Here is a 56618-nt window from a genome sequence, read left to right on the forward strand (position 1 = left end):
CTCGGCGGCGCCGGCCCGATCCAGGCGGGCACGACCCAGGTGCTCGTCCTGATCGGGCTGCTCGCCGCCGAAGCCGTCTCGATCCTGGTGACCGTTCAGTTCGTCGCGGCCGGGAAGCTCAGCCGAGCGGCGTAGCCAGGTGCGCCGTGTCGTTGAAGCGCCGCACGATCCAGCGGTCGCCCTGCAGCACCAGGTGCGAGATCGAGCCGTTGTCCGCGCCGAGGAACGCGAACCGCTCGACCGACCGGCTGGCCTGGGCGAACACCTCGCCGATCACGCCGCCGTGGGTGAAGACGGCGACGCGCTGGTCGGGGTGGGCGGCGGCGATGCGGGTGAGCGCGTCGCGCAGCCGGGCGCCGAACGCCTCGTCGGACTCCGCGCCCGGGATGACGTCCCAGCGCTGCTCGGCCCACAGCCGGTCGACGATCGGGTGGCCGTCGGTCGTGTACTTGCGGAACAGGCCGTTTTCCCAGTCGCCCAGGTGGATCTCACGCAGGTCGCGCTCGACGACGGGGGTGATCCCGAGCTTCTCGGCCAGCGGCGCCGCGGTCTGCACCGTGCGGCGCAGCGTCGTCACGTAGATCGCGTCGATGCGCTCGCCGGCCAGCCGGGCGCCGATGCGCTGGGCGTGGTCGCGGCCCTCCGGCGCGAGGTCCGGGTCGGCCTGGCCGTCGACCAGGTCGAACGGGTTGCTGGCCCGGGCCGGCGCGGATTCGCCGTGCCGGACCAGGAAGATCTCGGTCGCGCCCGGGGGCGGGCTGAACCGGTGCTGCCGGTATTCGATCTCCTGCTCGGGCGTGCTCGTCATGGCCCCGACACTAGCCGAGCTGTTTGTCCACGAAGCACCATCGCCAGGTCTCGCCGGGCTCGAAGCTGCGCATCACCGGGTGCCGGCTCTCGTGGAAGTGCCGGGTGGCGTGCCGGCGCGGCGAGGAGTCGCAGCACGCGACGTTGCCGCACTTGAGGCACATCCGCAGGTGCACCCAGGTCGTCCCCTCCTCGATGCAGGCCGCGCAGGAGTCCGGCGAGCTGGGTTCCTTTTCGACCCACTCGTGGGCCAGGTGCTTGCACGAACCCGCGGTCGCGGCCGGGGTGCGCAGCTCGCGGCCTTCGACGTCCGGTTCCTCCTCGGCGCGGTCGAGCATGGACTCCTCGATGTCGAGGCGCTCCAGGACCTTCCGCAGGACGTCGTCGTCGGCGCTGCCGGCGGCACGGGCCTTCAGGAACTGGTCGCGTTCCACCTCGAGGAGCTGGACCCGCAGCCGGCGGTAGGCGTCGCTGGGCGTCTCGGCCAGCACGCTCTGGCGGCCGAGCTGCTCCCACGCCGAGTCGGACCGGTTCTGCAGCCGGTCGCGGATGCGCTGGATGATCTCGGGCGGGTCGTCGGGCTGCCGGATCTCCTCGAGCTTCTGCAGCGCCGCGGTGGTCATGTCGTGCAGCACGGACGCCTCCTGCAGCGCGTCCTCCGCCGGGTCCGGCCGGGGCAGGCGGAGCCGCCGGATCAGCGGTGGCAGCGTCATGCCCTGCACGGCGAGCGTGCCGGCCACGACGACGAACGCGGCGAGCACCAGCACGGGCCGCTGCGGGGTGTCGGCCGGCAACACGAACGCCGCGGCGAGCGTCACGACCCCGCGCATCCCCGCCCAGGAAATCACCGCCGAGTAGCGCCACGGCCAGATCTTCGCCTTCACCCGCTTCGGCATGAAGCGCTGTTCCAGCCGCTTCACGGTGCCGATGCCGAGCATCCACAGCATCCGCGTGAGGATCGTCGCGGCGAGCACCGCCGCGCAGATCCAGGTCAGCAGCCCCAGCGACAGCCCGGTCTCGCTGACTTCGCTGAGGATCCGCCGCAGCTGCAGGCCGATCAGCAGGAAGACCATGTTCTCCAGCAGGAACGCGATGGTCTGCCAGTTCAGCCTGCTGGCCAGGCGCGCCGAGCCGGAGAGGATCTTCGGGGCCTTGTGCCCCAGGATCAGCCCGGCGACGACCACCGCCAGCACCCCGGACCCGTGGATCGCCTCGGCCGGGATGTAGGCGATGAACGGCACCGCGAACGACAGCGCGGTGTCCAGCACCGGCTCGTTCATCCGCGCGCGGATGAACGCGGCCACGAACCCGACGACCAGCCCGACCACGATCCCGCCGATGGCCGCGCGGAAGAAGTCGGCGCCGACCTGCCAGAGGCTGACGGAGCCGGCCAGCGCGGCGATGGCCGTGCGGAGGGCGACGAGCGCGGCCGCGTCGTTGAACAGGCTCTCGCCCTCCAGCAGGCGGATCAGCTTGCGGGGCATGCCGACGCGCCGCGCGACGACGCTGGCGGCGACCGCGTCCGGCGGGGCGACGATCGCGCCGAGCGCGATCCCGCCGGCCAGCGGCAGGCCGGGGATCACCGCCCAGGCGACCAGCCCGACGCCGAAGGCGGTGAACACGACCAGCCCGACCGACATCAGCCCGATCGCGCCGCGGTTTTTCCGGAAGTCGACCAGGGACGTCTGGATGGCCGCCGAGTACAGCAGCGGCGGGAGCAGGCCGAGCAGCACGACCTCGGGGTCCAGGTGGTACTCGGGGACACCCGGCACGTAGGACGCGCCGACGCCGACGACGATCAGGCACAGGGGCGCCGACCAGTCCAGCCGCCGCGCGAGCGCGCTGACAAAAAGGACGGTCACGACCAGGGCCACTATCTCTGCCGCGATGTGCACGGGGTAATCATCACCCGAACCGCCGTGGCGGTGTGCCGCGCGGGTCGGTTCTGGTTGAATCGTCCCGGCTCGAGGAGCGGACGCCGCCATCTCCTGTGGGCCCTGCCTGATCCGTTTCGTCCGATCATGGAGGGTTTGATGGCGGTCTCACGGACAAGACGTGTGCTGCGGCTCGGCCTGGTGGCCGCGCTGACGGCTTCGGCGCTGGCGGGCGGCGTGTCGACGGCCTCGGCCGCGCCCGTCCCGTTCGGCAGTGTCGTCCCGGCTCCGGCGAGCGCGGTCCCGGCGAGCGGGGTGACGTTCACCCTCGGCTCCGGCGTCGCGATCTCCGCCGACGTCGCCGCGATCGGCGACCGGCTCGCGACGACCCTGCGCCGGTCCACCGGCTACGCGATCCCGGTGCACACCCCGCCCTCGGGCACCGACGGCGTCCGGCTGCTGCTCACGGGCGCGCCGGATTCGGTGGGTGACCAGGGCTACCAGCTCGACGTCACGGCGTCCGGCGTGGTCGTGCGGGCCCGGCAGGCCGCGGGCCTGTTCGCCGGCGTCCAGACGCTGCTGCAGCTGCTGCCGCCGGCCGCGCAGGGCACCACCACGGCGGCGGGGCCGTGGGTGCTGGCCGGCGGCCGGATCACCGACCAGCCGCGGTTCGGCTACCGCGGCGCGATGCTCGACGTCGCCCGGCACTTCTTCACCGTCGCCCAGGTGGAGCGGTACGTCGACCAGCTCGCCCGGTACAAGGTCAACACGCTGCACCTGCACCTGGCCGACGACCAGGGCTGGCGGATCGTGATCAACGGCTGGGAGCGCCTCGCCACCTACGGCGGCAGCACCCAGGTCGGCGGCGGCCCGGGTGGTTACTACACGCAGGCCGACTACGCGGCGATCGTCGCGTACGCCCAGGCGCGGTACATCACGGTCGTGCCGGAGATCGACCTGCCGGGCCACACGAACGCCGCGCTGGCCTCCTACGCCGAGCTGAACTGCGACGGCAAGGCGCGCCCGCGCTACACCGGCACCGACGTCGGGTTCAGCTCGCTGTGCACGTCGAAGGAGATCACCTACACGTTCCTCGACGCCGTCCTCGGCCAGCTGGCCGCGCTGACGCCGGGCAAGTACCTGCACATCGGCGGCGATGAGGCGCAGTCGACGAAACCGGCCGACTACAAGGCGTTCATGAACCGCGTCCAGCAGATCGCCGCCGCGCACGGGAAGAGCGCGCTGGCCTGGCACGAGATCGTCGACGCGACCCCGGCGCCCGGCACCGTCGCCCAGTTCTGGGACACCACGACGAGCAACAGCGCGGTCGCGACGGCGGCCAAGAACGGGACGAAGCTCGTGCTGTCGCCGGCCAACCACGCCTACCTCGACATGAAGTACACGTCGAGCTCGCCGATCGGGCAGGAGTGGGCCGGGCTCGTCGAGGTCAAGAAGGCCTACGACTGGAACCCGGGCGCCTACCTGTCCGGCGTCGCCGAGTCCGCCGTCTCCGGCGTCGAAGCTCCACTGTGGACGGAAACGGTGACGACCAGCGCGGACATCGAGTACCTGGCGTTCCCGCGGCTGACGGCGATCGCCGAGCTCGGCTGGTCACCGCAGAGCACCCACGACTGGACGGCCTTCTCGAAGCGGCTCGCCACCCAGGGACCGCTCTGGAAGCTGCTGGGGATCAAGTACTACAAGTCGCCGCAGGTGACGTGGCCGGCAGGCGCCTAGGCTGGACCCGTGACGACGGTGGAGATCACGGGTGGCGCGGTGCGCGGATCCGCGAAGGACGGGGTCAGGACGTTCCTCGGGGTGCCGTACGCCGCGCCTCCGGTGGAGGAGCTGCGGTTCCGCGCGCCGCGGCCGGTGCAGCCCTGGCCGGGTGTGCGGGACGCGACGAAGTGGGCGCCGCGCGCGCCGCAGCCCGAGCTGACCGGCCGCGGCTTCACCGGTGACGAGGACTGCCTCTACGTCAACGTCTACGCGCCGGCTGAGCCCGGTCCGCACCCGGTGCTGGTGTGGATCCACGGCGGCGGTGGCGTGATGGGCGCGCCGCACCAGTTCGACGGGTCGGCGTACGCCCGGCGCGGGGTGGTCGTCGTGACCGTCGCGTATCGCCTGGGCGTGCTCGGCCTGCTGCGCCTGCCCGGTGTCGCCGACTCGAACCTCTCGCTGCGCGACCAGGTCGCCGCGCTGGAATGGGTGCGCGACAACGTTTCGGCGTTCGGCGGTGATCCGTCGCAGGTGACGCTGGCCGGGCAGTCCAACGGCGGCCGCACGGTCGGGACGCTGCTGGCCGTGCCCGCCACGGACGGCCTGGTCCGGCGGGCGATCGTGCAGAGTGGCACCGGCGTCGGCTCGGTGGTGCACACACCGGATGAGGGCGCGGAGGTCGCGTCGGCGGTCCTCAAGGAACTGGACGCCTCGCCCGCGGACCTGGCGACGTTGCCGGTGAAGCGGATTCTGGAGGCGCAGCAACGGGTTTCGGCCGTCTCCGGGACCAAGGTGACCTACCGCGTGATCGTCGGCGACGAGCTGCTGCCCGAACGCCCGCTCGACGGCGTCCGCGAAGCCCCGCTGCTCATCGGGACGACGGCCGACGAGGAGGACCTGTTCAGCTGGCTGCAGTCGGGCGGCGCGAAGCTGCTCGGCGTCGGCTCGACGATGCTGGAGCCCGCCGAGGTCGAAAAGGCCGTCGCGGCGTACACCGAGCTGCTCGGCTGGCCCGAGGACCAGGTCCGCAACCGCGCGCTGACGGCGGGGGACTGGTGGATCCCGGCGATCCGGTTCGCCGAGAAGCAGCCGGACGCCTGGATGTACCGCCTCGACTGGCGGATCGCGCCCCGGGGCAAGGGTCTCGGCGCGCCGCACGGACTCGACCTGCCGCTGATGTTCGACGACGTCGACAACAAGAACTGGCGGTTCCTCTTCGCCGGCCGCAACCGCCCGACCGAGCGTTTCCAAGCTCTGGCGACGGAGATGTCCGGCGCCTGGATCCGGTTTATCACCACAGGCGACCCGGGCTGGCCGCGCTACACACCGGAGGACCGCGTCACCCGCCTCTTCGACGACATCTCCACCACAGTCACCGACCCGGACCGCGACCAGCGCCTGCTCTGGGACACCTTTTAAAGCCGTGAATGTCGCATTGAGGGACTTCAAGTCCCTCAATGCGACATTCACGGACTTGCGCTAGACGGTGATCTTGTCGACGTTCGGGCCGCCGTTGGCGGTCGTCGCGGTCGTCTTGATCTTGTTCACCCCGGCGGTCAGGGTCACGTGGACCGTGACCGTCTGCCAGGTGTCCCAGTTCCCGGTGCTGCCGAAGGCGAGCGCGGACGCACCAACGCGGCCGTTCACCGAGACGTCCATCGGGCGGTTCACCGTGGTGCCGTTGGCGTACCGCAGGACGACGTCGGCGGGGCCGGCGGCGGCCGCGTCGACGGAGAACTCCACCGCGCTGCCGGTCGCGTTGTCGTAGTTGACGAACCCGCTGCCGGTGAAGCCGGCGTGGTTCGACTCCGCGACACCGCTGGTGATCGTGGCGTCCTCGGCCTGGTAGTCCACCGGGGTACCAGGACCGGCCGTGCCGTCCGCCGGCACCGTCTTCGTGCCGGTGTTCCAGCCCGCGACCCGCACGGACGGCTTGGCGCCCTTGAGGTCCGCGGTCCGGTACGTCGCGGTCAGCGTCGTCGACTCGCCGGGCCAGAGGGTGACCTGGTTGTCGGTCCACGTCACCGGCAGCACCGGCGCGCCCGCCGCACCGAGGACGTGCGCGTCGACGAAGAACGCCGGCACCTTGCCGCCTGCGCTGTTCTTCAGCGTCACCTTGGTGGTCGTGGTGCCGTCGGAGTTCGCCGTCGAGTTCGCCGTGGCGTCGACCGCCACCTGGCCCAGGCCGGTCAGCCCGGACAGGTCCGCGTACGACGTCGTCGGCGTGTAGTACCAGTCGCTGTTGCCCCAGTCGAGCGTGTCGGCCTTGGTGGACAGCCAGTAGACGTTGCGGCTGACCTCCTTGCCCGAGGCGTCGGTGAGGACCAGCTTCGCCAGGTACGTCGTCGACAGGCCGCTCACCGTGCCGATGGTCAGCGCGGTGCTCTTCGCGCCGTCACCGCCCACCGAGAGCGTCTTCGACTGGGTGAACTTCTCCGTCCCGTCGAGGTTGTAGAGCTTGACCGACGCGGTCAGGTTCGACGCCGCGTCGTGGTTGTGGTTGACCACCACGACGGACTTGGTGTCGTACGAGTACTGGATGTGCAGCGGCTCGTTCGCCTTCTTGGCCCCGAAGTAGGAGCCGTTCTGGTCGAGGTAGGCGTCGAACAGCTGCCAGTGCAGCGACGTCCAGCCGCTGTTGAGCATCCAGTAGATGATCCCGGTCGACGGGTTCGAGCTGTCGCTGAAGTTGCGCGAGTGCGACTCGAACTCGGCGCGGACGTTCTCGTACTGCGCCAGCTGCGCCTTCCGGACGAAGTCGTCGAGGCTCGCCGGCTTGCCGTAGCGGCCGGCGAGCGCGTCGCCGAAGAGCTTCAGGTTGGCGAACGTCGAGGACGACGACCGGTGGTACTGCGCGGTCGACGGGCTCTTCCACAACGTGTCCAGCTCGCTCGGCGACATCATCCGCTTGAGCGTGTCCATCGTCGGGATGTCCGGCCCGGCACTGGTTTCCGAGTTGAAGCCCCACGCGCCGCCCAGATCGGAGTGCGCCTTGTCGTACCAGTAGTTCGGCGGGACGTAGTCGTACGGCCCGTTCATCTTCATGCCGGACGAGCCGAGCTGCGGTGACGACTTCGCCGACGCGGCCGGGACCACCGGGGTGGGCCAGTCCGCGGCGGCCAGCGCGTCGAGGTAGTTCTTCTCGATCGTCGCGTCGGGCGCGAAGTCGCTGCCGATCAGGAACGAGATGACGCTCGGGTGATCGCGCAGCCGCTCGGCCTCCGCGGTCATCGACGCCTTCGCGACCGGGTAGTCCGCGGCGGTCCAGGGGTCGCCCTTCTCGTCGCCGTTGACCTGGCCCTCCCACTTGTCGCAGCACTCCCAGCCGGGCAGCGTGAGCACGCCCATCCGGTCGGCGAGGTCGAAGAACTCGTCGGGCTCGATGTGCCCCTCCAGGCGCACGGTGTTGAGCCCGAGGTTCTTGACGTAGGCGAGCTTGTCCGCCGCGTACTGCTGGTTCCAGCGCAGGAACAGGTCCGGCGAGTAACCGCCACCCTTGATCAGCAGCGGACGCCCGTTGATCGTGTACGACCGGCCGCCGCTGGCGTTCTTGGGCGCCTTGACCTCGCGCACCCCGAAGCTTTCGTGGGAGGAGTCCGACGCCGTGCCGCCGACGCTCGCGGTGAGGTCGAGGTCGTAGAGCGGCTGCCCGCCCATCCCGGCCGGCCACCAGACCTGCGGGTTGTCGATCCCGACCACCGGGAACGTGACGGTCTTCTTCTCCTTGGCCGCCAGGGAAACCGGCTGGCTGATCGCGCGCCCGGCGACCGTGCCGGACACCGTCGCCGAGACCGCGGCCGCCGAGTCGTTGCGGACGTCGGCCTTCACGGTCAGGTCGGCGTGCGCCGTCCCGGTGAGCTTCGTGACGACGTGGCCGCCGCGCAGCGCGACCGGCCCGCTGCGGCGCACGAGGACGTCCCGCACGATGCCCATGTTCTGGTCCGGCGGGGTCTGCGCCCAGTCGATCCAGCCCATCGACAGGTCCTTCTCGGGGTCGTTCGGGTAGACCTTGAACGCGACGCTGTTCGTGCCCGCCTCGACCTGCGCGGTGATGTCCAGGTCCTGGCGGGTGTAGGCGCCGGTGACCTGCGCCTTGTCCGCGACTTTCGTCCCGTTGACCCAGACGTCGGCCTTGGACAGCACGCCGCTGAAGTCGAGGTAGGTGCGCTGGGTGGTGTCGGTGACGGTGAGGTCGGTGCGGTACCACCACGGGACCTTGAAGTCCGCGGTCGGCACGTTCTTCATGTTCGTCGAGTAGAAGGGGTCGGCGTACTTGCCGTTGGCCAGCAGGCCGGCGTAGACGGTCGAGCGCGGGCCGACCGGGTACCAGCCGGCGGTGTCGAAGCCCGGCTTCGAGACCGCCGGGTCGTCGCCGACCCGGGCCGAGGTCTGGATCAGGAATCCGGGGACCGCGGTGGCCGGCCCGGCCGCGGCGACGGAGGCCCTGGCGGGCACCTGTCCGCCGGCCGCCGGGACGGCCGCCCCGCCCAGCGCGACGGCGAGCGTGACCGCCGCCAACAGCGTCGTCATGGTTCTTCTTTGCCGATGACTCACTAGCGCGCCTCCTAGGCACCACGGCGGCGAGGGACGGTGACCATCGTTAGGTAACTTTCCTAACAATTGCGGACGATAGTAGCGGTCCGATCACTCCGGGAACAGGGGCGTTTGCCCGGTTGGTCACCCCTGCTCGGCGTGCCAGGCGGCCGCCGCGCGCAGGGCCAGCAGGAGTGGCAACGAGCCGTCTTCCCAGATTCGCCGTGGGAGTGTCTCGTTCAGCGGAACACCGGCGGCCAGTGCGACGCCGACCGCCGCGAGGTCGACGTCGAAGAGCGTCAGCCCGGCGCTGTAGAGCCGTTCGCCGCTGACCGGCCGGCGGCCGGCGACGTCGCCGCTGTCGACGGCCAGTTCGGTCAGCCCGAAGAACTCCGGCTTCGCGCCGCGTTCCATCCAGCGCGCGAAGCCGACCAACCGCGTCGAGCGGACGTCTCCGGGCGCGAGCCCGCTCTCTTCGCACAGTTCGCGTTCCATGCCCGCGCGGACGGCGTCGTGCAGCAACTGCCGGGGTTCGCCGTCCGGTGTCCGCAGGTCTCGGGGTTCGAGCGAGCCGCTGCCCGACGGCGCCAGCAGCAGCCCGCTCGCCGCGTTGAGCGACGACTGCCGGACGGTGACGAGCCGGCCGTCGGTGGTGAAGGCGACCGTGGACACGCCGACCAGGTCGGTCAGGGCGCTGCTGCTCAACGTCCGCAGGGCGCCGGCCGAGTCGGTGAGCTCGGCCTTGCGCAGGTCGTACTCTTCGCCGGTCTCGCTGCGGGTGATGCGCAGCGTGCCGAGCTCGTTCGAGCAGACGGCGTCGAAGAACCGCGCGCGGTGCAGCCGGATGGGCGCGGGCCGGGCACCGGCGGCGGGCAGCGGATCGCCGTGCATGCCGACGACGGGGCCGTTGAAGAGCAGCCGCCCGCGGGCGCGCAGCGGAAGCACGTGCGGCGCGGTCGCCTTGAGGGACGGCGGCAGCCGGTAGGGCTCCTCGGCGACGGTGATCGTGTGCTGCCCGCTCCACAGGTCCCGGTCGATCGCGTCGCTGACCAGCACGGTTCCCCGGGCGGGCACGGCGAGGTACTCGGACGGCGGGTAAGCGGCGGGCGGCGGCAGGTCGTCGGCGGGGAAGGGCGCGGCGATCGCGGTGAACGCGAACCCGGCCCACCGGCGGCGCAGCAGCCGGACGTCCCGGGTGAAGGTGGTGATGCCGAGCGCCAGCGCGACGACCGACAGCACGATGCCGACGGCGCTGGGCAGGATGGTGACCGCGCCGAGCAGCACGCCGAGGCCCGACGCGGCGAGCGGCCACTCCCGGGCGCCGATGAAGCCGAAGTAGTCCGCCTTCGCCCGGGCGCGGCGCGTCAGTTTTCCCATCGCCGCCCTGTTTAGCACGGCGGTGGCGGTGTGCGGGACGGGTTTCAGGCTTTCGCGTCGAGGTAGACCCACTGGCCGGCTTCGCGGCGGAAGCGGCTGTTCTCCTCCATGAAGGCGTCGCGACCCCGGTGACGGTAGTGCGCGCGGAACTCGACCGTGCCTTCGTTGTGCAGCAGGCCGCCGCCGGTGCGGGCGAGGATCTCCAGCCGCGTCCACTCCTGGCCGGGATCGAGCGCCAGCTTCCGCGGCCGGGTGTCCGGGTGCCAGGTGCGCAGCAGGTAGTCCGTGTCGCCGACGGCGAAGGCGCTGAACCGGGACCGCATCAGCAGTTCGGCGGTCGGCGCCGCCAGGCCGCCGTCGTGGAACCGGCCGCAGCAGGCGGCGTAGGACTCGGCGAGGCCGCACGGGCACGGAGCGGGAGGCATCGGCAAAGTGTGCCACGGCCGGGCCGGCCGGCGTCAGCCGTCCTTTGTGGACTAGCCGCCGTTGACCGGCTTGCCGCTCTCGCGGGCTTCCTGCGCGCCGCGCACCGCGAGGCGGTCCGCGCGCTCGTTGCCCGGCAGGCCCGCGTGGCCCTTCACCCAGAGCCACTCGACCTCGTGCTCGCGGACGGCCTCGTCGAGGCGCTGCCACAGGTCCGCGTTCTTGACCGGCTCGCGCGCCGCGGTCTTCCAGCCGTTGCTCTTCCAGCGGGGCAGCCACTGCGTGATGCCGTTGCGCACGTACGTGCTGTCGGTGAACACGCGGACCTGGGACGGGCGCTTGAGGCTCTCCAGCGCCCGGATCGGCGCGGTCAGCTCCATCCGGTTGTTCGTCGTCGGCGTGGCCTCGCCGCCGTACAGCTCGCGCTCGTGCTTGCCGTAGGTCAGCACCGCGCCCCAGCCCCCGGGGCCGGGGTTCCCGCTGCACGCGCCGTCGGTGTAGATCTCCACGGCCGGTCCGTCCTCGCTCGCCACGGCGGCGACCCTACCGGTCGTCTTACCCTCGCTTCCGGCCACCACGCCGGGTTACGGTGGAAATCCGGAGGGGAACCATGACGGGGCACGACGACCAGGCCGAGGGGGCGCTCCTGGCGCACCTCGCCGACGCCGATCGCGAGTACCTGCTCGCCCAGGGCGTCCGGCGCCGCTTCCGCGCCGACGACTACGTGCTCATGGAAGGCGACCCGTCCGACCACGTGCACGTCCTGGTCTCGGGCTGGGTGCGGATCTCGAAGATCGTCGAGGACGGCCGCGAGGTGCTCTTCGGCCTGCGCGGCCCCGGCGAGGTGCTGGGCGAACTGGCGGCGATCAACGGCTGGGCGCGCACGGTGTCGTGCCGCGCCATGGAACCGTGCCAGGTCGTCCAGCTGACCGGCGTCCAGTTCCTCGCCGTGCTGCGGGCCCGGCCCGAGATCGCCATCGCGACGATCAAGACCGTCGCCGTCCGGCTGCGCGCCGCCGAGAACGCGCGCGTCGCCTCGGCGGCCTACGACGTGAGCCACCGGGTCGCGGTCCACCTGGTGCGGCTGGCCGAAGAGCACGGCCGTACGGTGCCGGAGGGCATCGTGATCGAGGCGGGGTTTTCGCAGGAGGACATGGCGGGGCAGGTCGGCGCGGCGCGCCGGACCGTCGCGCGGGCGCTGGCCGTCCTGCGGGAGCGGGGCGTCGTCGAGACCGGCCGGAAACGCGTCCTCATCCGCCGGATGCACGTCCTGCGCGCCCTGGCCCGTTCTGAGCCAAACGGCACACAACGCCCGTGACAACGGGCATCTGAAGCTCGTCCCCCGCGCGCCATTCTGGGATCGGCCGGAAAAGAAACGAGATGCCACCGGCCGGATTCCGTTTTTGAGCGAGGCTCGGGGGAGTGCTTGTCGTGAACGTCTACTGCAAAATCCGGACCCTGGTGAAATCCGTTTCCGCCGCGTTCGCCGCCGGCGTCGTCGCGGGATTGCTGGTGGCCTCCGGGAACGCGGTGACACCGGCGGCACCGGCCCCCGCCTCGTCCTGGGTGCAGCGATGAGGAGGTGTGTGATGGAGAGCCACTCGATCTGGGCGCTGATCTTCGGCGCGAACTGACGCACCCGCGGTGCGGCCCGGCCGGCCGGCTCGTGGGGGGTCGACCGGCCGGGCTATTCACGCTGAAAGAATGTCCCCCATCTGTCATTCCGCAACGGAACCGGCACTGGTAACGTGATGGGCCGTTCTGCGACTCTCTTTCTGCCGCAGCAAAGGAGGAGGGCCGGGTGACGGCGGAGAACTCCTTCCCGTTCGTGCGCGAGCTGAACGAGCTGCGCCGCGGCCGCGGCCTGGACGCCACCGATCTGCACCAGCGGATCGGGCCGTGCCTGCGGGCGGCGTGCGAGATCGCCGAGACCGACCAGCCCGCCGCCGCGCGGCACAAGCTCGTCCTGCGGCTCACCGAGCTGTGCGGGCGGCTGCCCGCGGACCTGCGGCTGGCCGCGCTGGCGGCGCTCGGCCTGCACGAAGAGGCGGCCGGGGAGTTCCTGGACCGGCGGATCTTCTGGCTGGCCAGCGTGCTGGACCGGGACCCGCGCACCGCGCGGCGCCGTATCGACCTCGCGTTCCGCCGGCTCGACGAGCTGCTCGGCGCGCCCGTCCGGAACCGGGACCTGCACCCGCTCGCCGGCTGGTACGTCGAGTCGATGAAGGCGATGGTCCGGCTCGACCGCGACCCGCCCGACCTGCAGGAGGAGCGCCGGATCGTCGCGGAGGTCGACGAGCTCGACGAGCTGGTCCTGTCCTTCAGCGTGCCGGCCGTGCCCGGCAGCGACCCGGTGCCCGACATCAGCGCCGACGTGCTCTTCGGCGGTGAAGTCGTCGAGGCGAAGCAGGTTTCGGCGAGCCACGCGCAGTTCGTCATGCGGCTGCCCAGCCCGTTGCGGCTGGGCCAGCGCCACGAGTACGGCATCCGGTTCGCGCCGCAGCGGACCTCGTTGCGGCCGTACTACGTCCTCACGCCGTTGCGCCGCTGCGAGAAGTTCTCGGTCCGCGTCCGCTTCGACCGCGCCGACCCGCCGTCTCGGGTGTGGCGGCTCAACGGCGTGCCGGGCCGGGTGATCGACGACGGCGTCGACTCGGGCGACGCGCTGACGATCAACCGGGTCGGCGAGGTGGGCCTCGAGTTCCACGGGCTGCACCAGGGCCTGAGCTACGGCCTGCAGTGGTCTTTCGATCGGTCCTTCGATCCTCGGGAGGACTGAGGAGCCCATGCGCACCGTCCCGGTGTCCGCGACCGTCGTCCGGATCGGGATCGTCGCGCCGAGCCGCGGGCGGACCGCCCGCTCGGTGCACCTCGGCGTCACCCTCGACGCGGTGCTGGACGACGTGTTCGACGGCGTGCCGGTGCCCTACCGGACCCCGACCTGGTTCCGGCGGCCGGAGGGGGACAACACCACGCTGGTCATCCCGCCGACGGTGCCGTCGCGGTGGGTCGCGACCGGGCTGGTCGCCCTGGTGGACGAGGCGCTGGGGAACCGCAACCGCCACCTCGCGCAGTTCGGCAGGCTGCGCCTGCGGCTGGCGATCGACCACGGCGACGTCGTGCTGCGCCCGCCGCACTTCGGCGGCGCCGCGATCGCGCTGTCGTCCTGGCTGTGCGATTCGGCCGAGCTGAAGGCGGCTTCCGCGGCGGCGCCGGAGGAGGACCAGGTGCTGATCGTGTCCGACCGCTTCTACACGGCCGTCGCCGGCGAAGGCGAGCACGACCTGGACCCGGCGGTGTTCCGGCAGGTCTTCGTCGCGGCCGGCGGCGGCCTCGAGATCGGCTGGCTGCGGATCCGTCCGGATGCTGAGACGTGGAATAGCTCGGAAGACGACGGGTTGGCACCTTCGTAACCCGTTGGGAAGGGGCCCGCGATGAGCACGTTCACGAGCGAGTGGCAGGACTGGAAGACCCGGCGCGAGTCGGACCTCGCCGAGCCGCACGGCTGGCTGGCGCTGGTGTCGCTGGACTGGCTGACCGACACCCCGCGCGAGTACCCCGGCATCCCCGGCCGCTGGTGGCAGGACGTCGACGCCGCGTACGTCGACCCGGCCGGCGCCGCGCTGACCCACGAGGGCGAGCCGATCACGGACGTCCGCCGGTTCGAGCTGGTCAACAGCGGCGCGGGCACCCGGGTGCTGTCCGGTGACGTCGAGATCGAGGTGGCCCGCCGCTCGGGGTACCTGATCCGGGTGCACGACCCGAAGGCCGAGGTGCTGCGCGCCTTCCACGGCGTCCCGGCCTACGAACCGTCGCCGTCGTGGGTGCTCACCGGCCGGTTCGAGCCGTTCGACGAGCCGCGGCCCACCACGGTCGGCGCCGTGGTCGAGGGCCTGAGCCACGTCTACACGGCGCCGGGCCTGGTCCACTTCGAGCACGACGGCGCGTCGCACACGCTGACCGCGTTCAACGGCAAGGAAGGCGGCTTCAGCATTCTGTTCACCGACGGGACGAGCGGCCTCACGACGTACGCCGCCAACCGCTCGCTGCCGGTGGGCGCGCCGGCCGCGGACGGCACGGTGACGCTGGACTTCAACCGCGCGGTGAACCTGCCGTGCGCGTTCACCGACTTCGCGACGTGCCCGCTGCCCCCGGCGGGCAACCACCTGAACTTCGCGGTGGAGGCGGGGGAGAAGACCCCGTACGAGCGCTGACGGGGTCTTCCCGGTTTCAGCTGGCGACGTCGATCACGACGCGGTTGGGCGCGGTGAGCGTGAAGACGTTCACCGTCGTCCGCGACCGCACGCCGAGCCCGACGGTCAGGTGCCCCTCGAAGTCCCCGGTGACCGCGACGGCCATGACGTTGCGCAGGTTCCGCGTCCGGAACTTCTGCGGCCCGGGATAGGTGGGCGCGCCGGAGTCGTCGTGCGCGGCGGCGGGCGTCGCGGAGACGTTGATGAAGTACTGCCCGGTGAGCCACACGATGTCCCCGGTCGGGTCGGCGGTGAGCTCGTCGACGAGCTGGTAGCTGACCCCGGGCGCGGTCCCGGCGGTGAGGTCGAGGACCACGCGGTCGAAGCCGGGGTTGGCGCCGGTGCGGATGGCGGTCAGGGCGGGAATGGTGGTCGTGGCGCCGGCGGGTGCGGCCGCGGCGGCCGCCGTCGCGGTACCGGCGAGCAGCAGGACGACGGCGGCGAGGGCGCGCCGGACGGGTCTGGACATGAAGGGCCTCCTGGCGGGTGTGAACCGGTGGAAGTCCCAGCGCTGGGTATGCGAGAGACGTCCGGTTCGTCCGGGGAGTTGCCCGGCGTCCGGAACCGTTACCCGGCTGCTCCGAACGTGTCGTGAGTGAGAAACGGTGTGCTGACCCGGTTTCTCACTCACGACCGCGATCCGGACGTCACCAGCCGCGTTCGCGCCATTCGGCCAGCTTCGGGCGCTCCGCGCCCAGCGTCGAGTCGTCGCCGTGGCCCGGGTAGAACCACGTCTCGTCCGGCAGCTCGTCGAAGATCCGGGACGACACGTCGTCCACCAAGGACGTGAAGTCCTCAGGAGACGTGGTCCGCCCCACCCCGCCGGGGAACAGCGAGTCCCCGGTGAACAGGTGCGGGTGGCCCGACGGGTCCCGGTACAGCAGGGCGATCGACCCCGGCGTGTGACCTCGCAGGTGGATCACCGAAAGGGTGACTTGGCCCACCGAAAGGGTGTCGCCGTGCTCCACCAGGAAGTCCGGCGGTACCGGCAGCGGCGAGGCGTCCAGCGGATGGGCCGCCGTGTTCGAGCCGTTCGCGCCCGCCACCGCGCCCAGGGCCTGCCAGTGGTCCTGGTGCTGGTGGGTCGTGACGACCGTGCGCAGGGCCGGCCGGTCGGGGCCGTGGCCGATCAGGTCCGAGATGCGCTCGGGGTCGTTCGCCGCGTCGATGAGGAGGGCTTCGTTCTCCTGGCGGCACACCAGCAGGTACGTGTTGTTGTCCATCGGGCCGACGGACAGCTTGGTGATGGTCAGCGCGTCCAGGGTCCGCCGGGTGGCGTCGCCGCCCGGGTCGACGTGCCCGGTGTAGGTCTCCACGATGTTCACCGTGCACACGGTAGTCGGGGCCCTGCAAGCGGTTCCACCCGCACAAGTGCTCGCGCACCCCGCCACGTAGGCTCACCGGAGCCCCGCAAGCCGACCCCGGGAAGACCGTGCCGACGACTCCGACGCCGACCCCGGAACGAGCCGTACGCCGGATCAGCTGGGACCTCCTGCGCGTCGTCGCGGTCCTCGCCGTCATCCTCGGGCACGTCACCCACCAGGGTGCACTTCTGCACCCGGAACTCACGGGGTACCCCTTCCGGGTGACCGCGCAGTTCGGGGCGGCGATCCTCCTGGTGATCTCCGCGTTCTTCGTTTGCGCGAGCCTCCGCAAGGGCAATCCGCGCCGGTGGCTGTGGAACCGGATCGCGCGCCTCGTGCCCGCCTACCTGGTCGCGGTGCTCGTCACCTACCTGGTGACGCGGTACGCGGCCATCCGCTTCAGCGGGCTGCCGTTCCCACCGGGCCTGACCGGCTTCCTCTTCGGCGTGCCGCAGGGCCTGCCGACGGACCCCTCGCCCTGGTACATCCCCACCTGGGCCGATCTGCTCGCCAACCTGGGCATGGTCCCCGAATGGGGTTACCGCTTCGAGTGGTTCTACTACCTCGACGGCTCCTACTGGACGCTCCCCGTGCAGCTCGCGGCCTTCGCCTGCGCGGCGCTGCTGTGGCCGCGGGCCTGGCGGACGCACCGGGTGACCGTCGCCCTGCTGTGGGCGCTGATCCTGGTGCCGCTGGTCATCCGGTTCGCGATCGTGCCGCCGTCGCTGGAGCCGGGCACGCACCAGAAGGTCGTCGACTCCGTCTTCTACGGCCTGGGCCTGCACCGCGCGCACGTCTTCGCCATCGGCGCGGCCCTCTGGCTGTGGTCGAAGAAGCGGCTCGCGCACGGGCACGTCGCGCTGTTCGTGCTCGCCGCGTGCGTGGCGCAGGACCTGCAGGTCTTCCCGTTCCACCGGGCCCTGCCGCAGGACGCCCAGCGCTGGCCGTCCACGATCGGGTTCGCGGTGCTGCTCCTGCTGGTGTGCCTCGCCGCCCGGGGCCCCGACTGGCGCTTCCCCGGCCTGCGCCGGATCGCCCCGGCCGTCACCTGGCTCGCGGGCATCTCGTATGGTCTTTATCTGGTGCACCAGGAACTGGGTTACATCCTGGCGCGCGCCCTGATCAACGTCGGCGTCCCCGGCTGGCTGCGGCTCCCCGTGGTCGTGGCCGCCGCCGTGCTGGCGGGCTGGGCGGTCACCGCGGGCGTCGAACGGCCGGTCCACCGGTGGCTCACCGCTCGCCGGGATCGCGACCAGAAGCCGGAAGAACCGCAGGTCAAGGACTCGGAACCAGTTTCTGTCGGTGGTGGCTCGTAGCATGGAAGCGGCCGCCCGTGCAGCTCTGACCGGGCCGGCAACCGCAGCTGGAGAATGACACTGAAGGGACCCTGGCGTGGCTGATCGCCTCGTTGTTCGCGGCGCCCGCGAGCACAACCTCCGCGGCGTGGATCTCGACCTGCCCCGCGACAGCCTGATCGTGTTCACGGGTCTGTCCGGGTCCGGCAAGTCGAGCCTCGCCTTCGACACCATCTTCGCCGAAGGGCAGCGCCGGTACGTCGAGTCGCTGTCCGCGTACGCCCGCCAGTTCCTCGGGCAGATGGACAAGCCGGACGTCGACTTCATCGAGGGCCTTTCGCCCGCGGTGTCGATCGACCAGAAGTCCACCTCGCGCAACCCGCGCTCGACCGTGGGCACGATCACCGAGGTCTACGACTACCTCCGGCTGCTCTACGCCCGGGCCGGCAAGGCGCACTGCCCCAAGTGCGGCGAGCTCATCAGCAAGCAGACCCCGCAGCAGATCGTCGACCAGGTGCTCGAGATGGACGAGGGCATCCGCTTCCAGGTGCTCGCGCCGGTCGTGCGCGGGCGCAAGGGCGAGTACGTCGACCTGTTCGAGAACCTGCAGCAGCAGGGTTACGCGCGTGTGGTCGTCGACGGCACGGTGCACGCGCTCACCGACCCGCCGAAGCTGAAGAAGCAGGAAAAGCACCAGATCGGCGTGGTCGTCGACCGGCTGAGCGTGAAGTCGGCCTCGCGGCAGCGGCTCACCGACTCGGTCGAGACGGCGCTGCGGCTGGCCGACGGCCTGGTCGAGCTGGAGTTCGTCGACCTGCCGGAGAACGACCCGAACCGGGTCCGCGGCTTCTCCGAGAACCTGGCCTGCCCCAACGGCCACCCGCTGGCCATCGAGGACCTCGAGCCCCGCTCGTTCTCCTTCAACTCGCCCTACGGCGCGTGCCCCGTGTGCACCGGCATCGGCGTCCGCAAGGAGGTCGACCCGGAGCTGGTGGTCCCGGACGACGAGCTGACGCTGGCCGAGGGCGCGATCGCGCCGTGGGCCGGCGGGCAGAGCGCCGACTACTTCGTCCGGCTGCTCGAGTCGCTGTCGGAGACGATCGGCTTCCGGATGGACACGCCGTGGCGCAAGCTGCCCGCGCGCGCCCAGAAGGCGGTGCTGCACGGCGTCGACGAGCAGGTGCACGTCCGCTACAAGAACCGCTACGGCCGCCAGCGCTCGTACTACGCGAACTTCGAGGGCGTCATCCCGTTCCTCGAGCGGCGCCAGGAGCAGACCGAGTCCGAGTACATGCGCGAGCGGTACGAGGGCTACATGCGCGAGGTGCCGTGCCCGACCTGCCAGGGCACCCGGCTCAAGCCGGAGATCCTCGCCGTCACGCTGCAGCACAAGACCCGCGGTGACATGTCGATCGCCGAGGTCTGCGCGCTGTCCATCGCGGAGGCGTCGCAGTTCCTCGACGAGCTGGAGCTCGGGCAGCGCGAGTCGATGATCGCCGGCGCGGTGCTCAAGGAGATCCAGGCCCGCCTGCGCTTCCTGCTGGACGTCGGCCTGACCTACCTTTCGCTCGACCGCGCGTCGGGGACCCTCTCGGGCGGCGAGGCGCAGCGCATCCGGCTGGCCACCCAGATCGGCTCCGGCCTGGTCGGCGTGCTGTACGTGCTGGACGAGCCGTCGATCGGCCTGCACCAGCGCGACAACCACCGGCTGATCGAGACGCTGACCCGGCTGCGCAACCTGGGCAACACGCTGATCGTCGTGGAGCACGACGAGGACACCATCCGCTCCAGCGACTGGGTGGTCGACATCGGCCCGGGCGCCGGCGAGCACGGCGGCCACATCGTCCACAGTGGACCGTACAAGAAGATCCTGAAGAACAAGGACTCGATCACCGGGGCGTACCTGTCCGGGCGCCGCAAGATCGACGTGCCGGCGATCCGGCGGCCGATCGACAAGAAGCGGCAGCTGACCGTCGTCGGCGCGCGCGAGCACAACCTGCGCGCGCTGGACGTCTCGTTCCCGCTGGGCTGCCTCGTCTCGGTCACCGGCGTCTCCGGCTCGGGCAAGTCGACGCTGGTCAACGACATCCTCGCGACGGTGCTGGCGAACAAGCTCAACGGCGCCCGCCAGGTGCCGGGCCGGCACACCCGGGTCAACGGCCTGGCCCAGGTCGACAAGCTGGTGCGGGTCGACCAGTCGCCGATCGGGCGGACCCCGCGGTCCAACCCGGCCACCTACACCGGTGTCTGGGACCACGTCCGCAAGCTGTTCGCGGCGACCACCGAGGCGAAGGTCCGCGGGTACCAGCAGGGCCGGTTCTCGTTCAACGTCAAGGGCGGCCGCTGCGAGGCGTGCGCCGGCGACGGCACGATCAAGATCGAGATGAACTTCCTGCCGGACGTCTACGTCCCGTGCGAGGTCTGCAAGGGCGCGCGGTACAACCGCGAGACCCTCGAGGTGCACTACAAGGGCAAGACCGTCTCGGACGTGCTGGACATGCCGATCGAGGAGGCGGCCGAGTTCTTCGAGCCGATCAAGGCGATCCACCGGCACCTCGCCACGCTCGTCGACGTCGGCCTCGGTTACGTCCGGCTCGGGCAGCCGGCGCCGACGCTGTCGGGCGGTGAGGCGCAGCGCGTGAAGCTCGCCAGCGAGCTGCAGAAGCGCTCCACCGGCAAGACGGTCTACATCCTCGACGAGCCGACCACCGGCCTGCACTTCGAGGACATCAGCAAGCTGATCGGCGTGATCAACGGGCTGGTGGACAAGGGCAACACGGTGATCGTGATCGAGCACAACCTCGACGTGATCAAGACGTCCGACTGGATCATCGACATGGGCCCGGAGGGCGGCAGCGGCGGTGGCACGGTGATCGCCGAGGGCACGCCCGAGCACGTGGCCGGGGTCGAGACGAGCTACACGGGCGAGTTCCTGCGCCACGTCCTCGCGGCCGAGTGAGGGCTCACCGCTCCTGGCCCGTGGTCTCGTGGACCACGGGCGAGAGCGGCCCGTAGGAGAGCACCCGGAGGCGGTAGGCCGAGCCCTGTTCACCCGGGAGGGTGGACAGGGCGCACGTCGTCGTGTCCGGGTCCGTCACCTCGACCGGGTCGAAGTCCGGCGCGCCGGGGCGGCGGATCTCCAGCAGGAACCCGGCTTCACCGGCCGAGTGGTCGGTCCAGGTGAACGTCACCGTGTCGCCGTCGGCCACCGCGTGCAGCGCCGTCGCGTCTTGGGCCGCCGGCGCGCCCGCGGTCGTCGGCGCCGACACCGGGCCGGTGAACGGCTGCTCCCGGTAGTAGAACGGCGTCGCCGGGATCAGGTCCGGGTGGTGGTAGCTCGTCGTGTGCGGCGGCAGGAACCGCAACGTCGTCCACGGCCCGGCGGGGTCGTTCGCGTACTCGACCCGATGGCCCGCGTCGTCGTCCGGCCAGTGGAGCACCACGTCGGTGGGAGACGTCAGGGACGCCGTGAAGGCGGGCGCCGGTGCCGCGGCACAGCCCGCGGCCAGGAGCGCCACGCAGAGAAGCGATTTCACGGACATGGCGGCCTCCCGTGGACATCCGGGCGGCGGCGGGACGGTGATCAGCCTAGGAACCCGCCCGCACGGCGACAAGACCGTGCCGATCACCGGGACACACCAATCCGCCCGCGCACCGGCACCGAACCGCGCGAACCCCGCTGAACCGTTTCGGCCGGGCGTCCGTGTCTGGGATGTCGAGGTCCGCTGGACGGCGGTGCCGCCCTCACCGAGGAGAAGAACGTGATGAACCGTATCCGGACGGCCGTCGTCTGCGCTGCCGCATTCGCTGTCGTGGCCCCGCTGTCGGCCTGCGGAGACATGGCATCGGGAGCCGTGGGGCCGGAACACGGCCAGCCCGGGCACGTGATGCTGGCCGCCGCCACGGTGGCGGGAGTCGGCGCGGTCGTCACGGACGCCTCCGACAAGACGCTGTACCGGTTCGACAAGGACATCTCACAGCCGCCGACGTCCAACTGCGACGGTGAGTGCGCGACGTCCTGGCCCCCGGTGCTCGCCGGCGAGGCCCCGCCGATGCTCAAGGGCATCCAGGACACCCAGGTCGGCACGCTGACCCGCAAGGACGGCAGCAAGCAGCTCACACTGAACGGCTGGCCGCTGTACGAGTTCTCGGGCGACAAGGCACCGGGGCAGGCGAACGGCCAGGGCGTCAACGGCACCTGGTTCGCCGTCGCGCCGGACGGCAGCAAGATCACCGCGCCGGCCGCCGCCGGCTCCTGAACCTGACGGTTTCCGGGCAAACGAGGAAGGACGGGCAGCCGATGAACACCATGGTCGCGCTGCGCTCGACCCACGCACCGCCGGTGGCGCTGCGGGTTGCAGTACTGTCCTCGCCGACTCAGAACACCGTCGGGAGGACGAGGGTGGCGATCGGAGGCAGGCGGCCTAAGAAGGCCAAAGGCGAGGACCTGATTCGGCAGCTTTACGCCGAACACGGCCGGAGCCTGCTGGCCTACGCGACGAGGCTGACCGGTGATCGGGCGGCAGCCGAGGACGTGGTCCAGGAGACGCTGGTACGAGCGTGGAAACACGCGGACGACCTGCAGAACGACGGGAAGGGCTCGGTGCGCGGCTGGTTGCTGACCGTCGCGCGCAACCTGGTCACCGACCGGGCACGAGCCCGGGCGGCACGGCCACAGGAAGTGGCCGAACCGGCCGAAGGCGTGCCGACGCCGGCCGTCGAGCGCGACCACGCCCAGGGCGTGGTCGACTCGATGACGGTGCTCGGCGCGATGGACGGTCTGTCCAACGAACATCGAGAGGTCCTGGTGGAGATCTACTACCGGGGACGGACGGTGGCCGAAGCGGCGAGAACACTGGGCGTCGCACCGGGTACCGTGAAATCAAGGTCGTACTACGCACTCAGGGCTCTCAGAGCCTCGATGATCTCGGGAAGCGGAACGGAGGTGGCGCGGTGAACGCCGTGGACGAATCACACACACAGCTCGGCGCGTACGCCCTCGGGGCGCTCGACCCGGCGGAGGCGGCCGACTTCGAACGAAGGCACCTGCAGACCTGCGCCCAGTGCCGGTTCGACCTGAACGAGCTGGTGGCTCTGCGCGAGTCGCTCGACGAGGTACCGCCCGAGGCGTTCCTCGACGGGCCTCCGGAAGGCGGGGACCTGCTGCTGCAGAAGACCCTCCGCCGGATGCGGGAAGAAGAGACGGCGGCGCCGGCGCGGACCGCGTCCCGGCCGGCGTCACGCCGGGGCCTGGCCCTGGTCGCGGCGGCGGTGCTGGTGGTGGCCGCGCTCGGCGGCGGGGTGCTCGTGGGACGTCAGACGTCGTCCAGCGGGACGCTCGCGATACCGACACAGCCGAACGACGTGCCCGGCACGAAGAACGCCGAAGGGCGGGATCCGACGACCGGCGTGCAGCTGGCCGCGTCGGTGGCGCCCTTCGCGGGCTGGGTCAAGGTCAACGTCGCGGTCAAGGGCGTCAAGGCCGGGGAACAGTGCCTGCTGCAGGTCGTGACCAAGGAAGGCCAGGCGGTCACGGCGGGCAGCTGGAAGGTGTCCGAGAAGTGGGAGAGCCAGGGTTTCTCGCTCGACGGGTCCGCGCTGGTCGCGCCCGACGACGTGAAGTCGGTCGACATCGTCACGGTGGACGGCCGGAAGCTGGTCTCGGCCCCGGTGTGAGGCCGTGACGGGCGCGCGCTACCGGTTCCGCAGCTCCTGGCTGCTGCCCGGTACCGCGCCCGAGCGGGTGTTCGGCGCGGTCACCGACCTCGCCGGCTACCCGCGGTGGTGGTCGGACGTCCGCACGGTGCGCCGGGTGGACGACGACACCGCCGAACTGGTCTGCCGCTCGCGGCTCCCGTTCCGGCTGGTCGTCCGGATGCACCGCGACCACCAGGACGAGCGGGCGGGCCTGATGCGGGTCAGGCTCAGCGGAGACCTCGAAGGGGTGCTGGCGGGCACCGTCCGCGCGACGGACGCGGGGACGCTGCTGGAGATCACCCAGGACGTCCACGCCCGCAAGGCGTTGCTACGGCGGCTGGACACGGTGGCCCGGCCACTCTTCCGCGTGAACCACGCGCTGATGATGCGCCGGGGCCACCGGGGTTTGAGCACCTACCTCGCGTGACCGGGACGGCGGCACGGCCGGGAGAACCCGTGTCGTCGCCCCGAGCACGCGTGTCGGCTCCCTGATCACGCGGAACCGGCGACGCAGACCTCCGGCTCGGTGGCGTTCCGGCGGGGACGCCGGGCCAGCACCGCCGCGCCGAGCGCGATCGCCGCGATCAGGAACCCCGCGCTCGTCCCGTAGGCCAGCCGGAAACCGGACGCCAGCGCCTCGCGGTGGTCCACGGAACCCAGGCTCGCCGTGCGGGACGCGGCCACCGTCGCCAGCACCGCCGTCCCGATCGCCGCCCCCACCTGCTGCGTGGTGTTGATCAGGCCGGACGCGACCCCGGAGTCCTCCGGCGCGACGGCGGTCATGGCCAGGCCCATCAGCGCGGGGATCGCGACGCCGGCGCCGAGGCCCATCACCAGCAACGGCGGCAGGACGCCGGTGAAGTAGCTGCCGTGCACCGAAACCCGGGTGAGCAGCAGCAGGCCGGCGATCACCAGGCCGAGGCCGGACAGCAGGACCGCCCGCGGCCCGAACCGCTCGGCGAGCTTGCCCGCGAAGCCGAGTGAGGCCACCGCGATCACCACCGGCACCGGCAGGAACGCGACGCCGGTGCGCAGCGCGTCGAGGCCCAGCACCTGCTGCAGGTACAACGCGGTGACGAACTGGAAGCCGAGCATCCCGGCGACCATCAGGACCATCACCAGGTTGGCGCCGGTGACCGCGCGGATCCGGAACAGCCGCAACGGCAGCAGGGGCGTGCGCGTCTTCGCCTGCCGCACCACGAACATGGCCAGCAGGACGGCGGCCGCGGCCAGCGCACCCCAGACGGCGGACGTGATCCCGTAGACGCCCAGCATCACGGCGGCGGTCACCAGCACCGCGCCGAGCGCGTCCAAGCCCGTCCGCAGCCCGGTGCCGCGGTCGGCTTCGACCACCCGGACGGCCAGCGCCAGCGCGACCACCCCGATCGGCAGGTTGACGTAGAACGTCCAGTGCCAGCTCAGCGCCTGGGTCAGGGCACCGCCCGCGATGAGCCCGATGGACGCGCCCGCGGCCTGCGTGAAGCTGTACACGCCGATCGCCTTCGCCCGGGCCCGCGGTTCCGGGTACATCGTGACGATCATCCCGAGCACCACGGCCGACGCCAGCGCGCCGCCGACGCCCTGCACGAACCGTGAGACGACCAGGACGGCCGCGTTGCCGGCCAGCCCGGCGGCCAGCGACGCCGCCGTGAACAGGCCCAGGCCGCCGAGGAACACCCGGCGGCGGCCGAGCAGGTCGCCGAGCCGGCCCGACAGCAGGAGCAGGCCGCCGAAGGCGACCAGGTAGGCGGTGACGACCCAGGCGAGCCCGGCGGGTGTGAAGCCGAGGTCGGCCTGGATCGCGGGCAGCGCGACCGCGACGATGCTGCTGTCGAGCACGACCATCAGCGACGCGGCGCACAGCACCGCCAAGGCGAGGCCGCGGGATCGGGTCGGGTGGTTCTCGGCCATGTGAGGCCCTCCAGTTTAGCGTTCCCCCTGGTCGTTGCCAGGGCACTTCTTGTAACAGTGCCCATCATGTGTGACCATGGGTGCGCGCGTAAGGAGGCACTTCCATGTCCCAGGGGAACATCGGTGTACCTGTCCAGGTCACGGAGATCGACCCGGAAAAACTCGACGTCTGCACGGTGCTCGAGGTCATCAACCGGATCAGCGGCAAGTGGGCGATCGGCATCCTGCTGGAGGCCATCCGGGGCCCGGTGCGGTTCACCGAGCTGGAACGCGCGGTCAACGGGATCAGCCGCCGGATGCTGACCCTGACGCTGCGCAACCTCGAGCGGGACGGCTTGCTCGAGCGCACGATCTACCCCACGGTCCCGCCGCGGGTGGAGTACGAGGCGACGGCGATGGCCAAGGAGCTGTACCAGTCGCTGAACGGCCTGCTCGGCTGGGCGGAGCGGCACCGCGAGGACATCGCCGCGGCGCGCGTCGCCTACGACGCCGCCTGAAGACGTGGAACGGGCCGCGGTGCGAAGTCGGGGAACTCGCACCGCGGCCCGCGTGGCTCGTGCTCAGCGGGGGCATGAGCACGAACGTCTGAGGGGGTTACTTCGCGGGTTCGGGACCGTCCATGTCGTCGGTGCCGGCCGCGTGGCTGTGCTCGTCGAGCATGGTCGCCTCGTCGAAGGGTTCCTGCCCGGCGAAGACGCGCTCGGCCTTCTCCCGGTCGAACTCCTTCGTCCAGTTTCCGATGAGGACGGTCGCGACGGCGTTGCCGGCGAAGTTCGTCAGCGCGCGGGCCTCCGACATGAACCGGTCGATGCCGAGGATGAAGCCGACGCCGTTGACCAGCTCCGGCCGGTGCGACTGCAGACCGGAAGCCAGGGTCGCGATGCCCGAGCCGCTGACGCCCGCCGCGCCCTTCGACGCGATGATCATGAAGGCCAGCAGGCCGATCTGCTCACCGATCGACAGCGGTTCGTCCTGCGCCGCGGCGATGAACAGCGTCGCCATGGTCAGGTAGATCGCCGTGCCGTCCAGGTTGAACGAGTAGCCGGTCGGCACCGTGATGCCGACGACCGACTTGCTCACGCCGACGTGCTCCATCTTCGCGATCAGCCGCGGCAGCGCCGACTCCGACGACGACGTCGACAGGATCAGCAGGAACTCGCGGCCGAGGTAGCGCAGCAGGTTCCAGATGAAGACACGGGCGCCCAGCCACAGCACGATCCCGAGGATCACGAACACGAAGATCAGGCAGGTGGCGTAGAACCCGATCATGATCACCGCGAGGCTCTTCAACGCGGCCCAGCCGGTCGCGCCGACCACCGCGGCGATGGCGCCGAACGCGCCGATCGGGGCGGCCCACATGATCATGGACAGGACGCGGAAGACCAGGCGCTGGATGTGCTCGATGCCGCGCAGGATCGGGGTGCCCTTCGGGCCCAGCTTCTGCAGCGCGAACCCGACGAGCAGCGCGACCAGCAGGGCCTGCAGGACCTCGCCGTCGGTGAAGGCGGAGACGAAGGTCTTCGGGATGATGCCGAGCAGGAAGTCGACCGGGCCTTCGGCGCCGGTGGCGGACTTCTGGACGCTCTTCACGTCGGCCGGGTTGAGGTGCAGGCCGGTGCCCGGGTGCAGGATGTTGCCGACGACCAGGCCGATCGCCAGGGCGAAGGTCGACATGATGATGAAGTAGAACAAGGCCATCAGGCCGACCTTGCCGACCTTGGCCGCCTTCGCGACCGAGCCGACGCCGATCACGATGGTGCAGAAGATGATCGGCGTGATCATCATCTTGATCAGGTTGACGAAGCCGTCACCGAGGGGCTTGAGGCCCTTGGCGAAGCCGGGGAAGAGGAAGCCCACCAGGATCCCGAGCGCCACCGCGACGATCACGGCCAGGTAAAGGTAGTGGGTCTTGTCCCGCTTGCGCGGGGTCTCCTCGGTTGTCGGTGGGGTCGGCACCGTTGCCTCCAGCTCAGGGGTGTTCCAGGTTGCGGCACACTGTAGGCCTGGTTCCGTGACCCGGCTCACTTGTGTTCATTGAGTTCGCGCGATGATGTCACCGTCCCCTTCGGACACCAGGGCGCAGGTGTGCTGGTATGAGGAGGTGTCCCCGACGTCGTCCCGCTGGAGCCTGGCCCGCCAGCTGCTCGTGCTGCAGCTGGTGGTGCTCTGTGTGCTCGCCGGCGCCGGGATCACGTTCGCCTACCTGGACGCGTCGCACGCCACTGACCAGAACGCCAAGGACCAGGTCCACGCGGTGGCCTCGACCGTGGCGGACGCGCCGTCCGTCCTCGCCGCCGTGGACACGCCGAACCCGAGCGTCACGCTGCAGCCGTTCGCACTGGAGGTGCAGACCGACACCGGCGTCGACTTCATCACGATCATGAGCCCGGCCGGGATCCGCTACACCCACCCGAACCCGGCCCTGATCGGCCAGCACTACATCGGGACCATCGCGCAGGCCCAGCACGGGCAGGAGTACACGGAGACCTACACCGGCTCGCTCGGCCCGTCGATCCGGACGGTCGTGCCGGTGTTCGGGGCGGGGCACCGGGTGGTCGCGCTGGTCGCCGTCGGGATCACGGTCGCGGCGATCTCGGCGGAACTGCGCGAACGGCTGTGGCCGCTGTTCGGCGTCGCCGGGGCCGTGCTGCTCGTCGGCGCGCTCGGCGGCTGGCTGATCAGCGCCCGGCTGCGCCGCCAGACGCGCGGGATCGCGCCCGGCGAGCTGAGCAACCTGTTCGAATACCACGAAGCCGTGCTGCATTCGGTCCGCGAAGGCGTGCTGCTCGTCGGCCGCGACGGCCGGATCGGGCTCTGCAACGACGGCGCGCGCGCCCTGCTCGGCCTCGAAGCCGACCCGGTCGGCCGGGAGCTGACCGCGCTGGGCCTGCCGGCCGAGCTCGTGACGGCGTTCGGGTCGGCCGAGAACCGCGCCGAGGAACTGCACCTGACGGACGCGCGGGTGCTGCTCGTCAGCACGACCGCCGTCCGCGCGGGCGGCCGGGCGCAGGGCACCGTCGTCGTCCTGCGCGACCACACCGAACTGCAGACGCTGACCGGCGAACTGACCACCGCCCGCGGCCTCGCGGAGGCGCTGCGGTCGCAGGCGCACGAGGCCGCGAACCGGCTGCACACCGTCGTTTCCCTGGTGGAGATCGGAAAACCCGAGCAGGCCGTCGAGTTCGCGACCGCTGAGCTCGCCCTCGCCCAGGAACTGACCGACCGCGTCGTCGGCGCCGTCGCCGAACCGGTGCTCGCCGCGTTGCTGCTGGGCAAGGCCGCCGAGGCGAGCGAACGCGGGGTGGAGCTGACCATCACGCCGGACACGATGATCGACGACGCGACCCACGGCGTCGCCGCCCGCGACCTCGTCACCATCCTCGGCAACCTGATCGACAACGGCATCGACGCGGCGGTGCACGGCGGCGGCCACCCGGCCGTCGTCGTCACCGCCCGGTCCGACGTGGACGAACTGCTGCTGCGCGTCGCCGACACCGGCCCCGGCGTCCCCGAGGGCGCCGACGTCTTCCGCCGCGGCTGGTCGACGAAGGCGGGGGACGGCCACGGGCTCGGGCTCGCTCTCGTCGGCCAGGCGGTGCGCCGCTACGGCGGTACGGTCGGCATCGGGCGGGACGGGGGCGCGGTGTTCACCGTGCGACTGCCGCGGCGGGAGGCGGACCGGTGATCCGGGTGCTGGTGGTGGAGGACGAACCGGTGGCCGCCGAGGCGCACCGCGTCTACGTGGAACGGCTCGCCGGGTTTTCGGTGGCGGGCGTGGTCCACTCCGGCGGCGACGCGCTGCGGTTCTGCGAACGCGAACCCGTCGACCTGGTGCTGCTGGACTTCTACCTGCCGGACACGCACGGCCTGGCCGTCTGCCGGTCCCTGCGCGCGGCCGGCCTGCCGATCGACGTCATCGCCGTGACCTCGGCGCGCGACCTCGGCCTGGTTAAGGCCGCGGTCTCGGTCGGCGTCGTGCAGTACCTGCTGAAGCCGTTCACCTTCGCCACCCTGCGCGAAAAACTGGAGCGCTACGCCGAGTTCCGCGACGCGTCCGGCGAGGTCTCCGGCCAGGCCGAGATCGACCGCGCCCTGGGGACGCTGCGCACGACGGAGCAGCCACCGCTGCCGAAGGGCATGAGCGTCCAGACGCTGGAAGCGATCACCGACGCACTGGGCGGCGCGGTGGAAGGCCTGTCCGCGGGCGCGGCGGCCGCGGCGATCGGCGCGTCCCGCGTCACCGCGCGCCGCTATCTGGAGTACCTGGCCGACAACGGAATGGCCCACCGGGAACCGCACTACGGCCAGGTCGGGCGGCCCGAGGTCTGGTACCGGCCGACCCGCGTATAACGACTTACAGCCGGTCGGCCAGCAGCTGCGCGAGACGCGGGTAGACCTCGCTGCGGAACGGCCGCAGGTCCAGCTCCGCCAGCCGGGTCTGGCCGTGGGACCTCTTCGCGACCAGCAGCATGACGTCACCCGGGTTCGCGCCTTTCGCCAGCTCGCACGTCCGCGTGGTGCCGTTCACCCCGGGGATCGGCACCGCGGGCGCCGCGCAGGCCTGGGTCCACTCCGTGACCAGTGACGTGAACCGCCCGGTGCCCGGGAGGACGTCGACGAACAGGTCGTGCACCAGCCGGCCGCCGGTCCGGCTGGCGTAGGTGCACCGGTAGGTCGTGACGCCCTGCCGCGGGTCCGGCGGCTGTTCGACGGCGTAGGTGTCCAAGGTGGCGCCCAGCACCGTGCTCATCTCGGTCACCCCGAGGAACGGGCACGCCGAGGTGACCTTCGCCGGTGACTGCGGCGGAGGCGGCTGGGGCGTCGTCGGCGGCTGCGACCCGGGCCCCGGGCCCAGCGGTGGTGCGTCCGACGACGGCCGGGAAACCGCGGTCGTCGGAGCCGCCGAAGTGGTCTTTGCCACCGGCGCCGGCGGCGGTGCCGGTGCCGGTGCCGAACAAGCCGTCAGCAGCGCCAGCGCACCGGCCGCCACCAGAAATCCCCCTCGAATCCCCATTTCGGCAGGATAGCCCGACTTCCGGCGGTTCCGGCGGCGAAAGCACTGCGCTAGACCGGGACCATGTCGAAATGGGCCGGGTTCGCCGCAGCGCTGCTGATCGCCGCCGGGATCGCCACACCCGCGTACGCCGACGAGCCCGCGACGGCCGTCACCGACGTCCAGGTGACCGGGCCGGTCGCGCAGCGGTTCAACCTCGTCGTCCTCGGCGACGGGTACACCGCGGCCGAGCAGCCGAAGTTCTTCGCCGACGTCGAGCGGCACATGAACACGCTCTGGTCGCTCGAACCGTTCAAGTCCTACCGCAGCTACTTCAACGTCTACGCCGTCTCGATCGCCTCACCCGAGTCCGGTGTGGACTGTGACCCGGGCCTGGACGCGCCGCGGCGGAACACCCCGCTGAACATGGGGTTCTGGGGCGGGTGCGACGCCGGGAGCGTGCAGCGGCTGCTCACCGTCGACGACGCGGCCGCCCAGCGGTACGCCGATCTCGTGCCCGGCACCACCCGCGCGAACCGGCAGATCCTCGCGCTGGGCAACAGCGCGACCTACGGCGGCGCGGGCGGCACGTACGCGACGGCGTCCGGCGGCAACGCCCTGTCCGCGCTGATCTCGCCGCACGAGCTGGGCCACTCGCTCGGCGGCCTCGACGACGAGTACGACTACTACGCGCGCGGCGTCCCGGGCGGGGCGTACGAGGGCGGCGAGCCCGCGTCGATCCACCACACCACGCTGACCGAGCAGCAGCTGCAGGACCAGCACGCGAAGTGGTACCGCTGGCTCGGCGAGCCCAGCGAGTCCGGCGGCACGATCGGGCGCTACGAAGGCGGGCTCTACACGCAGACCGGCGTCTGGCGGCCCAGCGCGCACTCGATGATGAAGACGCTCGGTTACGCCTACGACCAGGTCGGCCGGGAACGCATGACCCAGCGGATCTCCGCGAAGGTCCCGCTGCTGGGCGACGGCACCCCGGCCGGCACGATCGGCGCCGACCGGGTCGTGTGGATCCGCACGATGCACCCGGTCGACCACCGCCTCGACGTCACCTGGACGCTCGACGGGCGGCCCCTGCACGGCACCGACGCGCTCGATCTGCGGCAGGCCCACGTGAAGCCGGGGAAACACACGCTGACGGTGAAGGTGACCGACCCGACGCCGTTCGTCCGTGACCCGGCCGCCCGGCCGACGGCGACCCGCACGTGGACCGTCGACCCGTCGGTGACCACCCCGCCTTCGAGCGGCCCGGCAGTCGTGGGCTCGACGCCCACCACGCAGCCCGTCGGCGGCCACGACGTCGTCTACGTCGAAACGGGCGAGCCGACCGGCTCGATCCCTCCGGTGTCCTGGCGGCTCGACGGCCGGCCGGCCGGAAGCGGGCCGGACTTCGCGCTGCACGCGGCATCCGGCGCGCACACCCTGACGGCGACCACCGGCGGCACGACCCTGACCTGGACGGTGGACGCGTCCGGCCCGACGACGACGGCCGAGCTGCCGCCCGGGCGCGTGTACCACGGTTCGTTCACGATGCGCCTGACCCCGTCGGACGGCATGCCGGAGTTCCGCGTGGACGGCGACGGCTGGCACAAGTACTACGGCTGGCCCACGGACCCGAACGCGCCGTACCTGTTCACCCCGACGGGCACGGAGATCGACGGCCTGGCGTACGGCAACCTCGGCCCGGGCGGCCTGACGGTGTCGCCGTTCGCGCCGCGCACCCCGGGCTACGGCCGCCACCGCATCGAATACCGCTCGATCGACGCGGCGGGCAACGTGGGCCCGACTCGCGCGGTGACGGTGACGCTGCTGCCGTGAACCATCCACAGGCGGTTTCGATTGTGGACAGCTCGGCTCAACGATCGGCTTCCGGCCGGTTTTGCCGGCACCCACCGATAGACTGGACTGGGGACGCCCCCCCCCGGAGAGGGTGGGGGCTGGACTGCGCGGGTGGTGCCCGAGAATCTCTGGGGGAGGGCGGCAAACCGGATGATGGACGACGGCGAGTTCCGCGCCAAGCTGCTGGCTTCCGTGGAAGCCGGAGTGGGCGTTCTCGAGATCAGGCCGCTCCTCGTCGAGCAGCTCGAGCGAGGCGTGAAACGCGACGACCTCTACCAGGAGCTGCTCGACACGATCCACTCCCTGCGCGCCGAGGGCCGGGAGGCTGACGAGGACGCCGTGGCCGATGTGGCCGATCTGTTCTCGGAGTGGGTGCCGGCGGAATACCGGCTGTAGGCCGTCAGCGCGGCCGGCCCGGCACCCCCGGCCGCGTCTGCCACGGGTGCGGCCCGTCGAGCGGCCGGTACTCCACGCCCAGCGCGTCCAGCCGCGGCAAGTGGTGGTCCCGCAGCCGCGGCAGGAACTCCTCGTAGTCCCGCGGTCCGCTGCTCCACGCCACCTCCGCGAACGCCGACAGCCGCGGGAAGGCCATGTAGTCCACCCGCCGGACGCTGTCCAGGTGCTCGCTCCACACCTGCGCCTGCACACCGCGCAGCCGGGGACCACTCAGCGCCGGCTCGTACGCGTAGACGTCTTCCAGAGTGTGGACCATGCCGACCGGGATCGGCTCGTCCGGGTGCGCCGACTGGCGGTGGTCCAGGTACACGTGCTGTTCCGGGCATATCACGACGTCGTGGCCCGCCGAAGCCGCCTGCTGACCGGCGGTCTCGTTCTGCCAGGAGCCGATCACCATCGGAGGGAGGCCGCCGATGTCGAGGACCTCGTCCCAGCCCATCGGCGTCCGGCCGCGGGACACCAGGTGCTCGGCCAGCTGCCGGACGAACTTGCGGTGCTCGTCGGTCGCGCCCGGCGTCTCGTCGCCGCCCAGCGCGATCACCGGCGACGGGAAGATCTCCAGCAGGTGGTCGAACACCGTCCGGAAGAAGTCCAAAGTGGACTCCGTCGGCGAGAGCAGCGAAGTGCTGATGCCCCAGGCGGTCCAGATCTCGTACGACGATTCGGTCCCCAGCGAAGGGTAGGCCGCCAGCGCCGCGCGCGCGTGACCCGGGATGTCGATCTCCGGCACCACCGTGATGGCCCGCGAAGCCGCGTACGCGACGATCTCCCGCAGGTCGTCGCCGGTGTAGAAACCGCCGTGCGGCCGCCCGTCCTGCGCGCCCCCGCTGCCGACCATCGACGACGGCCGCCAGCCACCGACGGACGTCAACCGGGGAAACGAGGGCACCTCGAAGCGCCAGCCCTGGTCGTCGGTCAGGTGCAGGTTCAGCACGTTCAGCTTGTGCGCGGCCAGCAGGTCCACGAACCGCAGCACCTCGGCCTTGGTCCGGAAGTGCCGGGCGACGTCGAGCAGGCAGCCACGCCAGCCGAACCGCGGGTGGTCCTCGACGACCCCGCACGGAATCGAGAGGGAACGACCGAGCGAAGCCGCGCGGAACGCGTCAGGTCCGGCGAGCTGACGCAACGTCTGCCGCCCGTAGAACTCCCCGGCCGCGTCACCGCAGGACAGCACCACACCGGACGGCGAGATCTCCAGCCGGTAGCCCTCCGCGGGCAGCGAAACGGCGCGAACGTCCACAGAGGACGGCCATGGACACGAACCCGAAGCGGGCGTCACCGAAACCGGGCGAGGGAGCAGTGCGTCGAAAGACATGTCAGCCCTTCACGGCGCCGGCCATGCCGGACACCAGCCGTCGTTGGACGAGGACGAAGAACACCAGCACCGGGATGGTCATCAGGGTGGACGACGCCATCACCGCGCCCCAGTCGGTGTCCTCCGGCTTGAAGAACACCAGGATCGCCTGCGGCAGCGTCTGGTTCTCGGTCTTGGAGATGATGAACGTCTTGGCGAACAGGAAGTCGTTCCACGCGTGGATGAACGCCAGCACGCTCACCGCCACCAGGCCGGGCGCGACCAGCGGGAACAGGATCTGCCAGGTGAACCGCATCCGGGACGCGCCGTCGATCTTCGCCGCCTCTTCGAGCTCCACCGGCACCGCGGCGACGAACCCGCGCAGCATCCAGATCGCGAACGGCAGGCTGAACGCCAGGTGCACCAGCACCAGCGAACCCAGCTCGTTCAGCCCGAACGCCGGCGCCACGCCGCCGATCTGGCGCATCAGGAAGAACAACGGGATGGTCAGCGCCTCCACCGGCACCATCTGCGCCACCAGGATCATCACCAGCAGCACGGTCCGGCCCCGGAACGAGAACCGCGTGAGCGCGACCGCCGAGAGGAACGACAGCAGCAGCGACAACACCACGACGACCAGCGCCACCACCAGGCTGTTCATGAAGAACCGCCCGAAGCCGGACACCGTGAGCACACGGGTGAAGCTGTCGAACGACGGGCTGAACGTCCACGGTTTCGGGTTCGCCGACTGGATCTCGCCCGGTGGCTTGAACGCCGAGAGCAGCATCCAGTACAGCGGGAACGCGACCAGCCCGGCGATCACGACCGTGACGACCTCGGCGATCAGCCGTCCGGGACGGCGGACGACTAGAGCCATGCCGCGCTCCGGCGCTGCGAACGGACGTAGAGCCCGGTGACGGACAGCAGCAACAGCGTCATGACGACTCCGATCGCCGAGCCGAGGCCGTATTCCTGCCCGGCGAAAGCCTGTTGGTAGGCGTAGACGTTGAGGACCAGGTTGCGCCCGGCCACCCCGCCGCCGTTGGTCATCACGTAGATCTGGGTGAACACCTTGAAGTCCCAGATGATCGACTGGACGGTCGCGATCATCAGCAGCGGCCGCACCATCGGCAGCACGATCGTCCACGTCGAACGCCAGGCCGACGCGCCGTCGAGCGACGCGGCTTCGAGCACCTCCTCCGGGATGCCCTTGATCCCGGCGTACATCGTCACCAGGACGAACGGGAACGAGCACCAGATCACCTCGGCGGCGACCAGCCCGAACGCGCCGATCGTGCCGAAGGTCCACGAGTGGTGCTGCAGCGGCAGGCCGATGCCCGAGAGCACCTCGTTGACCAGGCCGAAGTCGGTGTCGAAGAGGAACAGCCAGACGTAGGAGCCGGCGATCGCCGGGGTCGACCACGCGCCGAGCGCGGCGAGGAACAGCAGCGTCCGGGGCAGCGAGCGGACCCGGCTGGCCAGGACCGCGAGGCCGGTGCCGACGAGGAGCGAACCGACAACGCAGGCCGCGGCGAACCCGACCGTCTTGCCGAGCACGGTCCAGAACTCCGCCTGCGCGAGCAGGTCCGCGTAGTTCGCGAAGCCGAGGAACACCAGCGGCGCGTTGCCCGCGGCCTGCGGCTGGCCGTAGTCGTAGAACGAGATCAGGACGAGTTCGTAGATCGGGTAGACGAGCAGCGCGGCGAGCAGGATCCCCGCGGGCAGCAGGTAGAGCACCGCGGCCCGGCCGTCCCGCCGCCGCCGTTTCGGCGCCTTCGCCGGCACCGAAACGGGACGGACTTGCTGGGCCACCACTACCCAAAGGCCTTGTCCATCGCGGCGGCGGCGTCGGTCAGCGCGGCGGCCGGGTCCTTCCCGCCGGTGGCGATCTGCTGCACGGCGGTCGGCAGCACGTTCTGGCTGTCGATCTTGGACCACGCGGGCGTCGCCGGGACGAACTTCGTGCCCGCCTTGAGGGTGTCGACGAACGGCTTGAGGAACGGGTCGTTCGCGGCGAGCTTCTGCTGCACGGAGCTCAGCGTCGGCAGGTTGCCCATCGCCGTGTACATCTTCTCCTGGTACTTCGCGCCGCCGAGCAGCTCGATGAACTCCAGCGCCAGCCCACGGCGCTTGCTCGCGTTGAACACGCCGAGCAGGTTGCCGCCGGCGAACGCCGGGGCGACGCTGCCGGCCGTGGTGCCCGGGATCGGCACGACGGCGTACTTGCCCTTCACCGCACCCTGGTCGACGGCCTTGCGGTTGAAGTCGCCGCCGATGGTCATCCCGGCCTTGCCGCCCGCGAACGCCGTGACGCTCTGCGTGCCGGTCAGGTTCGCGCACTGCGCGGGCGGGCAGACGTCGTCCTTGATCAGATTGGCGTACTGGGTGACGCCGGACTTGGCCTGCTCACCTGTGACCGTCGACTTCCACTTGCCGTCGCTCTCCTGCGCCAGCTCGCCGCCGTTGGCCCAGAGGAACGGCAGCATCGCGTAGGTGTACTTGCCGCCGACGGAAATGCCGTACAGGTCCGGCTTCGCCGCGCGGATCCTGCGGGCGTCTTCGGTCAGTTCGGCGAGCGTCGTCGGCGGCTTCAGGCCCAGCTCGGTGAAGACGTCCGTGCGGTAGTACAACGCGCGGATGCCGGTGTACCAGGGCAGGCCGTAGGTCTTGCCGCCGGCCTTCGCCGTGTCGACGACGGTCGGGATCAGATCCTTGCCCTCGCCCCACGACGCGAGGTCGCCGGTCAGGTCGGCGAGCGCGCCGGTGGCGGCGTAGCTGGAGACGTCGGTGTTGCCGAACTCGGCGGCGTCCGGAGCGCTGGCCGGGTCGGTGAAGGCCCCGGAGAACTTGTCGGCGCGGCCCTCGACCGGTACCCACTGGACGTCGACCTCGACGCCCTGGTGCGCGGCCTTGAACTCGGCGATCGCGTCCTTGACCGCGGCCTCCTTCGGCGCGCGGTTGGCCTCGTCGAACAGCCAGACGCGGACGGTGCCGGTCTTCTCGTCCCCGCCGTTGCCCGCGGGCGCGGACTGCGTGGGGGCGCAACCGGCCAGCAGGGCCAGCCCCGCGACGAGGGGGAGGGTGCGGCGCAGTCTCATGGGGTCCTCCAGTAGGGAGGTCGTGAGTGCGTAACAGTGTTAGAACACTGTTACGCACTCACGACCGGTACTCAGGCGAAGTAGACGGAGTTGACGCTGCCGACGGCCAGGCTCGAGGCGACCGTGTCGGGCAGGCCGGTCGCCGGGTCGCGGGGCAGCGAGGTGACGGTGCCGGAGCGCTGGTTCGAGACGTAGAACCAGCTCTCCGCCGGGTCAAGGGCGACGTGCCGCGGCCAGTTGCCGCCGGTGGTCACCGACGACACCAGCTTGAGCGTCGCGCCGCCGCCGGAGATGGCGAACGTGGCCAGCGTGTTCGGCCCGCGCACGGTGGCGTAGGCGAACTTCCCGTCCTTCGACAGCGCGATCTCACCGGGGAACAGGTCGCCGGTGCTGCCGCTCGGCACGGCCGGGACGACGGAAAGCGCCTTCAGCGTGCCGGTGGCCGCGTCCCAGCTCGCCACCGTCAGCTCCGGGCGCAGCTCCTGCAGGATGTAGGCGAACTTCCCGGTCCGGTCGAACGCGAGGTGCCGCGGCCCGGCACCGGTGGGCAGCTTCAGCTGCTGGTGCAGCGCGAGCTTCCCGGTGGCGACGTCGAGCGAGTAGACGTACACCGAGTCGGCGCCGAGGTCGACCGACAGCACCCAGCGGCCGGTCGGGTCGTTGACGACCTGGTGCGCGTTCGGCGCGCGGTCGGTTCCCTGGTGCTGCGCGAGATCCGTGGCCGCGCCGAGCTTCCCGCCCGCCAGGATCGGCAGCACGACGACGCTGCCGGTGCCGTAGTTGGCCGCCAGCACGTACTTCCCGCTCGAGTGCACGCTCAGGTGCGTCGGCGCGCTGCCCTTCGACGAGACCTTGTTGAGCAGCTTGGGGTTCGTGACGTCGGTGATGTCCAGCGCCGAGACGAACCCGTCCGGGTCGCCTTCGTTGGTGACGTACAGGGTCCTGCCGTCGGCGCTGCGGTCGAACCACGACGTGTCGCTGATCCCCGGCACCGTGCGCACCGGGGTCAGCGTGGCGCCGGAGCGGCTCGTGACGTCGAGGCCGTGGCCGTTCGCCCCGGTGGTGTAGCTGCCGACGTACACGGTCGCTCCCGCGGTGCAGGCCTTCGAAGTGGTTGCCGCCGCGGCGAACTGCGCACCGAGAACGGTGACGGCGCTCGCGCCCGCAGCGGCGCCGAGGAACGTGCGACGGGAAAGTCCGGTCATCGTCATTGTCTCCCAACGGGTTCGGGCGGCGGCCGCCTTCCAGTATGGTCTAGACCACGGCCATGAGCAATGCCGAAACCGCGAAACCCGAGACGGAGAGCACGGTTTCCAGCGCCGTCCAGGACTTGATCGTCTGCGGCACGGTGATGTTGAAGTACCGCTGGACGATCCAGAACCCGCCGTCGTTGACGTGCGAGGCGATGATCGACCCGGCCGAGATGGCCATCACGAGCAGCGCCAGCTGGATCTGCGAATACCCGAGCTGGGCCACGGCCGGGCCGAGGATGGTGCTGGTGGTGACGATCGCGACGGTCGCCGAGCCCTGCGCGATCCGCATGCCGCAGCTGATGACGTACGCCGCGATGATCACCGGCAGCCCGGCGTCGTGCAGCGAGTCGGCCACGGCCTTGCCGATCCCGGTCGCCGAGAGCACCCCGCCGAAGAACGCGCCCGCGCCGACGACCAGCAGGATCATCGCGACCGGCCGCAGCGCCTTGGCGGCCAGCTCGTTGAGGTCCTTGCCGGTGAACCCGCGCCGCAGCCCGAGCAGCCAGGACGCGAGCAGCACCGCGACGGTCAGCGCCACGGCCGGCGTGCCGACGAACGCGGCGACCCCGGCGAGCGCGGAACCCTTCGGCAGCCAGATGCTGCCGAACGTGCCGGCCAGGATCAGCACCAGTGGCACCGCGATGATCGAGCCGACCAGCGCCAGCGACGGCGGGTTCTCCTCCTGCTCGCCCTCCTCCTCGGCGAAGATCATGTCCTCGGGCACGCCGACGTCGATCCGCTTGCCGATCCAGGTCGCGTAGAGCACACCGCCGATGAGGAACGCCGGGACACCGCAGGCGAGGCCCATCAGGATGATCCAGCCCAGCTCGACGTGCAGCAGGCCGGCCGCGGCCACCGGGCCGGGGTGCGGCGGCAGGAACGCGTGCGTGATCGAAAGCCCGGCCAGCAGCGGCATCGCGTAGAGCACGAGCGACCGGCCGCCCTGGCGCGCGGCGACGTAGACGAGCGGCGCGAGCACGAAGATGCCGATGTCGAAGAACACCGGGATGCCGAAGATGAACCCGGCGAGGCCCATGGCCAGCGGCGCGCGCTTCTCGCCGAACGAGCGCAGCAGTGCCCCGGTGAGCACCTTGGCGCCACCGGAGCGTTCCAGGATCGAGCCGAGGATCGTGCCCAGGCCGATGATCGCCGTGATGTGCCCGAGGATGCTGCCGAACCCCTTTTCCAGCAAGGAGTCCGCCGACTTCTGGGCGCTGCCGACGATGGACCCGACGGGCAGGCCGGCGGCGAGCGCGGTCAGCAGCCCGACGACGATCAGGGCGATGAACGGTTCCAGCTTGAGCTTGATGATCAGGACCAGCAGGACGGCGATCGAGACGGCGGCGAGCGTGAGCAGCCCGCCGGTGGTGTGCTGCAGCCAGTGGATCATCGGGTTCTCCCGGGATTGCGCAGGGATCGGCCGGCGAGGGCGCCGGTGGGACGGCCGTCGTCGAGGGCGGCGACGCCGTTGACGAACACGTGGGTGATGCCCGCGGCGGGCTGCCGCGGGTCGTCGAAGGTGGCGGTGTCGGCGACCGCGTCGGGGTCGAACAGCACCAGATCGGCGGCGTAGCCGGCGCGGACGAGGCCGCGGTCGGTCAGCCGCAGCCGGCGCGCGGCCCGCCCGGTGAGGTGGGCGACGCATTCGGCGAGGTCCAGCACGCCCAGTTCACGGACGTACCGGGCCAGGTAACGGGGGAACGTGCCCCAGGCGCGCGGGTGCGGGCGGGCGCCGACGAGGAGCCCGTCGCTGCCGCCGGTGTGCGTCCGGTGGCGCATGATCGCCTGGACGTTCTCCTCGTGCCCGACGTGCATCAGGCAGGACGTGCCGAGGCGTTCGTCCAGCAGGGTGTCGAAGTACAGGGCCGCCGGCTCGCGGCCCGCGGCGCGCGCCGAACCGGCGACACTGTGGCCCACCAGGTGGTTGTTGCGGTCGTTGCGGACGCCGTTGATCTCGATGGCGTCCCAGTCGATCGGCACGCCGTGCGCACCGTCCGAACCGGACTCTTCGATCTCCGCGCGGATCCGCTCGCGGGTGTCCACATCGGACAGCCGGGCGAGGGTGGCGTCGAGCCCGCCTTCGGTGGCCCAGCTGGGCAGCAGCGCCGAGAGGTAGGTCGCGCCCGGCAGGTACGGGTAGGTGTCGAGGGTGACGTCGCAGCCGTCGTCGAGGGCGTCGTCCAGCAGCTGGAGCAGGTCGGGGGCTTTGCCCTTGTTCACCGAGAAGTTCATCGTCGCGTGGGCCAGGTGCAGCGGGCAGCCGGAGCGCCGGGAGACGTCGATCATCTCGGCGAACGCCTCGAGCGCGCCCTTGCCGTAGCTGCGGTGGTGCGGGCTGTAGAAGCCGCCGCCCTCGCCGACCACGCGGCACAGCTCGACCAGCTCCGCGGTGTCCGCGTACATCCCCGGTGTGTAGGTGAGGCCCGAGGACATGCCCATGGCGCCCTCGGCCAGGCCGGTGGCGACGAGTTCCTTCATCCGCGTCAGCTCGGCGTCGGTGGCCGGGCGGTCGTCGAAGCCGACGGCGAGCATCCGGACCGTGCCCTGCGGCACCAGGTAGGCGGCGTTGACGGCGATGCCCTGGTCCAGGCGGTCGAGGTACTCGCCGACCGAGCGCCAGTTCCAGTCGAAGCCCGCCGGGTCGTCGTTCCAGCCCGCGAGCTGCTGGCGCAGCGCGTCGAGGACGGCGTCGTCGACCGGGGCGTAGGACAGCCCGTCCTGGCCGAGCACCTCGGTGGTGACGCCCTGGGTGATCTTGGCCGGGTGGCCCGGGTTGGCCAGCAGCTGCAGGTCGGAGTGCGAGTGCATGTCGATGAACCCGGGTGCCAGCACGAGGCCGTCGGCGTCGATGTTCCGGTTCCCGGCCAGCGAGCCGGCTTCGGCGACGCTGGCGATCCGCTCGCCGGTGATGCCGACGTCGTGGCGCGTGAGCGCGTCGCCGGTGCCGTCGGCGACCAGCGCGCCGCGGAGGACGACGTCCATCAGAACCACGTCCGGACGAGGTCGACGACGGTTTCGCCGTCGGCGGCCGTCACCGGCAGCAGCGGCCACTTGTCGAACACCGTGCACGGGTGCGAGAGACCGAGCCCGATCCAGTCGCCGACCTCGACCGGCGAGCCCGCCGGCAGGGTGAGGAAGGCGTGCTGGTCGTTCATCTTCGCGATGACGTGGTCTTCGAGGGGTTCCGCGGGGCCACGCGGGGTGCGGCGCAGCTGCGGTTCCGGCATGCCTTCGTCGAAGGACGCGTCGCGCTTGCCGATGGTCAGCAGCGCGAGGCTGTCCGACGGCTTCGACGTCACCTGCGCCCAGGCGTGCAGGGCCGGTCGGAACGACTCGACGCCGTCGATGCGCGGGTGCTCGCCGAGCGGGGAGATCTCGCGGTAGAAGCCGTCGTCGTGGGTGATGTAGGCACCGCTGCGCAGCACCGGGAGCACGTCGAGGCCGTCCGGCCACGGCTTGGTGAGCTCGTTGGCCACCTGGTCGAAGTAGGCGCTGCCGCCGGCGGTGACGATGATCTGGCCTTCGAGGAGTCCCTTGTCCGCGAAAGTGATCGCGAGGTCGCGCAGACCGTCCACATAGGAGCTGATCTTCGCGAGCGCGGCGTCGTCGGTGTCGTGCGAGAGCGCGCCTTCGTAACCACCGGTGCCGCGCAGCCGCAGCGCCGGGCTGGCGTGGACCGCTTCGGCGACGGCCAGCGCGGTGGCCGTGTCGCGAACCCCGGTGCGGCCGCCGTCGGCCCCCAGTTCGAGGAGGACGTCGACCGGCCGTGTCGTGCCTTCGAGCGCTTCGGTCATCAGCTCGACCCCGCGCACCGAGTCGACCCAGCAGACGAACTCGAACGCCGGGTCGGCGGCCAGATCGCCGGCCAGCCAGCGCAGGCCGCTCGGGTCGAGGAACTGGTTGGCCAGCAGGATCCGCGAGACGCCGAACGCCCGGTAGATCCGCAGGTGACCGGCGTTCGCGCAGGTGATGCCCCAGGCGCCGTGCTCGATCTGGCGGGCGAACAGCTGCGGGGCCATCGTTGTCTTGCCGTGCGGGGCGAGCACGACACCGCGGGCGGCGCACCACGCGGCCATCGTCCGCAGGTTGTGCTCGAGGGCCTCGTCGTCGAGCACGACGAAGGGCGCGAAGAACCCGTCGGTGAACAGGTTGAGCCGCCGCTGCGCGGCCTCGCCCAGGGTGAGCCCGGTCAGGGCGGGCGCGGCCGAGCGGAACCGCCAGTCGATCCGCTCCTGGCGGAGGGCGTCGAGTGCGGCGGTGTCGATCGAGCAAGGGGCGGGTGTGTTCATCGGCGGCGACCTCGGTTGCGTATGTTGCAACGACTGTTGCGCATTTTGAGTGCCATAGGTGTAGCATCCGGGTCGGCACAGGTCAACGGGAAGATGGACAGGGGAGACGGAAAGTGACAAGCGGGCCCGAAGTGCTCTGTGTCGGCGAGTCGATGGCGCTGTTCGTGCCCGCCGAACCCGGGCCACCGGACGAGGTGCGCCAGTGGACGCGCACCATCGGCGGCGCCGAGTCGAACGTGGCCTGTCACCTGCCCGCCCTCGGCGTCCCGAGCGGCTGGGCGAGCGCGGTCGGCGACGACCCGTTCGGCCGCGCGATGCTGCGGGAGATCGCCGCCGCGGGTGTCGACGTCAGCGCGTGTTACACCGACCCGGTGCGCCCCACCGGCCTCTACGTCAAGGAAAGCGGCGCCGGCGGCAGCCCGGTGCGCTACTACCGCGCCGGCTCGGCGGCGTCCGGGATGGGCCCTGAGCTGCTGGATCGCCTGAACCTCGACGGCGTCCGCGTGCTGCACCTGTCCGGGATCACCCCGGCGCTGTCGGACAGCTGCCTCGCGCTGGTGCGCGCCCTGCTGGACCTTCCCCGCGGCGACCGGCTCGTCTCGTTCGACGTCAACCTGCGCCCCGCCCTGTGGGCCGGCCGCGACCCTCGCCTGCTCGCGGAGCTGGCCGCCCAGGCCGACATCGTGCTGACCGGCGACGACGAGGCCCAGCACGTGTGGGGGACCGGCGACCCGGTTTCGCTGCGGGATCTCCTGCCGGGCCCGCGCGCCCTCGTCGTCAAGCACGGCGAGCGCGGCGCGACCCTCGTCGAAGGGGAGCCGCTGTTCGCGCCGGCGCTGCGGGTCGACGTCGTCGAGCCGGTCGGCGCCGGCGACGCGTTCGCCGCCGGCTTCCTCGCCGCCACCCTGCGCGGCGCCCAGCCCCTCGAGCGGCTGCGACAGGGACACCTGCAGGCCGCCGCGACCCTGCTCACCCACGACGACGTCGGTGTGCCGCTGCCGCGCACGGTCGTGGATACCCTGCTGCACGCGGGCCCGGACGAGTGGAGTTCGGCGCGGCTGACCGGAGAGGGTGTGCTCATTTGAGTCAAAGCCTGGACCGGGCGCTGACGCTGCTGGGCTCGATCGCCCAGGACGCGCGCACCCTCGACGACCTCGCCGAGGAGATCGGCGTCCACAAGTCCACGGTGCTGCGCCTGCTGCGCACCCTCGAGCAGCACCACTTCGTCCGCCGCGAGGGCACCCGGTACTACCGGCTCGGCAGCGCGATGTTCGACCTGGCCAACCAGGCCCTCGACTCGATCGACGTCCGGCGCAGCGCCCAGCCGGCGCTCGCCGCGCTCAACGCCCGCACCGGGCACACCGTGCACCTGGCCAGCTACGACGACGGCGAAGTCGTCTACATCGACAAGTACGAGGGCCGCCATTCGGTGCGGATGTACTCCCGTGTCGGCAAGCGCGCGCCGCTGCACTGCACGGCGGTCGGGAAGGTGCTCGTCGCCGCGATGCCTTCCGCGAAACGCGAGGAGATCGCCCGGTCCATCGAGTACCCGGTGCTGACGCCGAACACGATCACCTCGGCCGAGGCCTACCTCGCCGAGCTGGACCGCGTGGCGGAGCTCGGATACGCCGTCGACAACGCCGAGCACGAGGACTTCATCCACTGCGTCGCGGCACCGGTGCGCGGCGCGGACGGCGAAGTGCTGGCCGCCGCGTCGATGTCGGTGCCGAAGGTGCTGCTCGACTACGAAGGCCTGCTCGCGCTGGTCCCGGACCTGCGGGCCGCGACGAACGAAGCTTCCGTCCACAGTGGATGGACGGGGAACGGAAAGGGGCACTGATGAGCAAGACGGCAGTTTCCACCGAGAACGCGCCGAAGCCGCCGGCGAAGTTCTCGCAGGCCGTCCGCAAGGGAAACCTGCTGCAGGTCGCCGGCCAGGTGGCCTTCGACCCGGCCACGAACGAGATCGTCGGCGACGACGTCGCGGGCCAGACCCGGCAGACGTTCAAGAACATCGAAGCCGTGCTCAAGGAGGCGGGCTCGAGCCTCGCCGACGCGATCATGGTGCGCGTCTACCTCACCGACACCGCGCACTTCGCGCCGTTCAACGAGGTCTACAACGAGCTCATCGGCGAGGGCCCGCACGCCGCGCGCACGACGGTGTACGTCGGCCTCCCGGGCGAGCTGCTCGTCGAGATCGACGTGCTCTGCGTGCTGGACTGAGCTTTCGGTGGGCCGGGTTTCCTCCGGCCCACCAGGTTCAGCCCAGGACGCTCGTGTAGCCGTTGATCGCCGGCTGGCCACCGAGATGGGCGTAAAGCACGTTCGAGTCCTTGCCGATTTCCCCGCGGCCGACCAGGTCGATGAGCCCGGCCATGGACTTGCCCTCGTACACCGGGTCGGTGATCATCCCCTCCAGCCGGGCGCACGTCTCGATGGCGTCCACAGTGGACGCGTCGGGGATGCCGTAGATCCCGCCGTGGTACCGGTCGTCCAGCTCGACGTCGGGAATTTCGCCTGCCCCGATCAGCTCGGCCGTGTTCTTCGCGATCCGCGTGATCTGTTCGCGGGTCTCGTCCGGCTTGGCGGAGGCGTCGATGCCCAGAATGCGCCGGGGTTTGCCGCTCAGCGCGGCCCCCGCGACCATCCCGGCCTGGGTGCTGCCGGTGACCGAGCAGACGATCACGGTGTCGAAGAAGACGCCCAGCTGCTCTTCCTGCTGTTCCAGCTCGGCGATCCAGTTCGCGAACCCCAGCCCGCCGAGCCGGTGGTCCGACGCGCCGGCCGGGATGGCGTACGGCTTCCCGCCGCCGACCTCGATCTCGGCGACGGCGTCCTCCCACGCCTGCTTGAACCCGATGCCGAACCCGGCATCGACCAGCCGGACGTCCGCGCCGAGAATCCGCGAGAGCTGGATGTTGCCGACCTTGTCGTAGAGCGGGTCGTGCCAGTCGACCCAGCTTTCCTGCACCAGCACGGCCTTCAGCCCGGCGCGCGCCGCGGCGGCCGCGACCTGCCGGGTGTGGTTGGACTGGACACCGCCGATCGAGACGAGCGTGTCCGCTTTGTGTGCGAGCGCGTCGGCGACCAGGTATTCGAGCTTGCGGGTCTTGTTGCCGCCGTACGCGAGCCCGGAGTTCACGTCCTCACGCTTGGCCCAGACCTTCGCGCCGCCGAGGTGCTCGGTGAGCCGCTCCAGCGGGTGCACCGGCGACGGGCCGAAGAGCAGGGGGAAGCGCGGGAAGTCGGCCAGGGTCATCGGTCCTCCAGCAGGTCGGTCCAGATGGTCGAGATCACGGAGACCGCCGTGGCGGTGTCGTGCTTTTCGAGGGCGTCGATGAGCCGCGTGTGGCGTTCCACCGAGTTCCAGGCGAGCGCCGAGCTGAACCGGGCGTGTTCCAGGCGGCGCAGCAGCGGCGTGTAGCGGTCGAGGGTGGCGGCTACGGCGGCGTTGCCGGCCAGCCGGACCGGGACGTCGTGCAGTTCGTCGTCCGCCCGGACGGCGGCCGCGACGTCACCGGCCTCGATGGCTTTGGCGAACCGGTCGTTGGCCGCGCGCATCGCGGCGACGTCCTCCCGGCGGACCTTCGGCACGGCTTGGCGGACGGCGAACTCGTGCAGCAGCCGGACGATCTCCCGGGCGTCGGTGACGTCGGGGGACATGACGTCGGAGACGCGGGTGTAGCTCTGCGGTTTCGAGTCGACGAGACCGTCTTCGGCCAGGCGCAGCAGGGCCTGGCGGACGGGAGCCCGCGACAGCCCGAGCTGCTCGGCGAGGTCGGCGTCACGCAGTGGTGCGCCGGGCTTCAGCGTGCCGTCGACGATCGCGTGGCGGATGCGGTCGTACGCCTCGTCACGCAGCAACGGGCGAGCGACCTTCGAGAGACTCACATCTAACATGTTAGATGTCGCGCGCTCGCCCGGCAAGATCTTCGGCCGGCTCGAGCGTGTCCGTGCGGTGGGTGCTTCGTCGCCGGCGCAGCAGTCGGGCCGACCGCACCATCCACAGGCACCCCGTGATGTGGACAACCAGGCCCGGGCCGCCGCCTTTTCCGGGTTCCGCCGGGCGCCCCCGATAAACTGGACTGGGGACGCCCCCCGGAGAGGGCGGGGGCTGGGTTGGGTGGGGCCGCCCGGGGGAGCTGCGGTCAGTAGACGGGGCCGGTGTACTTCTCGCCAGGGCCCTGACCAGGGGCGTCGGGGACGGCGGACGCTTCGCGGAAGGCCTTCTGGAGCGACTGCAGGCCGTCGCGCAACGGGCCGGCGTGCAGGCCGAGGTACTCGGCGGACGCGGTGACGAGCCCGGCCAGCGCGGTGATCAGGCGGCGTGCCTCGTCGAGGTCGCGGTGCGGGGACGTCTCCGGGTCGGCGTCGGCGAGGCCGAGGCGTTCGGCGCCCGCGGACAGCAGCATGACGGCCGCGCGGCTGATCACCTCCACGCTGGGGATGTCCTCCAGGTGGCGTGCTTCGGGGGAATACGGGGGCTGTTCGGAGGGTTGATCTGACACGTCTGGTACCCTTCCACGAGCGACCAGCCCCCGAGCGATCGGGGGCGGCAAGTGGAGCCCCGCTCCCACCCGTGTCACCGTACAGGTGTCCGGGTCCGGTCTCGCCCGGACTGCAAGTCCAGGGTGAAGTACCCGGCTTAGCGGCCGGGTGCGATCGGAAACAGAGTGGGCCCCGCACACCGCAATGGTGTCGGGGCCTTCGCTATGTGGGCACCAGGTCGAACGAGAACAGGAAACATTCCTCGGACCAAGGAGGCCCCATCAGCTCCGAGACACGCATCAACGACCGAATCCGGGTGCCGGAGGTCCGACTCGTCGGACCCGCCGGTGAACAGGTCGGCATCGTCCGGATCGAGGATGCGCTGCGCCTGGCGCAGGAGAACGATCTCGACCTCGTCGAGGTCGCGCCGCAGGCCCGCCCGCCGGTGTGCAAGCTCATGGACTTCGGCAAGTTCAAGTACGAGAGCGCGCAGAAGGCCCGCGAGTCGCGTCGCAACCAGCAGCTGACCGTCATCAAGGAACAGAAGCTGCGCCCCAAGATCGACCAGCACGACTACGAGACCAAGAAGGGTCACGTGTCGCGCTTCCTGGCGGCGGGCAACAAGGTCAAGGTCACGATCATGTTCCGCGGTCGCGAGCAGTCCCGGCCGGAGCTCGGCTACCGGCTGCTGCAGAAGCTCGCCGAGGACGTCACCGAACTGGGCTTCGTCGAGTCTTCGGCGAAACAGGACGGTCGCAACATGATCATGGTGCTGGCCCCGCACAAGAACGTGAAGCCGAAGGCCAAGGTCGAGCCGGTTCCCGAACCGGTCCCCGAGGCGTAAGGCGCCGACCAGCACATGTCAGCGGCTCACCGGAGTCTCCGGTGAGCCGCCGCACGAAAGAGGACTGAAATGCCGAAGATGAAGACCCACAGCGGGACGTCCAAGCGGATCCGCGTCACGGGCACGGGCAAGCTGCGCCGTCAGAAGGCCGGTCGCCGGCACCTGATGGAGAAGAAGTCCAACCGCCTCACCCGCCGGCTCGAGGGCACCACCGAGCTGTCGAAGACCGAGGCCGGCCGGGTCAAGCGCCTTCTCGGCATCTGATCCCGCAGAACTTGCTGTAACCACCCGGGGCGTCTCGTCGCGCCCCCCGAGATCGACAGGATGGACCCGTGGCACGCGTCAAGCGGGCGGTCAACGCCCAGAAGAAGCGTCGCGCAACTCTCGAACTGGCCAGCGGCTACCGCGGCCAGCGTTCGCGGCTGTACCGCAAGGCCAAGGAGCAGACGCTTCACTCGCTCAACTACGCCTACCGGGACCGTCGTGCCCGCAAGGGTGACTTCCGCCGCCTGTGGGTCACCCGCATCAACGCGGCCGCCCGCGCGAACGGCGTGACCTACAACCGGTTCATCCAGGGCATCAAGGCCGCGGGTGTCGAGGTCGACCGCAAGATCCTCGCGGACCTCGCCGTCAACGACGCCGTGGCCTTCACCGCGCTGGCCGAGCTCGCCAAGGCCAACGTGAACACCGAAGCGAAGTCGGCCTGACCGGCAGCTTTCCCCGGCCCGGGGTGGATCCGTTCACCGAACGGACCCCCCGGGTCGTTGCTGCGCGCAAGCTCACGCGGCGCGCGGACCGCGACAAGACCGGCCGCTTCCTGGCCGAAGGCGCCAACGCGGTCGAAGCGGCACTGGCCGCGGGTGGCGTGCACGAGCTCTTCGTGACGTCCCGCGCGGCGGCCCAGCACGCGAACCTGGTGGACGCGGCCCGCGCGGCCGGCGTCCTGGTCTCACCGATCACCGATCGTGCTGCCGACGGCCTGTCCGAAACCGTGACGCCCCAAGGCATCGTGGCGGTGTGCGCGCTGCTCGACCGTCCACTCGAGACGGCGGTGACTCCGGCCGCCCGCCTGGTGGTGGTCCTCGTGGACGTCGCCGACCCGGGCAACGCGGGCACGGTGATCCGCGTGGCGGACGCGGCGGGCGCCGACGCGGTCGTCCTGGCGGGCGACACGGTCGACCCCCACAACGGCAAGTGCGTCCGGGCCGCGGCGGGCAGCCTGTTCCACGTCCCGATCACCCGGGTCCGAGACGTCCCGGCGGCCCTGGCCGCCTGCTCGGCGGCCGGCCTGCGCACGCTCGCGGCCCACGGCTACGCCGACGCGGAACTCGATCGGGTGGACCTCACCGAGCCGACGGCCTGGGTGTTCGGCAACGAGGCCCACGGCCTGCCCGAAGACGTCCTGTCCGCGACCGACCTCGCGGTCCGCATCCCGCTGTACGGCAAGGCGGAGAGCCTCAACCTGGCCACGGCGGCGGCGGTTTGCGTGTACACGACCGCGATGGCCGCCCACCGCTGAGACGTGGCCCGGCGATGCCTGCCCGCCGCTGAGCAAATGGTCCCGTCTACCCGCCGCGATGGCCGCCACCGCAGCTCAAGGTCCCGCGGCCTGCGGCGCTCGCCTGCAAGCCGCAGTTCTGTCATCGCATGGCCTGGCTCGCGCCTGGTGCACCTCCGTTGTCACGCGGGTCAGTCCGTCGCTATCGCGCCTCCGTCGTCGCGCGGCTCGCTCGCGTCGTCGCCCCTCCTCCTCGCCGGCTCACCTGCCGCTCAGCCGAGTGCATCGCCCCGTCTCACCCACGCGGCATGGCCTCTTCGCGAAGCCCTGGCAGCCGATCAACCCGCCGTCCGCTCGCCGGCCACGCGCCGCGCGCCCACCAGCGGTTCACCTGCTGTGACCGGATTCCCGGGCACCCGGCCTGGTCATCGTTCAGGCCCGTCAGGCCCGCCACCGGCGCGCCCCGAGGGCGACCACGGGCACCCCGACCCGATCCCATAGACTTTTCTTGCCTTTGACCTCTCGTGCGCCGCGTTGTGCGGCGGAGCACGAACGACCAGTCCCAGCGGACGCCGAGGAGTTATGTCCGGAGCCAAGGAGAACGAAGCCCAGGGCGGCGCGGTTCTCGCCCCCGAGACGCTGCAGGAGGCCGTCAAGGCCGCCGAAGCGGCGTTCGCCGCCGCCACCGGGCTCGATGTGCTGGCCGAGGTCAAGCCCGCGCATCTCGGTGACCACTCGCCCCTGCTGCTGGCGCGCCGCGAGATCGGCGCCCTGCCCAAGCAGGAGAAGGCCGAAGCGGGCAAGCGCGTCAACGAGGCCCGCCGGGCCGTCCAGTCGGCGTTCGACACCCGCCGCGCCGAGCTCCAGGCGGAGCGTGACGAGCGCGTGCTGCGTGACGAGGCCGTCGACGTCACCCTCCCGTGGGACCGCGTCCCGCGCGGCGCCCGGCACCCCATCAGCACCATCTCCGAGCGCGTCGCCGACGCGTTCATCGCGATGGGCTACGAGGTCGCCGAGGGCCCGGAGCTCGAAGCCGAGTGGTTCAACTTCGACGCGCTGAACTTCGGCAAGGACCACCCCGCGCGCCAGCTGCAGGACACCTTCTACGTCGGCGAAGAGGACTCCGGCCTGGTGCTGCGCACGCACACCTCGCCGGTCCAGGCCCGCACCCTGCTGCACCGCGACCTGCCGGTGTACGTCGTGTGCCCCGGCCGGACGTACCGCACCGACGAGCTCGACTCCACCCACACCCCGGTGTTCACCCAGGTCGAGGGCCTCGCGGTGGACAAGGGCATCACCATGGCGCACCTCAAGGGCACGCTCGACGCCTTCGCCCGCGCGATGTTCGGCGAGAGTTCCAAGACCCGGCTGCGCCCGCACTTCTTCCCGTTCACCGAGCCCTCCGCCGAGGTGGACGTCTGGTTCGAGGAGAAGAAGGGCGGCCCCGGCTGGGTCGAGTGGGGCGGCTGCGGCATGGTCAACCCGAACGTGCTGCGCGCCTGCGGCGTCGACCCCGAGGTGTACTCGGGCTTCGCCTTCGGCATGGGCATCGAGCGCACCCTGCAGTTCCGCAACGGGATCCCGGACATGCGCGACATGGTGGAAGGCGACGTCCGCTTCACCCTTCCCTTCGGAACGGAGGCGTAGTGCGAGTCCCAGTCAGCTGGCTGACCGAACACCTCGACGTGGGCAGCGAGGTCACGCCGCAGGACCTGGCCGACGCGTTCGTGCGGATCGGGATCGAGGTCGACGACCTCAGTGAGCTCGGGCCGGTGACCGGCCCGCTGGTGGTCGGCCGCGTGGCCGAGATCGAGGAACTGACCGAGTTCAAGAAGCCGGTCCGCTTCTGCCGCGTCGACGTCGGCGAGGTCGCCGAGGACGACGACGAGCCCGAAGACGACGACGAAGACGAGGACGACGAAGAGTCCGGCGAGTTCGACGAGGGCCCGCACGGCATCAAGACCCGCGGCATCATCTGCGGCGCGCGCAACTTCACCGAGGGCGACCTGGTCGTCGTCGCGCTGCCCGGCGCGGTGCTGCCGGGCGACTTCGCCATCGCCTCCCGCAAGACCTACGGCCGCATCAGCGACGGCATGATCTGCTCGGCGCGCGAGCTCGGCCTCGGCGAGGACCACACCGGCATCCTGGTGCTGCCGCCGGGCACCGCGAGCCCGGGCGACGACGCCCATGAGCTGCTCGCCCTGAACGACACGGTGATCGAGCTCGCGCCGACCCCGGACCGCGGCTACGCGCTGTCGATCCGCGGCCTGGCGCGCGAGCTGTCGAACGCCCTCGACGTGCCCTTCGGCGACCCGGCGCTGCTGGAGGTCCCAGCGGCCGAGGGTGACGCGTGGCCGGTGCACGTCGAGGACCCAGAGGGCTGCCCGCGGTTCGTGCTGCGCCGGGTCACCGGCCTCGACGCGACCGCGCCGACCCCGTGGTGGATGCGGCGGCGGCTGATGCTGGCCGGCATCCGCTCCATCTCCCTGGCCGTCGACGTCACGAACTACGTGATGCTCGAGCTCGGGCACCCGCTGCACGCGTTCGCCACCAAGGCCGTCCAGGGCGACTTGGTGGTGCGCAAGGCGAAGCCGGGCGAGAAGCTGACCACTTTGGACGACGTCGAGCGCACCCTCGACCCGGACGACGTGGTCATCGCCGACGACAGCGGCGTCATCTCGCTCGCCGGCACCATGGGTGGCGCGAGCACGGAGATCACGCCGGAGAGCACCGACGTGCTGCTCGAGGCGGCGCACTGGAACCCGGCCTCGATCAGCCGCACCGCCCGGCGCCACAAGCTGTTCTCCGAGGCGGCCAAGCGGTTCGAGCGGTTCACCGACCCGCAGCTCTGTGCGGCGGCCGTGGAGCTGGCCGCCCGCCTGCTGCGCCAGTACGGCGACGCCGGTATCCGGCCCGGCCGCACCGACGTGGGCGTGGTCGAGCCGAACCCGCCGGTCGTGATGCCGATCAACCTGCCCGACCGGGTCGCGGGCGTGAGCTACCAGCGTGGCGTGACCGTGCGCCGGCTGAGCCAGATCGGCTGCAAGGTCTCGGTCAGCACCGGCGACGACGGCACCGGTCAGGTCACCGCGATCCCGCCGAGCTGGCGCGGCGACCTGCGCCAGCCCGCCGACCTCGTCGAAGAGGTGCTGCGGCTGGAGGGCTACGACAGCATCCCGTCGGTCCTGCCCGCCGCCCCCGCCGGCCGTGGCCTGACCGACTCCCAGCGGCGCAGCCGCAGTGTCTCGCGGGCCCTGGCCGAGGTCGGGTACGTCGAGGTGCGGCCGTTCCCGTTCGTCGGCGACGCGGTGTGGGACGCCTTCGGGCTGCCGGAGGACGACGTCCGCCGCAACGCCGTCGTGGTCCGCAACCCGCTGGAGGCCGACCGCAACAAGCTGGCCACCACGCTCCTGCCGGGGCTGCTGGACACGTTGCAGCGCAACGTGTCGCGCGGGATGAAGGACGTCGCGCTGTTCCAGGTCGGGCAGGTCGTGCTGCCCGCCCCGAACCCGCTGAAGATGCCGGACCTCGGCGTCGACCGGCGGCCGACCGACGAGGAACTGGCCGTGCTCGAGGCGGCCGTGCCGCCGCAGCCGGTGCACGTCGCCGTCGTGCTCGCCGGCCAGCGCCACCGCGCGGGCTGGTGGGGCGGCGGCGACCAGGCCGGCTGGGCCGACGCGGTGCAGGCCGCCCGGACGATCGCGGAGGCCGCCGGGGTCGAGCTGACCACGCAGGCCACCGACCTGCCGCCGTGGCACCCGGGCCGCTGCGCCCAGCTGCGGGTCGGCGACTGGCCGGTCGGGCACGCGGGTGAGCTGCACCCGAAGGTCGTCGAGGCGCTCGGCCTGCCGCCGCGCACCGTGGCGATGGAGCTGGACCTCGACGCGATCCCGCTGCCGGACTCCCGCCCGGCGCCGAGCGTGTCCGGCTACCCGCCGGTGCTGCTCGACGTCGCGCTGGTCGTGGCCGCGGACGTGCCGTCGGGCGACCTCGCCGCGGTCCTGCGCGGCGGAGCGGGCGAGCTGCTCGAGGACATCACGCTGTTCGACGCGTACGCCGGCGAGCAGGTCGGCGAGGGCAAGAAGTCGCTGGCCTACAAGCTGCGCTTCCGCGCGCCGGACCGCACCCTGACGGTGGACGAGGCGACGAAGGCCCGCGACGCCGCAGTCGCCGCAGCAGGTGAACGCTTCGAAGCAACCCTGCGCGGCTGACACTCGCGCACAACGCTGTCGCTGTCGAGGAGGGGCCGGGAAACCGGCCCCTCCTCCACGTCCAGACCAGCCTGCTCGCTCCAAGGCCACGGTGGTCAGCACTACGCGACGCCGCCCGATCCCGGCACCACCATCCGTGCACCGGCCCCGCAAGCCGCCCGCTCGGGCACCTAAGCCGGCCCGCCAGGACGCAAGCCGACCATCCGGGCACGCGAGCCGACGGTCTGGGTGCGCGAACCGACCCTTCAGGTACGCGATCCGACCGTCCGGGTGCGCGAAGCGACCGTCCAGGTACGTGGATCGCGGGTCCCGGTGCGCGGCCGACTCCTCCGGTGCGCGAACCAGCTGACCGAGTACGCGAGCCGCCGCTCCGGCGAGCTGCGCGGTGGCGGAGCCGACCCCTTCGTCCGGGATGACCGTCACCCGATGTGCTTGAGCGCCTCCCGGCGGGACAGTCCCGACAAGCCCGGATGATCGTCCACGAAGGAGCGCACCCAGTCCGGTGAGGTCTTCGCGTAGTCGCGCAGTGCCCAGCCGATTCCCTTGCGCAGGAAGAACTCCGGCTCGGCGATCGCGGATTCGATCGTCCGGGTGAGCAGGTCCGTGTCGGTGTCCTCCTTGGCGCCCACCTGGCAGATGATCGCCGTGCGTCGTCGCCAGAGGTCGGGGCCGGCCGCCCAGCGCAGCATGATCGGCGTGACCTCGCCGCGGGCGGATCGCAGGATCGGGCCCACCCGCCGGATGGCGAGCTCGTCGACGTGGTCCCACCAGGCGCCGGTGACGATCATTTCCTCGTACATCGGGATCAGCCCGGGATCCTGCCACCGCCGGTACTCGCGATATCCGGAAAGATCGAGAGCCGCGTAGCGCTCTTCCCGGAATTCGGCTTCCCGCCACAGCGCCAGCACGGTCGCCGAATATGTCACTCGATCGGGCAGTATGTGGTCGGCGAGCACTCGCTTGAGGAGCACGCTCCGCTCCGGTTTGGCCACTCCGCGAGACGGCATGGCCGACTTCATGTACGCCTGCATCGCCGGTGCTTTCACCGGATCGGCCAGCTCGGCCAACCCGGTACGGACCGCCTTGACCAGCCGTTCGTCCGCGGCCATCCGCCCTCCCGCCGTGCTCGGTCGCCCGGAGCGTACCCACGGCCACTGACAGTTCCGAAAGCTCGGCGGCCCGGCCAGGTACCGACGAAAGGCGGATGGCGGAAGTCGTGGCGGTCAGCGAGATTGTGCAGGGTTGCCGGTAGTTTCGTCGAAATCTGGCGAACTCTGTCGAATGCGGACGAAAAGGACGACTGTGAAAAGAATCGTTGCCGCTGTCGCCGCCGCGGGTCTCGCGGCCGGGCTGATGGCCGCCGCGCCCGCCGCCTCGGCGGACCCTGGGGTGCAGTTCAGCCCCGCGCCGATCGCCTGGGGGCCATGCGACTCGGCGAACCTCAAGGCCGCGGGTGCCGAATGCGGCTTCCTCGAAGTGCCGATGGACTACGCCCGGCCGGGGGGCCAGAAGGTCTCCGTCGCGGTGTCGCGGATCAAGCACAAGACCGCGCAGTCCCAGGGGATCATGCTGGTGAACCCGGGCGGCCCGGGCGGGTCGGGCCTGGGGCTTTCGGTGCTCGGCAAGTACGTGCCGAACCACGCGGGTGACAACTACGACTGGATCGGCTTCGACCCGCGGGGTGTCGGGTCCAGCAAGCCGTCGATCAGCTGCGACGGGAACTACTTCAGCTACGACCGGCCGGCGTACGTGCCGACCACGCCGAAGCTGGAGAAGACCTGGCTCGACCGCTCGAAGGGCTACGCGGACGCCTGCCGCAAGAACGGCGCGATCCTCGACCACATCAAGACGACCGACGTCGCGCAGGACATGGACAGCCTGCGCAAGGCGCTGGGCGAGAAGCAGATCAACTACTACGGCTTCTCCTACGGCACCTACCTCGGCCAGGTGTACAGCACGATGTACCCGAAGAACGTCCGCCGGATGGTGCTGGACGGCAACGTCGACCCGCGGAAGGTCTGGTACCAGGCCAACCTCGACCAAGACGTCGCGTTCGACAAGAACATCAAGATCTACTTCGACTGGCTGGCGTCCTACGACAGCGTCTACCACCTGGGCAAGACCGGCGCCGCGGTGGAGAAGCTGTGGTACGACACCCAGCGCAAGCTCGCCAAGAACCCGGCGGGCGGGGTCATCGGCGGTGACGAGTGGACCGACGTCTTCCTGCAGGCCGGCTACTACGTCTTCGGCTGGGTCGACATGGCCAAGGCCTTCGACGGGTACGTCCACAAGGGTGACTGGCAGACGCTGAAGGCGCTCTACGACGACTCGAACCCGCCCGGCGACGACAACGGTTTCGCCGTCTACCTGGGTGTGCAGTGCACCGACGTCCAGTGGCCGACGAACTGGAACAAGTGGCGGGTCGACAACTGGCTGACCTACGCCAAGGCTCCGTTCGAGACCTGGGGCAACGCCTGGTTCAACGCGCCCTGCGTGTACTGGCCGGCGAAGGCGGGCAAGCCCGTCGACATCAACGGCAGCAAGGTCGCCGGCGCCCTCCTCATCAGTGAGGAGCTCGACGCCGCGACGCCGTACCCGGGCAGCCTCGAGGTCCGGAAGCGGTACCCGAACTCGAGCCTGATCAGCGCGCCGGGTGGCACCACGCACGCCGGCTCGCTGTCCGGGGTGTCCTGTGTGGACGACCGGATCGCCGACTACCTGGCCACCGGCAAGCTGCCGAAGCGGCAGCCCGGCAACCACTCCGATGTCCAGTGCAGCCCGGTTCCGCCGCCGGTGCCCGACGGCGCCGCGGCGCAGAAGTCGGACAGCTCCGCGAAGGCGGCTCAGGAGAAGCAGAGCACTTTGGCCCAGCTGCTGCACTTCTGAGCGAAACAGTCGCAACCCGGTGCCCCGGTCCGGCTCGTCCGGACCGGGGCACCGTCTTGTCCGCCGGTGTCTCATCGTCGCCTCCCGATGACGTGGTGTGGTCGACGAGGACGCTAGGGGAAGGGTCCGACAATTTCGGAGCGGAGTCGGCCGTGAGCGGTGCGTGCCCGAAAATTGTCGGGGGTGCGCGCTAGCTTCGTG

51 protein-coding genes and 1 pseudogene are annotated in these 56618 nt (G+C 71.0%); 28 read left to right on the forward strand and 24 right to left on the reverse strand.

Translation table 11 applies throughout. The features are described 5' to 3' along the window. Nucleotides 1-135: pseudogene (locus ACGFMK_RS32355) on the forward strand (ABC transporter permease); the annotation flags it as partial. Here the strand turns inward: ACGFMK_RS32355 and ACGFMK_RS32360 are convergent. Both ACGFMK_RS32360 and ACGFMK_RS32365 read right to left on the reverse strand, forming a co-directional pair. Next, complete coding sequence (locus ACGFMK_RS32360) at nt 119-808, reverse strand: histidine phosphatase family protein (protein WP_392771296.1); 690 nt, start codon at nt 806-808, stop codon at nt 119-121. The pseudogene ACGFMK_RS32355 and the gene ACGFMK_RS32360 overlap by 17 nt on opposite strands. A gap of 10 nt (nt 809-818) precedes the next feature. Then, nucleotides 819-2702, reverse strand: coding sequence for a Na+/H+ antiporter (locus ACGFMK_RS32365; RefSeq protein ID WP_392771299.1), 1884 nt, complete (start codon nt 2700-2702; stop codon nt 819-821). Between the two features lie 138 nt (nt 2703-2840). On the opposite strand from ACGFMK_RS32365, the gene ACGFMK_RS32370 reads away from it, so the two are divergent. Both ACGFMK_RS32370 and ACGFMK_RS32375 read left to right on the forward strand, forming a co-directional pair. Then, nucleotides 2841-4418 (forward strand): beta-N-acetylhexosaminidase, encoded by a 1578-nt coding sequence (locus ACGFMK_RS32370; RefSeq protein ID WP_392771302.1) that lies wholly within the window; start codon nt 2841-2843, stop codon nt 4416-4418. A 9-nt stretch (nt 4419-4427) separates the two neighbouring features. Further along, nucleotides 4428-5819 carry a carboxylesterase/lipase family protein gene (locus ACGFMK_RS32375; protein ID WP_392771305.1) on the forward strand — a complete coding sequence of 464 codons (1392 nt, stop codon included), beginning with the start codon at nt 4428-4430 and terminating at the stop codon, nt 5817-5819. Nucleotides 5820-5879: 60 nt separating this feature from the next. Here ACGFMK_RS32375 and ACGFMK_RS32380 read toward each other — a convergent pair whose 3' ends face one another. From ACGFMK_RS32380 to rnhA, 4 genes are all read right to left on the reverse strand, one after another. Beyond that, nucleotides 5880-8930, reverse strand: a complete 3051-nt coding sequence (locus tag ACGFMK_RS32380) for a carbohydrate-binding protein (protein ID WP_392771308.1) — start codon at nt 8928-8930, stop codon at nt 5880-5882. A 147-nt stretch (nt 8931-9077) separates the two neighbouring features. Continuing rightward, complete coding sequence (locus ACGFMK_RS32385) at nt 9078-10310, reverse strand: hypothetical protein (RefSeq protein WP_392771310.1); 1233 nt, start codon at nt 10308-10310, stop codon at nt 9078-9080. A 44-nt stretch (nt 10311-10354) separates the two neighbouring features. Further along, nucleotides 10355-10735 carry a YchJ family protein gene (locus ACGFMK_RS32390; RefSeq protein WP_392771312.1) on the reverse strand — a complete coding sequence of 127 codons (381 nt, stop codon included), beginning with the start codon at nt 10733-10735 and terminating at the stop codon, nt 10355-10357. 51 nt (nt 10736-10786) lie between these two features. Continuing rightward, nucleotides 10787-11266: a ribonuclease HI gene (rnhA, locus tag ACGFMK_RS32395; protein ID WP_323331160.1), complete on the reverse strand. Its 480-nt coding sequence runs from the start codon at nt 11264-11266 to the stop codon at nt 10787-10789. 77 nt (nt 11267-11343) lie between these two features. Between rnhA and ACGFMK_RS32400 the strand changes: the two genes are divergently transcribed. The 4 genes from ACGFMK_RS32400 (at nt 11344) to ACGFMK_RS32415 (ending at nt 14947) form a co-directional block, all read left to right on the forward strand. Then, nucleotides 11344-12051: a Crp/Fnr family transcriptional regulator gene (locus ACGFMK_RS32400; RefSeq protein WP_392771315.1), complete on the forward strand. Its 708-nt coding sequence runs from the start codon at nt 11344-11346 to the stop codon at nt 12049-12051. Nucleotides 12052-12534: 483 nt separating this feature from the next. After that, a complete protein-coding gene (locus tag ACGFMK_RS32405) occupies nt 12535-13512 on the forward strand; it encodes a hypothetical protein (RefSeq protein WP_392771318.1) in 978 nt (325 codons plus the stop codon). A gap of 7 nt (nt 13513-13519) precedes the next feature. After that, complete coding sequence (locus ACGFMK_RS32410; protein ID WP_392771321.1) at nt 13520-14146, forward strand: hypothetical protein; 627 nt, start codon at nt 13520-13522, stop codon at nt 14144-14146. 21 nt (nt 14147-14167) lie between these two features. After that, the gene (locus ACGFMK_RS32415; RefSeq protein WP_392771323.1) at nt 14168-14947 is read left to right on the forward strand and encodes a DUF1684 domain-containing protein; all 780 of its coding nucleotides are present in this window, start codon (nt 14168-14170) and stop codon (nt 14945-14947) included. Between the two features lie 16 nt (nt 14948-14963). Here ACGFMK_RS32415 and ACGFMK_RS32420 read toward each other — a convergent pair whose 3' ends face one another. Both ACGFMK_RS32420 and ACGFMK_RS32425 read right to left on the reverse strand, forming a co-directional pair. Beyond that, nucleotides 14964-15455 (reverse strand): hypothetical protein, encoded by a 492-nt coding sequence (locus ACGFMK_RS32420; protein ID WP_392771326.1) that lies wholly within the window; start codon nt 15453-15455, stop codon nt 14964-14966. A 178-nt stretch (nt 15456-15633) separates the two neighbouring features. Continuing rightward, entirely contained in the window at nt 15634-16311 is a 678-nt protein-coding gene (locus ACGFMK_RS32425) for an MBL fold metallo-hydrolase (protein WP_392771328.1), read from the reverse strand. A gap of 107 nt (nt 16312-16418) precedes the next feature. Here ACGFMK_RS32425 and ACGFMK_RS32430 point away from each other — a divergent pair, with 107 nt between their 5' ends. Together ACGFMK_RS32430 and uvrA are read left to right on the forward strand one after the other, a co-directional pair. Beyond that, a complete protein-coding gene (locus ACGFMK_RS32430) occupies nt 16419-17666 on the forward strand; it encodes an acyltransferase family protein (RefSeq protein ID WP_392771331.1) in 1248 nt (415 codons plus the stop codon). 76 nt (nt 17667-17742) lie between these two features. Beyond that, entirely contained in the window at nt 17743-20604 is a 2862-nt protein-coding gene (uvrA, locus tag ACGFMK_RS32435) for an excinuclease ABC subunit UvrA (protein WP_392771334.1), read from the forward strand. Between the two features lie 4 nt (nt 20605-20608). Here the strand turns inward: uvrA and ACGFMK_RS32440 are convergent, their stop codons facing one another. Next, complete coding sequence (locus ACGFMK_RS32440; protein ID WP_392771337.1) at nt 20609-21187, reverse strand: fibronectin type III domain-containing protein; 579 nt, start codon at nt 21185-21187, stop codon at nt 20609-20611. Between the two features lie 297 nt (nt 21188-21484). On the opposite strand from ACGFMK_RS32440, the gene ACGFMK_RS32445 reads away from it, so the two are divergent. The 4 genes from ACGFMK_RS32445 (at nt 21485) to ACGFMK_RS32460 (ending at nt 23769) form a co-directional block, all read left to right on the forward strand. After that, complete coding sequence (locus ACGFMK_RS32445) at nt 21485-21904, forward strand: hypothetical protein (RefSeq protein WP_392771339.1); 420 nt, start codon at nt 21485-21487, stop codon at nt 21902-21904. Nucleotides 21905-22047: 143 nt separating this feature from the next. Next, nucleotides 22048-22602: a sigma-70 family RNA polymerase sigma factor gene (locus ACGFMK_RS32450; RefSeq protein ID WP_323331623.1), complete on the forward strand. Its 555-nt coding sequence runs from the start codon at nt 22048-22050 to the stop codon at nt 22600-22602. After that, nucleotides 22599-23321 carry an anti-sigma factor family protein gene (locus tag ACGFMK_RS32455; protein ID WP_392771341.1) on the forward strand — a complete coding sequence of 241 codons (723 nt, stop codon included), beginning with the start codon at nt 22599-22601 and terminating at the stop codon, nt 23319-23321. Before ACGFMK_RS32450 ends, ACGFMK_RS32455 begins: the two co-directional genes overlap by 4 nt. Before the next feature lie 4 nt (nt 23322-23325). Further along, nucleotides 23326-23769, forward strand: a complete 444-nt coding sequence (locus ACGFMK_RS32460; protein ID WP_392771344.1) for an SRPBCC family protein — start codon at nt 23326-23328, stop codon at nt 23767-23769. Nucleotides 23770-23834: 65 nt separating this feature from the next. On the opposite strand, the gene ACGFMK_RS32465 is transcribed toward ACGFMK_RS32460, so the two are convergent. Beyond that, on the reverse strand, nt 23835-25253 hold the full coding sequence (locus ACGFMK_RS32465) for a DHA2 family efflux MFS transporter permease subunit (RefSeq protein ID WP_392771345.1): 1419 nt from the start codon (nt 25251-25253) through the stop codon (nt 23835-23837). A 104-nt stretch (nt 25254-25357) separates the two neighbouring features. Here ACGFMK_RS32465 and ACGFMK_RS32470 point away from each other — a divergent pair, with 104 nt between their 5' ends. Next, nucleotides 25358-25750 carry a winged helix-turn-helix transcriptional regulator gene (locus tag ACGFMK_RS32470; protein ID WP_392771347.1) on the forward strand — a complete coding sequence of 131 codons (393 nt, stop codon included), beginning with the start codon at nt 25358-25360 and terminating at the stop codon, nt 25748-25750. 97 nt (nt 25751-25847) lie between these two features. On the opposite strand, the gene ACGFMK_RS32475 is transcribed toward ACGFMK_RS32470, so the two are convergent. Then, nucleotides 25848-27209 carry a cation:dicarboxylate symporter family transporter gene (locus ACGFMK_RS32475; RefSeq protein WP_392771350.1) on the reverse strand — a complete coding sequence of 454 codons (1362 nt, stop codon included), beginning with the start codon at nt 27207-27209 and terminating at the stop codon, nt 25848-25850. 91 nt (nt 27210-27300) lie between these two features. Between ACGFMK_RS32475 and ACGFMK_RS32480 the strand changes: the two genes are divergently transcribed. Both ACGFMK_RS32480 and ACGFMK_RS32485 read left to right on the forward strand, forming a co-directional pair. Continuing rightward, nucleotides 27301-28938 (forward strand): ATP-binding protein, encoded by a 1638-nt coding sequence (locus ACGFMK_RS32480; protein ID WP_392771351.1) that lies wholly within the window; start codon nt 27301-27303, stop codon nt 28936-28938. Then, complete coding sequence (locus ACGFMK_RS32485; RefSeq protein ID WP_392771353.1) at nt 28935-29603, forward strand: response regulator; 669 nt, start codon at nt 28935-28937, stop codon at nt 29601-29603. Before ACGFMK_RS32480 ends, ACGFMK_RS32485 begins: the two co-directional genes overlap by 4 nt. Before the next feature lie 4 nt (nt 29604-29607). Here the strand turns inward: ACGFMK_RS32485 and ACGFMK_RS32490 are convergent, their stop codons facing one another. Next, entirely contained in the window at nt 29608-30267 is a 660-nt protein-coding gene (locus ACGFMK_RS32490; protein WP_392771356.1) for a hypothetical protein, read from the reverse strand. Between the two features lie 63 nt (nt 30268-30330). On the opposite strand from ACGFMK_RS32490, the gene ACGFMK_RS32495 reads away from it, so the two are divergent. Then, nucleotides 30331-32079 carry a M64 family metallopeptidase gene (locus ACGFMK_RS32495; RefSeq protein WP_392771358.1) on the forward strand — a complete coding sequence of 583 codons (1749 nt, stop codon included), beginning with the start codon at nt 30331-30333 and terminating at the stop codon, nt 32077-32079. Nucleotides 32080-32250: 171 nt separating this feature from the next. Further along, nucleotides 32251-32496: a hypothetical protein gene (locus ACGFMK_RS32500; protein ID WP_392771361.1), complete on the forward strand. Its 246-nt coding sequence runs from the start codon at nt 32251-32253 to the stop codon at nt 32494-32496. A 4-nt stretch (nt 32497-32500) separates the two neighbouring features. On the opposite strand, the gene ACGFMK_RS32505 is transcribed toward ACGFMK_RS32500, so the two are convergent. The 8 genes from ACGFMK_RS32505 to ACGFMK_RS32540 all read right to left on the reverse strand — a co-directional run bounded on the left by ACGFMK_RS32505 (nt 32501) and on the right by ACGFMK_RS32540 (nt 42490). Next, nucleotides 32501-33796: a beta-N-acetylhexosaminidase gene (locus ACGFMK_RS32505; protein ID WP_392771363.1), complete on the reverse strand. Its 1296-nt coding sequence runs from the start codon at nt 33794-33796 to the stop codon at nt 32501-32503. Between the two features lie 76 nt (nt 33797-33872). Continuing rightward, nucleotides 33873-34727 (reverse strand): carbohydrate ABC transporter permease, encoded by an 855-nt coding sequence (locus ACGFMK_RS32510; protein ID WP_392771365.1) that lies wholly within the window; start codon nt 34725-34727, stop codon nt 33873-33875. Further along, nucleotides 34718-35665, reverse strand: a complete 948-nt coding sequence (locus tag ACGFMK_RS32515; RefSeq protein WP_392771368.1) for a carbohydrate ABC transporter permease — start codon at nt 35663-35665, stop codon at nt 34718-34720. The genes ACGFMK_RS32510 and ACGFMK_RS32515 overlap by 10 nt, the downstream gene beginning before the upstream one ends. Next, nucleotides 35665-36948, reverse strand: coding sequence for an extracellular solute-binding protein (locus ACGFMK_RS32520; RefSeq protein WP_392771371.1), 1284 nt, complete (start codon nt 36946-36948; stop codon nt 35665-35667). Before ACGFMK_RS32520 ends, ACGFMK_RS32515 begins: the two co-directional genes overlap by 1 nt. Nucleotides 36949-37019: 71 nt before the next feature. Then, on the reverse strand, nt 37020-38153 hold the full coding sequence (locus tag ACGFMK_RS32525; protein WP_392771374.1) for a beta-propeller fold lactonase family protein: 1134 nt from the start codon (nt 38151-38153) through the stop codon (nt 37020-37022). Between the two features lie 49 nt (nt 38154-38202). Then, nucleotides 38203-39591 carry a GntP family permease gene (locus ACGFMK_RS32530; protein WP_392771376.1) on the reverse strand — a complete coding sequence of 463 codons (1389 nt, stop codon included), beginning with the start codon at nt 39589-39591 and terminating at the stop codon, nt 38203-38205. Continuing rightward, complete coding sequence (locus tag ACGFMK_RS32535; RefSeq protein WP_392771379.1) at nt 39588-41183, reverse strand: amidohydrolase family protein; 1596 nt, start codon at nt 41181-41183, stop codon at nt 39588-39590. Before ACGFMK_RS32535 ends, ACGFMK_RS32530 begins: the two co-directional genes overlap by 4 nt. Further along, nucleotides 41183-42490, reverse strand: a complete 1308-nt coding sequence (locus tag ACGFMK_RS32540) for an amino acid deaminase (RefSeq protein WP_392771382.1) — start codon at nt 42488-42490, stop codon at nt 41183-41185. Before ACGFMK_RS32540 ends, ACGFMK_RS32535 begins: the two co-directional genes overlap by 1 nt. Nucleotides 42491-42603: 113 nt before the next feature. Between ACGFMK_RS32540 and ACGFMK_RS32545 the strand changes: the two genes are divergently transcribed. From ACGFMK_RS32545 to ACGFMK_RS32555, 3 genes are read left to right on the forward strand one after another with little or no spacing between them, the layout of a single operon-like run. Then, nucleotides 42604-43575 (forward strand): sugar kinase, encoded by a 972-nt coding sequence (locus ACGFMK_RS32545; protein WP_392771384.1) that lies wholly within the window; start codon nt 42604-42606, stop codon nt 43573-43575. Beyond that, nucleotides 43572-44330: an IclR family transcriptional regulator gene (locus ACGFMK_RS32550; protein ID WP_392771387.1), complete on the forward strand. Its 759-nt coding sequence runs from the start codon at nt 43572-43574 to the stop codon at nt 44328-44330. The genes ACGFMK_RS32545 and ACGFMK_RS32550 overlap by 4 nt, the downstream gene beginning before the upstream one ends. Beyond that, complete coding sequence (locus tag ACGFMK_RS32555) at nt 44330-44713, forward strand: RidA family protein (RefSeq protein WP_323337905.1); 384 nt, start codon at nt 44330-44332, stop codon at nt 44711-44713. Before ACGFMK_RS32550 ends, ACGFMK_RS32555 begins: the two co-directional genes overlap by 1 nt. A 37-nt stretch (nt 44714-44750) precedes the next feature. Here ACGFMK_RS32555 and ACGFMK_RS32560 read toward each other — a convergent pair whose 3' ends face one another. From ACGFMK_RS32560 to ACGFMK_RS32570, 3 genes are all read right to left on the reverse strand, one after another. Then, complete coding sequence (locus ACGFMK_RS32560; protein ID WP_392771389.1) at nt 44751-45749, reverse strand: 1-aminocyclopropane-1-carboxylate deaminase; 999 nt, start codon at nt 45747-45749, stop codon at nt 44751-44753. Further along, nucleotides 45746-46381 carry a GntR family transcriptional regulator gene (locus ACGFMK_RS32565; RefSeq protein WP_392771392.1) on the reverse strand — a complete coding sequence of 212 codons (636 nt, stop codon included), beginning with the start codon at nt 46379-46381 and terminating at the stop codon, nt 45746-45748. The genes ACGFMK_RS32560 and ACGFMK_RS32565 overlap by 4 nt, the downstream gene beginning before the upstream one ends. Nucleotides 46382-46638: 257 nt before the next feature. After that, nucleotides 46639-46998, reverse strand: a complete 360-nt coding sequence (locus tag ACGFMK_RS32570; RefSeq protein ID WP_323337907.1) for a DUF1844 domain-containing protein — start codon at nt 46996-46998, stop codon at nt 46639-46641. A gap of 206 nt (nt 46999-47204) precedes the next feature. Between ACGFMK_RS32570 and infC the strand changes: the two genes are divergently transcribed. From infC to pheT, 6 genes are all read left to right on the forward strand, one after another. Continuing rightward, a complete protein-coding gene (gene infC / locus ACGFMK_RS32575) occupies nt 47205-47822 on the forward strand; it encodes a translation initiation factor IF-3 (protein ID WP_392771395.1) in 618 nt (205 codons plus the stop codon). 69 nt (nt 47823-47891) lie between these two features. After that, nucleotides 47892-48086: a 50S ribosomal protein L35 gene (gene rpmI, locus ACGFMK_RS32580; RefSeq protein ID WP_220241959.1), complete on the forward strand. Its 195-nt coding sequence runs from the start codon at nt 47892-47894 to the stop codon at nt 48084-48086. 68 nt (nt 48087-48154) lie between these two features. Then, nucleotides 48155-48529 (forward strand): 50S ribosomal protein L20, encoded by a 375-nt coding sequence (gene rplT, locus ACGFMK_RS32585; protein ID WP_360688086.1) that lies wholly within the window; start codon nt 48155-48157, stop codon nt 48527-48529. A 23-nt stretch (nt 48530-48552) separates the two neighbouring features. Continuing rightward, a complete protein-coding gene (locus ACGFMK_RS32590) occupies nt 48553-49341 on the forward strand; it encodes a TrmH family RNA methyltransferase (RefSeq protein WP_392771399.1) in 789 nt (262 codons plus the stop codon). A 561-nt stretch (nt 49342-49902) separates the two neighbouring features. Then, entirely contained in the window at nt 49903-50967 is a 1065-nt protein-coding gene (gene pheS / locus ACGFMK_RS32595) for a phenylalanine--tRNA ligase subunit alpha (RefSeq protein WP_392771402.1), read from the forward strand. Continuing rightward, the gene (gene pheT / locus ACGFMK_RS32600) at nt 50967-53531 is read left to right on the forward strand and encodes a phenylalanine--tRNA ligase subunit beta (RefSeq protein WP_392771405.1); all 2565 of its coding nucleotides are present in this window, start codon (nt 50967-50969) and stop codon (nt 53529-53531) included. The genes pheS and pheT overlap by 1 nt, the downstream gene beginning before the upstream one ends. 419 nt (nt 53532-53950) lie before the next feature. Here pheT and ACGFMK_RS32605 read toward each other — a convergent pair whose 3' ends face one another. After that, nucleotides 53951-54640 carry a DNA alkylation repair protein gene (locus tag ACGFMK_RS32605; RefSeq protein ID WP_392771408.1) on the reverse strand — a complete coding sequence of 230 codons (690 nt, stop codon included), beginning with the start codon at nt 54638-54640 and terminating at the stop codon, nt 53951-53953. A 193-nt stretch (nt 54641-54833) separates the two neighbouring features. Between ACGFMK_RS32605 and ACGFMK_RS32610 the strand changes: the two genes are divergently transcribed. Then, nucleotides 54834-56417, forward strand: a complete 1584-nt coding sequence (locus ACGFMK_RS32610) for an alpha/beta hydrolase (RefSeq protein ID WP_392771410.1) — start codon at nt 54834-54836, stop codon at nt 56415-56417. The last annotated feature ends 201 nt before the right edge of the window (nt 56418-56618 follow it).

This window comes from Amycolatopsis sp. NPDC049252, assembly GCF_043197175.1.
Lineage (GTDB): Bacteria > Actinomycetota > Actinomycetes > Mycobacteriales > Pseudonocardiaceae > Amycolatopsis.

Excerpts from the sequence above, each read along its gene's own strand:
- ACGFMK_RS32360 (WP_392771296.1), bottom strand. The coding sequence starts at position 808 with ATGACGAGCACGCCCGAGCAGGAGATCGAATACCGGCAGCACCGGTTC.
- ACGFMK_RS32370 (WP_392771302.1), top strand. The coding sequence starts at position 2,841 with ATGGCGGTCTCACGGACAAGACGTGTGCTGCGGCTCGGCCTGGTGGCC.
- ACGFMK_RS32380 (WP_392771308.1), bottom strand. The coding sequence starts at position 8,930 with ATGACGACGCTGTTGGCGGCGGTCACGCTCGCCGTCGCGCTGGGCGGG.
- ACGFMK_RS32385 (WP_392771310.1), bottom strand. The coding sequence starts at position 10,310 with ATGGGAAAACTGACGCGCCGCGCCCGGGCGAAGGCGGACTACTTCGGC.
- ACGFMK_RS32390 (WP_392771312.1), bottom strand. The coding sequence starts at position 10,735 with ATGCCTCCCGCTCCGTGCCCGTGCGGCCTCGCCGAGTCCTACGCCGCC.
- ACGFMK_RS32400 (WP_392771315.1), top strand. The coding sequence starts at position 11,344 with ATGACGGGGCACGACGACCAGGCCGAGGGGGCGCTCCTGGCGCACCTC.
- ACGFMK_RS32410 (WP_392771321.1), top strand. The coding sequence starts at position 13,520 with ATGCGCACCGTCCCGGTGTCCGCGACCGTCGTCCGGATCGGGATCGTC.
- ACGFMK_RS32415 (WP_392771323.1), top strand. The coding sequence starts at position 14,168 with ATGAGCACGTTCACGAGCGAGTGGCAGGACTGGAAGACCCGGCGCGAG.
- ACGFMK_RS32420 (WP_392771326.1), bottom strand. The coding sequence starts at position 15,455 with ATGTCCAGACCCGTCCGGCGCGCCCTCGCCGCCGTCGTCCTGCTGCTC.
- ACGFMK_RS32440 (WP_392771337.1), bottom strand. The coding sequence starts at position 21,187 with ATGTCCGTGAAATCGCTTCTCTGCGTGGCGCTCCTGGCCGCGGGCTGT.
- ACGFMK_RS32445 (WP_392771339.1), top strand. The coding sequence starts at position 21,485 with ATGGCATCGGGAGCCGTGGGGCCGGAACACGGCCAGCCCGGGCACGTG.
- ACGFMK_RS32465 (WP_392771345.1), bottom strand. The coding sequence starts at position 25,253 with ATGGCCGAGAACCACCCGACCCGATCCCGCGGCCTCGCCTTGGCGGTG.
- ACGFMK_RS32470 (WP_392771347.1), top strand. The coding sequence starts at position 25,358 with ATGTCCCAGGGGAACATCGGTGTACCTGTCCAGGTCACGGAGATCGAC.
- ACGFMK_RS32480 (WP_392771351.1), top strand. The coding sequence starts at position 27,301 with ATGATGTCACCGTCCCCTTCGGACACCAGGGCGCAGGTGTGCTGGTAT.
- ACGFMK_RS32490 (WP_392771356.1), bottom strand. The coding sequence starts at position 30,267 with ATGGGGATTCGAGGGGGATTTCTGGTGGCGGCCGGTGCGCTGGCGCTG.
- ACGFMK_RS32495 (WP_392771358.1), top strand. The coding sequence starts at position 30,331 with ATGTCGAAATGGGCCGGGTTCGCCGCAGCGCTGCTGATCGCCGCCGGG.
- ACGFMK_RS32500 (WP_392771361.1), top strand. The coding sequence starts at position 32,251 with ATGATGGACGACGGCGAGTTCCGCGCCAAGCTGCTGGCTTCCGTGGAA.
- ACGFMK_RS32510 (WP_392771365.1), bottom strand. The coding sequence starts at position 34,727 with ATGGCTCTAGTCGTCCGCCGTCCCGGACGGCTGATCGCCGAGGTCGTC.
- ACGFMK_RS32520 (WP_392771371.1), bottom strand. The coding sequence starts at position 36,948 with ATGAGACTGCGCCGCACCCTCCCCCTCGTCGCGGGGCTGGCCCTGCTG.
- ACGFMK_RS32525 (WP_392771374.1), bottom strand. The coding sequence starts at position 38,153 with ATGACCGGACTTTCCCGTCGCACGTTCCTCGGCGCCGCTGCGGGCGCG.
- ACGFMK_RS32530 (WP_392771376.1), bottom strand. The coding sequence starts at position 39,591 with ATGATCCACTGGCTGCAGCACACCACCGGCGGGCTGCTCACGCTCGCC.
- ACGFMK_RS32535 (WP_392771379.1), bottom strand. The coding sequence starts at position 41,183 with ATGGACGTCGTCCTCCGCGGCGCGCTGGTCGCCGACGGCACCGGCGAC.
- ACGFMK_RS32540 (WP_392771382.1), bottom strand. The coding sequence starts at position 42,490 with ATGAACACACCCGCCCCTTGCTCGATCGACACCGCCGCACTCGACGCC.
- ACGFMK_RS32555 (WP_323337905.1), top strand. The coding sequence starts at position 44,330 with ATGAGCAAGACGGCAGTTTCCACCGAGAACGCGCCGAAGCCGCCGGCG.
- ACGFMK_RS32560 (WP_392771389.1), bottom strand. The coding sequence starts at position 45,749 with ATGACCCTGGCCGACTTCCCGCGCTTCCCCCTGCTCTTCGGCCCGTCG.
- rpmI (WP_220241959.1), top strand. The coding sequence starts at position 47,892 with ATGCCGAAGATGAAGACCCACAGCGGGACGTCCAAGCGGATCCGCGTC.
- pheS (WP_392771402.1), top strand. The coding sequence starts at position 49,903 with ATGTCCGGAGCCAAGGAGAACGAAGCCCAGGGCGGCGCGGTTCTCGCC.
- ACGFMK_RS32605 (WP_392771408.1), bottom strand. The coding sequence starts at position 54,640 with ATGGCCGCGGACGAACGGCTGGTCAAGGCGGTCCGTACCGGGTTGGCC.